We start from the raw sequence: 55547 nt of genomic DNA, 5'->3' as shown, positions 1-55547 counted from the left end.
GATCCATGACAGGTAGATCCACAGCAGAAGAATGGGCAGGGCCGCCAGCGCCGCGCCGTAAATCTGCTGGTACGTCTGCGCGTGACGCACGAACTGGGCGAAACCCCATCGTGCCAGCTCGAACAGCACGGCACCGATAAGCGCACCCACTGCGGCATGGGTGATCGACACCCGCCGGTTGGGCACCACAACGTAGAGCAGCATCAGGGTCAGGAAGGTAACGACGAACGGCAGGAAGCGCAGCAGCTGCGCCCCCAGCCCCAGGCCGCTCACGCTCTGCATCAGCGGCAGGGCCGTGACATAAGAGCTGACCACCAGGCCACCCACCACCAGGATCGGCCCCAGGCTGATCGCCGCCCAGTACAACAGGATGCGCGAGCCCCACGGCCGCGGACAATGCACGCGCCAGATGCGGTTCATGCGGTCCTCGATGCTGATCATCATCGACACGGCGCTGAACAGCATTACCAGGACACTGATGCCGGTGAGCTTACTGGCGTTGGCGGCGAACGCCAGCAGCGCATTCTTCACCGTTTCCGCCGCCGCCGGGATGAATGTGAAGACGAAGTCGATGAGCTTGTCGCGCCCTTCTTCGAATACCGGGAAGGCCGAGAACATGGCCAGCACCGCCACCATGAGCGGCACCAGCGAGACCAGCGTCGTATAGGACAACGCACCCGCGGTTTCGAAACACTTGTCATCGATGAAACGCTGCCACATGAAGCGGCTGAAACTCTGCATGCGATCGCGATCGAAACGCCGGACCATGGCTTATCCCTGGTGCTCTGCTGCCGCAGGGGCAGCAACATGGACGGATTGGACCGGTACACTAACCGATTCGCGGTGAAGGGTGCCCCAAGACGCTTCCCCAGCCGCCAAGACACTTTTCGCAAGGCGACCTGCCGCATGAACCAAGACATCCTGGTCCTCTACTACAGCCGCTACGGTCACGTGGCCCAGCTGGCGCGACTGATCGCGCGCGGCGTGGAAGAAATCCCCGGCATGCAGGCCCGCCTGCGCCAGGTGCCGCCGGTGGCACCGGTGACCGAGATCGCCCAGCCGCCCGAGCCTGAGGAAGGCGCGCCCTATGTCTCGCGCCAGGACCTGATCGAATGCGTGGGCCTCGCCCTGGGCAGCCCCACCCGCTTTGGCAACATGGCCGCGCCGCTGAAGCATTTCCTGGACACCACGGGCGCCGAATGGGCCAGTGGTGCGCTCGCCGGCAAGCCGGCGGCTGTTTTCACGTCCACCAGCACCATGCATGGCGGCCAGGAATCCACCTTGTTGACCATGGCGCTGCCCCTGATTCATCACGGCATGATCCTGGTGGGCCTGCCCTATACCGAGCCCGCGCTGACGTCGACGCTCAGCGGCGGCTCGCCTTACGGCGCCAGCCACGTCGCCGGCCCCAAGGGCGAAAACGCCATCACCGAACACGAGCGTGAGCTGGCCCGTGCACTGGGCCGTCGCCTTGCCGACGTGGCGCGCAAGCTGGCAGGTGCCGCATGACGGCGCCGGTGGCGACCACGTACCGCGTCGGCATGGCCTCGTGGGCCCTGCTGACCGTGCTGCAGCTGGCCTGGCATGCCTGGCTCTTCCCTCCCCAGCTGATGCCGCTGTGGCTGGTGCTCCTGATCACTGTGCTTCCTTTGTTGCTGCCGCTGCTGGCGCTGCCCGACGTGCGTCGCGCGCTGCTGTGGGTGGGCATCCTGAGCCTCTTCTATTTCAGCCATGGCGTGGCCGAAGGCTGGAGTTCTTCCAGCGAGCGCTGGCTGGCGCTGTGCGAAATCATCCTGACCCTGGTGCTGATCGGCACGCTGGGCGCGGGGGTGAAGCGCAAGCCGAAAACATAGCGCCGGCGGGCGCCTATACTCGACGAATCCACCACGGGAGCCGCCCCATGGGATTCGTGCAAGACGCCCCGCAACTGGTCCATCCCTACCGCGATGACCGCCTGCTGCTTTCGTTGCTCGATCGCGCGCTCGCCTCCGAGCGGCGTTCGGCGATCGACGCCGATCTCGATGCGCTGGGCGACTACGCGCAAATGGCCTTCCATCGCGTCAACGCAACGTCGCGACGCAAGCCGGTGCTTACGCAGTGGGACGCCTGGGGCAAGCGGGTCGATCGCATCGAGCTGACGCCAGCGTGGCAGGAAGGCCCGCACATGACGACGCGCCATGCCGTGCTGTCGTCGGGTCATGAAGCGCACCCGACCGCGCGACTCGAAGCTTTCGCGCGCGTCTACCTCTATCACCCCGCCAGCGAGTTCTATTGCTGCCCGCTGGCAATGACCGACGGCGCGGCGACGGCACTCAAGGCCTCAGGCAACCAGGCGCTGATCGATCGCGCCCTGCCCCATTTCCTCAGTCGCAACCCGTCGACGTTCTGGCTCAGCGGCCAGTGGATGACCGAGAACGCGGGTGGGTCGGACGTCGGGCGCACCGAAACCGTGGCGCGACGCGACGCGGCTGGCCAGTGGCGGCTCTATGGCCGCAAATGGTTCAGCTCGGCCGTCGTGGGCGAGGCGGCGCTGGCGCTCGCCCGGCCGGAGGGCGCTGGCGATGGCCCGGGTGCGCTGGCCCTGTTTTTCGTGGAAACCATGAACGGATCGGAGCGCAAGCCGGAGCTGCTCGTCGATCGACTCAAGGACAAACTGGGCACGCACGAGCTGCCGACCGCGGAGATTCATCTCGATGGCCTACCGGCCTGGCCCGTCGGCGAACTGAGCCATGGCGTGCGGCAGGTGGCGCCCATGCTCAACGTAACGCGCACCTGGAATGCCGTCTGTGCCGTGGCCAGCATGGCGCGCGCCCTGCAACTGGCACGCGACTACGCGCATCGTCGCGAGAGCTTCGGCAAGCATCTGATCGAGCAACCACTGCACGCGTACACGCTGGCCGGCATGCAGGCCGAGTTCGAGGCATCGTTCGCCCTCGCCTTTGAGGTGGCCCATCTGTTGGGCCGCGTCGAACAAGGCCAGGCGGCACCGGAAGAAACAGCACTGCTTCGCCTGCTCACGCCGCTGGCGAAGCTGTGGACTGCCAAACAGGCGATCCGCATCTGCTCCGAGGCCCTGGAGTGTTTCGGTGGCGCCGGCTATATCGAGGACACCGGCCTTCCGCAATTGCTGCGCGATGCGCAGGTCTATGCCATCTGGGAAGGCACCACCAACGTGCTGTCGCTGGACAGCCTGCGCGCGCTCAATGCCGATGCCGTTCAGGCACTGCGCGGCTCGGTGGCCTCCTGGCTGGCCGACAATGACGACATGCACGCGGTCAGTGCCATCCAGCACACGCTGGAAGCGGCCCGCCAGTGGCTGGATACCCACGGCAGCCAGCGCGACCAGCTCGAATCGGGCGCACGCGGACTGGCCTTCACCCTGGCCCGTTGCACCGCGGCGGCCCTCCTTGCCCGCCAGGCCGCCTGGTGCAAGCAGCATCGTGGCGATCGCCGGCCCGGGGCGGCCCTGCGGCGTTACGTGGCCCATGGTCTGGACCGTCTGGACGCCGTGGAACCGGGAGATACCGTCCTGCTGATCTGAGAGGCATGGCCCCGGATGCCCCGCCCCTCTAAAATGCCCCATCCCCATCGAACGGCGCAGCGACCATGCAGCATCTCACCATCGTCACCACCGGCGGCACCATCGACAAGATCTACTTCGACGACAAGTCGGACTACAAGATCGGTGCGCCGCAGATCGGCGAGATCCTCAGCCAGCTGGGCGTGGCCTTCCAGTTCGACGTGATCCCGATCCTGCGCAAGGACAGCCTGCACATCAGCGACGAGGACCGTGCGCTGATCCGCTCGACGATCGAAGCGCAGCCGCATCGCTACGTCCTGGTCACCCACGGCACCGACACCATGGTCGAGACCGCGCGCGAACTGGCCAGCATCAAGGGCAAGGTCATCGTGCTCACCGGCGCGCTGAATCCGGCGCGCTTCCAGGGCTCGGACGCCGTGTTCAATATCGGCTGCGCCGTGGCTGCCGTGCAGACGCTCCCCGATGGCGTGTACATCACGATGAACGGTCGCGTGTGGGATCCGTCGAAGGTGCGCAAGAACCGCGACGCGAATCGCTTCGAAGAAAGCCAGACCTGAAGAAAGCCGCTCGCAACTGCAAGAGAAAAGCCCGGCCAACGCCGGGCTTTTCGTGTCAACACACCATGATTACCAGTTCGCCTTCAGCGTCACACCCGAGAAGGACGAATACCCGTTGAGCATGATGTAGTACGTGCCCGCACTCGGCGATGTCACCGTGCAGCTCTCGTTGTTGCCGGTCTTGTACGGACGGCAGTCGTACGTGCTGGTGGTCGGCGCGGCGCCGAAGCGGACGTACAGATCTTCATCACCCGTGCCACCGGACGTGGCAATCGTGAGCGAACTGACACCCGCCGGAACCGTCACGGTGTAGTTGAGCTTGGTACCCGCACTGCCGGACAGGCCCGTCACCGGTACGTTGTTCTGCAGGACGTTGCCGCCACCGCTGCCACCGGTCGACCAGGTCGCCTTGATGCTGACGCCCGAGAACGCCGCGTACGCATTGAGCATCACGTAATACGTGCCTGCCTGCGGACTGGCGACCGTGCAGCTCTCCGTATTGCCACTGACGTATGGACGGCAGTCGTAGCTGCTGAGCGTCGGCGCGGCGCCAAACTTGGTGTAAAGGTCGGCATCACCCGTGCCACCGGAGATGGAGATCACCAGGTTGCTTGCCCCTGCCGGCACCGGCACCGTGTAGCTCAACTGGCCACCGGTGGCGGCCGACTGCCCGGTAAGCGCCACGCCATTCTGCAGGACGTTGCCGCCACCGCCGGAACTGGTCACGGTCACCGACTGCGTCTTGGTGCTGGTCTTGCTGTTGCTGTCGGTAACCGTCAGCGTAACGGTATAGGTGCCCGCCGCCGTGTAGGTATGACTCGGGTTCGTTGCCGTCGACGTGCTGCCATCGCCGAAGTTCCACGAGCGCGAACTGATGGTTCCTCCCGTGTCCGTAGAGCTGTCGGTGAAGTTCACCGTGAGGCCGCTGACCGTATCGGTGAAGTTCGCCGTCGGCCCGGTGGTGCCACCGCCCGAGACCCAGTTTGCCGCGGCAAAGGTGTTCAACGCCGAGATGTTGATGCTGCCGAAGCCCGTCGTGTAGTCCCAGCCCGCCGCGGCGTTATAGCCATAGCCGTTGTATCCGTTGTTGCCCGACGAGACGTCATGCAGCAACTCGGGATGGTTCGGGAAGTCGGCATACATTTTCGACGTGGGGAACGGCAGTGCGTTGCCGTTGGCTGATTGCAGGCGAGCCCACACGCCGACGAAGATCGGCGAGGCCAGGCTGGTGCCGCCGATCTGCGCGAGGCTGCCCTGGTAGACGATCTGCGCGCCGCTGGACTGCGCCGCATCGAACGCCACGTCCGGCAGCACGCGATGGGTGATGGAGCTACCCAGCGCCGTGGTCTGCCAGGTAGGCGCGGTTTCGAACGAGCTGACGCCGCCACCCGTGGCCCACAGGCGCTGGCGCCGGTCGGTTGAACTGACGTAGGCAAGGCCTTCGTTCCACACCGTTTCACCGGCCCAGGTCGTGCCACTGGTCGTGCTCAGCGTGGTGCCACCAACGGCAACGACGTACGGCGACGAGGCCGGCTCGCTGACCGAGTAGGCGCTGAGATTGGCAGTGACCGTACCGGATGTGTTGGTCAGCACGCCTTGCTGCGCCTCGTATACACCTTCGTCGCCCGAGGAAATCGAGAAGGTCTGGCCTTGCGCCACGGCCTGCTGGAACACGGTGTCGTCGGACGACTGCGTGCCCGAATTGTGCGCGGCCGTTTCGTCTTCACCAAGCGAAACGTTGATCACCTTGGCGACGTTGTCCGTCACGGCCTTGTTGTACGCCGCGGTAATGCCGGCATCGGTCAGGCTCGCGTCGTTGGTGCCGTTGGCGGCAGTGTAGAAGATCAGCTTCTGCACGCCACCGGACGTGCCGACGATGGTCTGGCTGTCGAGGTCCCATTCGCCGTCGGCGTCCGCATCGTCCCACAGCGTGGCCGTACCGACTTTCACGGTCTGCGTGGTGACGGTCGGCAAGCCTGCGTTCGACGTGAACGTGTTGAGGTCGGTCACCGTTTGCGTGGTGCTACCCCAGGTGATGATGCCCACCGTGGTGTTCGACGCCGTCGGCGTGCTGCCGGCGTTGTAGATCGCCGCGAACTGCGTCGGATTGTGGCTGGTGATGGTTCCGGCCGCTGCCGTGGCATTCGTCGACACGGGAGCGGAGGCCTTCAGCTCCGACTGCGTGCTGGGCTTGATGAAGTGATACATCGTGTGCTTCACGCTCACGTCCTGCAGGCCGAGCACGGCGTTGACCGTGTCGCCCAGGGACGCCGGCACCAGCACTTCGGCATCGTTGGCGATGCGTTGGCGGCCGCGGAACTGGAACTGTTTCATGGTGGCGCGAAAGCCCGCCTGCACATTGCTGGCGTGGCCATCGGCCTCGATCAGCAGATGGTTGGGCGACACCGTGATGTTGGTGAAGCCCGCACTTTGCAGATGCGCGATGACGGCCTGCACTTGCTGATCGGTCGGCGAGTACTTCGCCTTGAACTGCGCCGGCGTCAGGAACTGGCCATAGCTGGCCGTGCCGGGCGTCGCCAGGTCATGCAGGAACTGCTGCAACTGATCCTGGTTGCGAAGCTTCAGGCTCACGGCAACGTGCAGCGCGCGACTCTCCTCAAGCGGCGTCACCAGCGCGTCGTCCACGGTGGGATTGCCGCGCATGGTCAGCGTCCAGCCTGGCTTGGCTGCACTGGCGGACATCGTTGAAACGGTGGACGTCGAGGCAGGTGCCGCGGTCTTCTGCATGGCAGCATGGGTGTGTGTGTTCACCCAGCTGTCCGCCGCGTGCGACGTGCCGGCCATCATGGCCATCGATACCGCCAGGGGCAGCAAGGCTTTGCGTGTTCCCCTGGTCACTCCCCACAGATGTTTACGACTGGTCATTCCATAACTCCCGGTCTTTATCGGGGACAAACGGGCCCTATGCGGCCGCGTGGCCCCATGAGAATGGCCGTGCACGGCACGGCGCCTGTATTGGATTGCACTGATGCGATTCGTTGCACGCCCGCGCCGCGATTCCCCCTGGTCACTCCGTGACTGGTCGCGTGAGACGTTGATCGAAGGTGGCGATGCGAATGGGCGATGCACACCTCAACGAACCATCCGTCAACCTCCCCATTGACGAATGGATTGACGCTACGTGCCGTCACCGACACGCGTCAATGCGTACGAAAAGCCCTGAAAATGGCGCCATGGATCGCAAGCGCTTGTCGCAAGAAATTGTCGACACGCGTGACGCCTGGTTTCACGCGCGTGAAATGCACGATCCATATTCGAACTGCATCACGTGATGCGCGTGAAGGAAAAACGCAGTGATCAATTCGTCGCCATGTTTTCTTGCGTTTCAAACTGAACGAAAGTTTGCGCGCCCGTTGGCGTTGATAAATGCGAACTGAAGAAGCGGCTTCTAGCAAGCACTTTTGGCACGATTCAAAGGGCGGCGGGCGCTGCGCGCCTGTGAATCCGCTCGCGGACGCTCGCTGTAAATGGTCCATGGAAAGAGCGGAAAAGCAGGAGCGCCGGGCCCCTGCTTTTCCCATTCACCATTAACTATTCACCACTCACCCATCGGCCTACGGCGTACTGAAGTACGTCCCCACAAACGTGTTGAACGCGCTCACGTCAAAGCTGCCCCAGCCCGTGGTGTAGTCCCAGCCCGTCGCCGCCGAGTAGCCGTACGTCTTGCCGCCGCTGACGATGCCGTTGTAACCGGACGTGATGTCGTGCAGCGCCGTCGTGCCATGTGCCTTGAAGTTGGTGTACATGTTGTTGGTCGGCAGCCCATACGCATTGGCGTGGGCTGATTCGATGCGCGACCAGAAGCCCACGAAGATGGGCGAGGCCAGGCTGGTACCGCCAATCTGGTACTGCACGCCATCGATATAGATGATGGCGCCAGTGGACTGTGCCGCATCGAATGCGACGTCAGGAAGCACGCGCTTGGTGATGCTTGAACCCAGGGCGGCCGTCTGCCATGCAGGCGCGGTTTCATACAAGCTCACGCCACCACCGGTGGCCCACAGTCGCTTGTTGCTGTCGTAACCCGGGTCGATGGTAGCGAGTCCCTCGTTCCACACCGTCTCGCCCGACCAGACAGTACCCGAGGTGCTCAAGGTAGTGCCACCTACGGCCACGACATTGGGCGACGTCGCCGGCTCGCTCACGGAATAATGCGTGAGCGTGATCTTCACCGTACCCCGCGAATTCTCTACGTAGCCGGGCGCACCCTCCAGCGGATCGGACGACCACTGGTACACGCCAGCATCGCCCGAGGCGATGGAGAACGTCTGCCCCTGTGCCGCCGCCTGCGCGAAGATGGCATCGTCCGCCGCCTGCGTGCCAGAGCTGTGCGCTGCGCTTTCGTCTTCGCCCAGCGATACGTTGATCACCTTGGCGACATTGTCCGTAACAGCGCGGTTATACGACGCGGTGATCGCGGCATCCGTCAGGCAGCTGTCGCTCGAGTCGCAATTGGGCGCGGTATAGAAGATCAGCTGCGAAGTGCCACCGGAGGTGCCGGTGATGGTCTGGCTGTCGAGGTTCCACTCGCCGTCGCCATTGGGATCGTCGGCGTAGGCACTGCTACCGGTCTTCACCACCAGCGTATTGACCGTCGCCAGGCCATCGGCCGTGGTCATGGTCTTGAGATCGGCAATGGTCTGGGTCATGTCGCCCCAGGTGATGATGCCCACCTTTGTGCCTGACGCGGTTGGCGTCGTTCCGACGTCGTAGATGGTCGGGAAGTCGGTGGGTTTGTGCGCAACCTGCGAAGCGGTGGCTTGCGGCTGCGTCTTCGTATCCACGCGCGGACCGATATGACTCATGGTGTGTGGCACGACCACGTCCTGCAGACCCAGCACGGAACCCACGATGCCACCTAGCTCCTGCGGCACCATCGCCGGTACGTCATTGGCGAAATGCTGGCGACCGCGATACTGGAAGGTCTTCATCGTGGCGTTGAAGGCCGCCCCGACATTCAGCGCATTGCCGTCGGCCGATACCAACAGGTTGTTCGGCGCCACCTCGACGTGGGTGAAACCCGCCTGCTGAAGATGCGCGACGACCTTCTGGACCTCGGCGTCCGTCGGTGCGAAGCGACTCTTAAACTGATCCGGGGTGAGGAAGTGCTGGAAGTCCGCATTGCCCGGCGTCGCCACGTCGTGCAGGAACTGCTGCAGCTGGCCCTCGTTTTTGAGACGCAGGCTGAGGACGACGTGGACGGACTTGCTTGCCTCAAGCGGCGTGACAAGGGTGCTCTCGAGGGCCGGCGTGTCATGCATGTTCAGCGCCCAGACCTGCCCACCGCCGGCGGAGGAAAGCGTCGATGCGCTGGTGGCCGTGGCCGGTGCGACCGTTTTGATCAGTGCGGCGTCGGTACGCGTCGTTACCCACGACTGCGCGGCGTGCGCCTGGAAGGAAAGTGCCGCGAGCGAAAGCGCGGCGGGCAGGATGGCTTTGCGAAGAACACGCGTACCCCGAAGCTGCTGACGGTTGGTCATTGGGTGCTCCTGACTTTCTTGAGGATGAGTTGTCCCCTGCGGCCACGCTTGCCGCCGATGCCGGGTTTCGGTTTGTGAAACGTGACGAGGGATCGAGAAGAAGACTTGCCTGCGACTTACACGCAGCGCCCCCCGAATGGAGATTCGACTCGCTGCGATGTGCACCGCCCTTGCGTATCGCCTGACATGGGTCCGTAAGTTGACGGACCGCGCAACGCTACGAGCGTCGCTGCACCAGCGTCAATGCCGTTGTCACATCGAACAAATGCGGGCATCGAATCGAAAGAACGGCGCGGATTTCACCGGATAACCACGCCATGGCACGCAGCAACCTGCGTGAGTCCTTTCGCCCGCTTAAGTCGACTGAAAGGTGGCACGGCCCGAACGATTCGAACCGAATTTCGAATCACGTCCCCAACGACACGCAAGGCATGGCAACGATTTCCCTGAATGCAGGTGCGCTGCAGGTCACACTCTCGCCGCAATATTCAAAGGCGATATTCTGCGAATGGACGTCCATTTCGATGACTGGCCATCGGCGAGCCTGATCGATTCAAATAAATGCGCGCTAAATGATCCCGCGCAAATCGTCATCACACGGACAAAAAGAAAGGCGCCATGGGGCGCCTTTCTTTTCATCAACCTTGCGTTGCCGTCAAAGCATGCCGGTTTCGAGCTTGGCGATATCCGACATCATGGAATGGTTCCACGGCGGATCGAACACCAGGTCGACGTCGGCATCGATGATCGTCGGGATGAGTTCGAGCTTGGTGCGCACATCGTCGACCAGGATGTCACCCATGCCACAGCCCGGCGCGGTCAGGGTCATCTTCACATAGACCTTGCGAGCGCCTTCGTCGCTGTCGCTGCCGTCGGGTGCGGCCTTTTCAAGGCTTACGTCATAGACCAGGCCCAGCTCCACCACGTTGACCGGAATCTCCGGATCGAACACGGTGCGCAGCTGCGACCAAACGAGCTTTTCGACGTCGGCGTCGGTGGCGTCGGCGGGGAGTTCGATCGGCGGCGGGGGCTCCTTGCCCAGCGCATCGGCGTCATTGCCCGCGATGCGGAAGAGGTTGCCTTCCACATACACGGTGAAGCTGCCGCCCAGCGCCTGGGTGATGTAACCGATCTGCCCGGCAGGCAGGGTCACGGTCTCGCCCTGCGGGACCATCACGGCCTCGCAGTCCCGCTCCAGGGTGAAGGGTTCGCTACTAAGACTGAAACCACTCATGCCTATCCGCCGAATCTCATCGCGCCCGGGGATTCACCGGGCCAAGCTGTCTATTATGCCGCTGACAGGGTCCGACCGGGACCCACGCACGGCTACGTAGTGCCAGATCAGGCCGGCACGGATCGATCTCAAGGGCCGGCCTACCGCCCGATGGCGCTATGATCGGGGTTTACCCGCGGGAACCCTTCGTGCCAGCCCAGCTTTGTTTCGTTTTCGCCCCATGAGCGCACGTAACCCGCTTGTCGTCCTGTTCTCCGTCTTCAGCGCCCTCATGCTGGGCATGGCGGCAGGCGCCGTGTGGATGCTGCCCACGCTCTATATGCAGCGCCCCCTGCCTTTTCTCGCCATCCCGTTTGGCTGGATGCTCGGACGCGCGATCCGCAGCTGGATCCGCCCGGATCGCCAGGGCGCCACCGTCCTCGCCATCCTGGCCACGATGCTGGCCTGTGCTTATGTGGGTGTGCTTACTTCGGCGGCCCGGATCGCCGGCAGCATGGGGCTGGGGCTGGTGGATGCCATGAAGACGGCCGGATTTGGCCTGCTGTGGCAGCTGACCCGGCTTAACTGGTCCGGGCAGGACTGGGTGTGGTTTTGCGCGGGCGTAGCGCTCGCCGCCGTCGCGGCCGGACGGCCGGCACGCCAACGCTCGCAAGCCGGCTAACGCTTGCCATGCCGTCATGCCGGCGAAAGCCGGCATCCACCAAGTATCGCGGTGAACGCCCTGGATGCCGGCTTTCGCCGGCATGACGACGTTAGAGCGGGCAGCCTGTCTGAACGACGCTAGCCATCCACGCCCTTCAACTCCGTCACCAGCTGCCCTGCCGCAGCCTGCCCATCGCCATAAAGCATCCGGGCGTTATCTGCGTAGAACAGCGCATTCTCGATGCCGGCGAAACCCGTGCCTTTGCCTCGCTTCACCACGATGACCTGTCTGGCGTTGGCGACATCGAGGATCGGCATGCCGTAGATCGGTGACGTCGGATCCGTCTTCGCCAGCGGATTCACCACGTCATTGGCGCCGATCACCAACACCACGTCCGTCGTCGGAAACTCAGGATTGATGTCTTCCATGTCCACGATGAGGTCGTAGGGAACGCCGGCTTCCGCGAGCAGCACGTTCATGTGACCGGGCATGCGCCCCGCCACTGGATGGATGGCGAATTTCACCTTCACCCCGCGTGCAATCAGCAGCTGCGCGAACTCCCACACTTTGTGCTGCGCCTGGGCCACGGCCATGCCGTAACCCGGCACGATCACCACGCGCTCGGCATACGCCATCATCACCGCCGCGTCCGCCGCTTCGATCGGCTTCTGGCTGCCGCCGATCTCCTGCGCCGTACCGCCGCCGGCTCCGAAATTGCCGAACAGCACATTGCCCAGCGACCGGTTCATGGCCTTGGCCATCAGCTGCGTGAGCAAGGTACCGGCGGCACCCACCACGGTACCGGCGATGATCATCGCCTCGTTCTGCAGGACAAAACCTTCGAAGGCCACGGCCAATCCGGTGAACGCGTTGTACAGCGATATCACCACCGGCATGTCGGCACCGCCGATCGGCAGCGTCATCATCAGGCCGAACAAAAGCGCCAGCACGAAAAACGCCACGATGAGGGGCGAGGTCAGCTGCCCCGTCACCAGCATCACGCCGATGACCACGGCAGCGGCAAGGACGGCCATGTTCACGGCGCGCTGGCCCGGGAACACGAAGCGTCTGTCCAGCCAACCCTGGAGTTTGGCGAAGGCGATGAGCGATCCGGAGAAGCTCACGGCGCCGATCAACGCACCCAGCACGGCCAGCGACAGCTGCGCGGTATCCGGCCCCGCCCCGTCGGCGGTGAAGGTTCCCCCGTCGAGCAGGGTCACGGCACTGGCACTGAAGCCAAACAGCTCGGCCGCGCCGATGGCCGCGGCTGCGCCACCGCCCATGCCGTTGTAGAGCGCCACCATCTGCGGCATATCAGTCATCGCCACCCGGCGACCAGACCACCAGGCCGCCGCGACGCCAATGACCACGGCGGCGAGGATCAGCCCACGGTTATGCATGTCCGGCAGGGCAAACGTGGCCAGAACCGCCAGCAACATGCCTACGCCCGCCCACACGATGCCGCCCTGCGCGGTGCGCGGCGAACTCATGCGTTTGAGACCCAGGATGAACAGCAGTGCGGCGAGGAAGTAACAGGCTTTGATCAACGTCGGCAACCAGGCCATCACTTAGCCTCCCGGTTGCCGGCAGGTTTGCTGGACTTGAACATCTCCAGCATGCGCTCGGTCACCACGTAACCGCCGGCGGCATTGCCCGCCCCCAGCAGCACGCCGATGAAGCCAATCGCAATTTCCAACGACGTTTGCGCATGCCCTAGCGCAACCATGGCGCCAACCAGCACAATTCCGTGTACGAAGTTTGAACCTGACATCAGCGGTGTGTGCAGGATAACCGGCACTCTCGCGATGATTTCATAGCCGGTAAAAGCGGCCAGCATGAAGATGTAAAGCGCCAGGAACCCGTCGATCATGACCCCTCCCTGCCATAACACCGTTGTAGGCGCATCATACGGTTGCAGGTCAACCCGTGCGAGCCTGCCGCGTTGATGCGTGGAGTCACCACCATGGAGTCCGCGGATGAGCGCTCCGACGAGGCGGACGTCCCCGCCGTGAACAGCGTCGTATCCACGCTGGACGCCGAACTGCTGACCGAAGACACCCGGGCGGTTCCCGCGTCCATGAACGAATTCCTGGCCCAGGTGGAACGCCGCGCGTTCCGCATGGCCGAGCTCAACCTCGGGCACCGCGAGGATGCCCTGGACGCGGTCCAGGACGCCATGCTGCGCCTGGTCCGCAATTACGGCGACAAGCCGGCCCAGGAATGGACCCCGCTGTTTTGGGGGATCCTGCGCCGACGCATCGTCGATCTGCAGCGTCGCCGAAAGGTACGCTCGATCGTGGTGGGATGGCTGGGTGGCGGCCGGGACGATGACGGCGACGAAATGCCCAGCTGGGACCCGGCTGATACCGGACCCGGCCCGCTGGACCGGCTGCAGGATGCCCAGTCGTACGCGGATATGGCAGCCGCGGTGAAGAAACTGCCTCAACGCCAGCGCGAAGCGTTCATGCTGCGTGTTCTGGAGGGCCTGGATGTCGCTGAAACGGCACGGGCCATGGGATGTTCCGAAGGAAGTGTGAAAACCCATCTGTCGCGCGCCATGCACAGTCTGCGCGACCAATTGGAGGAATGGCGATGAGTTCGCCCGACAACAACCTGGAACGCCGCGCCCGCGCGCTGTACCGCGAGGCCAGTCGTCAGATCGACCCGGTCACCGCCGGCCGCCTCCGTGCGGCCCGTCGCGCCGCCCTGGCCGTCGCCACGCCGCCTGCGGTCACGCGCATGACGCGCCTGCTGGTGCCGGCCGGCGCCTTTGCCGCCGTGGCCTTCGCCGCACTTATGTTCTTCGCCCCGATGCGCGGCGATCTCCCTAACCGTGCCCAGGGTACGGAGCAGACCGAACAGGACGACCTGCCGCCGGATGTCTCGAGCATCGACCCCAGCATGGTCCAGAACCTCGATTTCTACGATTGGCTGGCAACCAACGACAGTACGCAGGCGAGCCGCTGATCCATGCGTCTGATGCGTTGCGTACACGCTTTGTTCCTGATGGCCTTGCTCGCCGGCGCCACGTCGCCGGCCTTTGCCCAGCAGATGCCGCCCCCGCCGCCTCCGCCAGGCATGGGACCCCCGCCGGGGCCGCCCCCGGGCCCGCCGCCGGCGCCGCGATCCTGGAGCCAGCTGACACCGTCCGAGCGTGAAGTCCTCGCGCCCTTGCAGCAGGAATGGGACACGTTTCCTCCTCAGCGCCAGTCGCGCATGCTCCAGCGCGCGCAGGAGTGGAATGCCCTTCCGCCGGATGAACGGCAGAAGGTGCGGGACCGCCTCGAACAGTGGCAGAAGATGACGCCGGAACAGCGCGAGGAAGCGCGGAAGAACATGCGCAAGTTCCAGAACCTGACGCCGGAACAGCGCCAGCAACTGCACGCCGCATTCCAGCGTTTCCAGCAACTGCCGCCCGAACAGCGCCAGCAACTGATGCGCGAGTTCCGCCAGCAGAATGGCATGCCTCCACCGCCGCACGGTGGCATGGGGCCGCCGCCGGGCATGGGGCCGGGCGGGCGTCCGCCACCGCCGCCGCGTCGCTGAATCGAAAACGGGCCGCATCGCGGCCCGTTTGCTTATCCGACGAAGCGCGGCTCAGGCGTGCGACTGGCCGTCGCGGGTCACGCAGGACTTCGCCACCAGTTCGTCCCCGAAGTCGGGCGATAACGCACCGTCCTTCACCAGCAACTCAAGGAAGTTGTACACGTTTCGCGCATACATCTCCGAAGCATGCAGGGGCGCGCCGGCTGGCAGGTTCAGCGGGCCAAGGATGGTCACGCCGCCGTGTTCCGAGCGCTCGCCGGGGCGTGTCAGTTCGCAGTTGCCACCGCCTTCGGCGGCGAGATCCACGATCAATGCGCCGGGCTTCATGACGGCGACCATGGCTTCGGTCACGATCTTCGGCGAAGGACGTCCCGGCACCGCCGCCGTCGTCACCAGCACGTCGACGCCCTTGAGATGATCGGCCAGGGCCTGTTGCTGCGCCTGGCGCTCTTCGGCCGACAACTCACGCGCGTAACCACCGCTGCCTGCCGCGCTGACGCCGAGGTCCAGGAACTTCGCTCCGAGCGATTCCACCTGCTCGCGCGTTTCCGGGCGCACGTCATAACCTTCCGTCTGTGCACCCAGGCGCCGCGCCGTGGCAATGGCCTGCAAACCCGCCACGCCCGCGCCGATCACCAGCACTTTGGACGGCCGGATGGTGCCGGCCGCAGTCGTCAGCATGGGAAAGAACTTTGGCGAGTTTTCCGCTGCAATCAGCATGGCGCGATAGCCCGCGACCGCCGCCTGCGAACTGAGCACGTCCATCGCTTGCGCACGCGTCGTGCGCGGAAGAAGTTCCAACGCGAAGCCGGTCAGCTTGCGACGCGCCATCGCCGACAGGCGCGCGGCGGCACCGTAGGGACGAAGCTGGCCCACGACCACCGTCGCTTCGCGCAGCCTGGCCCACACGCTGTCATCAGGCGGCAGTACGCACGCCAGCACATCGGCCTGAGCGAGCACGGCATCCGCGTCAGCGAAGTCCGCATCGGCGTAGGAAATATCTGGAAATCCAGCGCTGTCCCCGGCGCCTCGTTCGAGCAAAACCCGGATCCCCTTGGCATGCAGCTTCTTCGCCACTTCCGGTGTGATCGCCACGCGGCGCTCGCCGGCAGCGGTTTCTCGCAATGCAGCCACGGTGATCGGCATCGTGCATCCCCTGCGGATAGGTCTCCGCATCATAGAGCCAGCGACGGCGGACCGGGCAAGGCCTCTTGCGCGCAGGCCTGTGGATAGGGTTAGACTGGCCCACCGCCGGCAACCCGCTGCTGTCAAGCGGCCGATTGCCACGGGGTCCCGTAACGGAGGCCCCATGTCTCGTAGTGTTATTGCTGATCCGCTGCTCGAACTGGCCCGACAGGCCCGCGAAAAAGCCTACGCACCCTATTCCCGATTCCTGGTCGGCGCCGCGCTGCAAACGCGCGACGGCCGTCAGTTCCTTGGCTGCAACGTCGAGAACGCGTCCTATGGGCTGTGCAATTGTGCCGAACGCACCGCGCTGTTCTCCGCCATTGCCGCCGGATATCGCCCCGGCGATTTTGTCCGCCTCGCGGTCATTGGCGACACGCCCACACCCATCAGCCCCTGCGGTGCCTGCCGCCAGGTGATGTCCGAACTGTGCGATCCGGACATGCCGGTGCTGCTGACCAACCTGCAAGGCGATCTGCAGGAAACCTCGATCGACGAACTGCTGCCGGGCTCCTTCACGCTGCCGCTCAAGGCCTGAGGACGCGTTTCCATTCGCCTCTGCGACGCGCGAGGGGTAGCATGGCCGCTTTGCCTTGCATCGGAAGCCCCATGTCCCCTGCGCTCTCGCCGCTCCTCAACCGCTACTCCGTTCCATCGCGCCAGCTCGGCGAGCCCGGACCCGGGAGCGATCAGTTGCGTGAGCTGCTGGAAGCGGCCATCCGCGTGCCGGACCACGGCAAGCTCGTGCCGTTCCGGATGATCCTGCTGGAAGGCAACGACAAACTGCAGTTTGGCGAACGCCTGGCGGCATTGTCGCTCGCGAAAAACCCGGACCTTCCCGATTCCAAGCGCGAGAAGGAACGCACCCGCTACACCTACGCGCCGCTCGTCGTCATCGTTGTCGCCCGCGTGGACGTCACCAGCAAGGTGCCGGAGATCGAGCAGAAACTCAGCGCCGGCTGTGTCGCTTACAACCTGCTGCTTGGTGCCAAGGCGCTTGGTTACGGTGCGCAGTGGCTGACCGGCTGGGCCGCGTACGACCACGATGTCGCCGCCATGCTGCACCTGTCCGGCAACGAACACGTGATCGGCTTCGTCCACATCGGCACGCCGCAGATCGATGTCCCCGATCGCGACCGTCCTGCCCTAGACGACCTGGTCTCGACATGGCAAGCGTGAGTCCCTCAGCCGTCCATCTCGTCGACGGCAGTCTCTACGTCTTCCGTGCCTGGCATTCGATGCCGGATGAATTCACCGATGCCGATGGCCATCCGGTCAACGCGGTGCACGGCTTCACGCGATTCCTGTGCGAACTGCTTGAGCGCGTGAAACCCGAGCACATCGCGGTCGCCTTCGACGCGTCGCTCACAACGTCGTTCCGCAATGCGATCTATCCGGCCTACAAGGCCAATCGCGAACTGCCGCCGCCCGACCTGGAGCGCCAGTTCGTGCTGTGCCGCGAAATCGCCGAGGCGCTGGGCATCCCCGTGCTGATCGACCACAGCTTCGAAGCCGACGATCTGATCGGCAGCAGCCTGTGGAGCCTGCGCGGGCACGGTTTCCGCAGCGTCATCGTGTCGGCGGACAAGGATTTCGGCCAGCTGCTCGGCGACGACGACGAACAGTGGGATTACGCGCGTGGCCTGCGCTGGGGGCCCGCCGGCGTGCATGAAAAACTCGGCGTGCATCCGCACCAGGTGGCTGACTACCTGGCCCTGTGCGGCGATGCCGTCGACAACATCCCCGGCGTGCCCGGCATCGGCGCGAAAACCGCGGCCGCGTTGCTATCGCATTTCGGCAGTCTGGATGCCCTGCTCGAACGCGTGGAAGAAGTGCCTTTCCTGCGCCTGCGTGGCGCGGCGTCCTGCGCGGCGAAGTTGCGCGAACACGGCGAACTGGCACTGCTCTATCGACGCCTCACCCGCATTGCCCTCGACGCCCCGGTGCCGCCCCATGCGGATGCCTGCCTGCGCCAGGCCGGCGACAGCGCCCGCATCGACGAGCTGTGCGGACGCCTGCGATTTGGCCCGCTGACGCGCACGCGCCTGCGTGCGCTCGTGGACTGATCGCCACCCTCACGCGCGGCGTGCCATCATCGACGTCATGCAGGGTGTCCCCGGCCAATTCGATCACCCGCACGACTCGGCGGAGTTTCGCCTTCCCGCCCATCGGGAAGGCATCGAACTGTATCGCGCCCACATCGTGCGCCATGCCTTCGAGCCGCATATGCATGACGGCTTTGGCCTGGGTGCGATCGAAACGGGGGCGGAACGATTTCGTTACCGCGGCGCCGACCATCTGGCGCCACCCGAATCACTGGTGCTGATGAACCCCGAAGAGGTGCACACCGGCCGCGCCGAAACGGAAGGCGGCTGGTTTTATCAGATGGTGTACATCGATCGCACGGCTGTGGAGACCCTCACGGGTGAGCAGGCGTGGTGGTTCACGGATGCCGTGCGCGAAGACGCCGCATCCGCGAAGCGCGTGACACAGCTCCTCAGCGCGCTGTGGCAGGCGCCCGAACCCCTGGCCTTCGACAGCCTGATGTTTTCACTGCTGCAGGAAGTGCGTCGCCATGCGCATGTGGCCGACCCGGCGCGCAACCATGCCAACGCGCGCTTTGCGCCGGTGATCGAGTATCTGCGCGCCCACTTCGCCCAACGCCTCACGCTGGATGAGCTGGCCACGGTCGCGGATCTGAGTCCTTCGCATTTCCTGCGCCAGTTTCAGCAACAGCACCACGTGACGCCACAGCAACTGCTGATGGCCATGCGCCTGTCGGAAGCCAAACGCCTGCTCACCCGCGGTGAAGCACCGGCCAGCGTGGCGGCAGCGACGGGCCTCACCGACCAGGCCCATCTCACCCGCGCCTTCGCGCATCGCTACGGCGTCACCCCGGCGCGCTATCAGCGCCAGGTCCTCGCGCGCTGACCGCACAGCAATCTCGTACAAGACGGCCGTGCGCTCGTGCGGCACGCTAGGCCCATGTTCAAAGGCATTCTCTACGCACTGATCGCCGGCCTGATGTGGGGGCTGGTCTTCGTCGGGCCCTTGCTGGTTCCGGAATACCCGGCTGCCCTGCAATCGGTGGGACGCTACGTCGCCTTCGGCCTGATCGCGCTGCCGCTGGCATGGCTGGACCGCAAGGCGCTTCGCCAGCTCACGCGCAGTGACTGGCTCGAGGCGGCGAAACTCGCCCTGGTCGGCAACCTCCTCTATTACCTGTTCCTTGCCAGCGCCATCCAACGTGCCGGCGCGCCCGTGCCGACCATGATCATCGGCACCTTGCCGGTGGTTATCGCGATCAGCGCCAACCTGCGCAACGCCGGGCGCGATGGACGCCTGCCCTGGCTGAGGCTGGTGCCGTCGCTGCTGCTGATTGCCGCCGGCATCGCCTGCGTGAATCAGGCTGAGCTCGGCGCCCTGCGCCACGATGCCGATGCCGACCTCGGTCGCTATGCCTGGGGTGCATGGCTGGCCTTTGGCGGCGTCGTTTGCTGGACCTGGTACCCGCTGCGCAATGCCGACTGGCTTCGTGCCCATCCCGGGCGACGCCCACGCACATGGGCCACGGCCCAGGGGCTGGTGACGCTTCCCATGGCGCTGCTGGGCTACGCCTTGCTGTGGCTGATCATGGGGGTGCGCCACGAGCCATTCGCGATGCCATTTGGCCCGCGCCCGGCCGTATTCATCGGCCTGATGCTGGCGATCGGCCTGTTTGCATCATGGTTGGGCACGCTGTGCTGGAACGAAGCGAGCCAGCGGTTGCCGACCGCCATCGTCGGGCAGCTGATCGTCTTCGAAACGCTGGCTGCGCTGAGTTATGCCTTCCTGCTGCGTGGTCAGGCGCCAGGTGCGCTGTCCCTGCTTGGCGTGGCGTCGCTGGTGTGCGGCGTGCTCTGGGCGGTTCGCATAAAGCCGGTGCCGGTTGAACGCAAGCTCGCCGAACCGGCCACCGTCACCGACCAGTTGTAGGTGTCACACGCGACCGGCACCATGGCGCCATTGCCCATTGCCGACGGAACGCCATGACCGCCCAGTCACCGTACATTCCCGCTGACGTCCATGAGCCGGTGGAAACCCTGTACGAAGGGCGCTGGCTGAGCCTGCGCAAGCGCGGTCGCTGGGAGTTCGCCGAACGCAATAATCCCGGCGGTGCCGTGATCATCCTGGCCGTGACGCCGGACGACAACGTGCTGTTCGTGGAGCAATACCGCGTCTCGATCCTTCGCAACACCATCGAAATGCCCGCGGGCCTCGTCGGCGACGAGCACGACCATCACGACGAAAGCGCCCTGCTCGCCGCGCAACGCGAGCTCGAGGAAGAAACCGGCTATCGCTGCGCCAGCGTGGAATTCGTCCACGAAGGTCCGTCGTCATCGGGCATGAGCACGGAGATGATCACCTTCGTGCGCGCCTGGGACCTCCAGAAGGTCGGCCCCGGCGGCGGCGACGAAAGCGAGAACATCGTCGTCCATGAAGTGCCGCGCCGGGACGCGGGTCGCTGGTTGTTCGATCGCGCTGCCGAAGGCTATTCGATCGACCCCAAGCTGTTCGCTGGCCTGTGGTTCATCGAGCACACCGAGCTGCGTCGCCGCTTACCCGGAGGCTGATGCCCATCGCGCTTCGGCAGCCGCGCCGGAGGCTGTGTCGATGAGATGCGGTCGCGGGGCCACCCAGGTGGGCTGCGCCCGGCACAGGCTGCGCAGTTCCTGATAGGAACTCAATCGCTCGGCAAGCCACTCCTGCATCTTCGGACCAAACAGGCCGTCGACCTTCGGGTCGGACTGACGCACATGCCCGTGGATAGCGTCCTTCTTCCAGGGTTCGTGTTCGAGGTTGGCCACCGATTGCCGGTTCGCACCATCGAGCACGGCATCCTCGGGCAGGTCCAGGAACGCGCACAGTCGCGCCCATTCCACGTCGGGCTGGCGAACCATGTCTTCGAGGAAAACGATGTGGTGCGAAGGATGGTTCGCATACATGCGATGCACCTCCACCGCATGATTCCACCGCCGCGCCCAGAGCACCGCGCCGCCACCGAAGGCCGCGTCGTTCTCGAATCGAAGGTGGGCGTCGATCACCGAGGCAAGCACGTCCTCGCCGCGGCGGATGACATGCACAAACTTCGCATCGGGCTGGAGCTGCTCGATCTCGGGGATGTAAAGCAGGTGGTTGGGGGTTTTCTCAATCCACATGCTGCGCCCGGCGTCATCGGCCGCGCGATCCAGCAGGGAGAGAAACTGACGGCCCAGGGTGTCTTCGTGCAGCCCCAGGCGCCCCTGGAAGCGCTGGCCGGTGAGCTGCACATGCAGGGCGACGACCAGTTCACGAACCTGTCGGCGGCCCAGACCCAGCCGCTGGCGCAATCGAGGGCGCGGCAGCCGGACGCCGGCATCCCCCCAGCGCCAGGAAAGATTTCCGTACAGCTGCTCGAAAAACGCCGTCTCCGGCAACGTGTATACGGCCGGATGGCGAGCAAGCAAAGACTGGACGATCGTAGTTCCTGAACGTGGGCAACCCACGACAAACGTACGCCGCATGGCGATCTCCCTGGCAACGGCCCCCGGCCGGTTGACGTGGACAACGCGTGAAGACTACCCCGCGTTGACCATTTCGTCAGCTTCGCGCAAGGAATATTTCAATATTCGTGACCTGGGACGTCGCCGGAGCCAGATCGGCGATGTTTTACCCGGCTGCAAAGACGCGCCGACGCGAAAATGAACCGTTGCACTCGCCCTGCCGGGCGCCACGCTAAAGAAATCCCCCGGAACGCCGATCCAGTGAACGTCGTCACTTACCCGTTCTCTGGATTGGATACCCACCCATGAAGACTCTCTTTGCGGCCGCCGTGCTGCTGCTCGCCCCGGTTGCCTCCCACGCCGCCTGCTCCGCTGCGGACTTCTCGATCGAAGGCTTCAAGATGAAAGCCACCGGCAACGGCGCCGGCCAGCGCCTGAGCCTCGCCGGCCAGCTGGTCAACCATTGCAAGGAACCGGCGGCAGCCCAGGTTCGCATCGAAGCCAAGGACGCCTCCGGCAAGGTGCTGCAGACCAAGCAGGCATGGCCGGCCGGCACGGCCAACATCAGCCCCGGCCAGACCGCCGACTTCGACCTGGGTCGCCTGTTCCGCTACGAAAGCGACGTGCAGGACTTCACCGTCAGCGTCGCTGACGTGCGTACCTGGTAAGACGCAGCTGCCACGGATGTGAGAAAGGGCCCCTTGCGGGGCCCTTTTCTTTTGCAAGAAACCCACTCCGCCACCACACAATGTTGCAGCTGGAAGCCGGACTCTACGGGCATGACGGTGTTTTTGAGAACGTGCGGTGCAAGCCGTGCGTGGTCGCCCATGGATGCCCGCTTTCGCGGGCATGACGACGTGGGAGTGTGAGGCGACCACCGTGTGCGATCGCCACTGGGTGCCAGCCTGCGCAGGCATGACGGCGTTTTTTGGATGTGCGGTGCAAACCGTGCGTGGTCGCCCATGGATTATTCGCTGCGCTCACCACTTCGAGGCCGACGTTCGGTCGTTCCCCACCCCGCTTTCGGCGGTGGGGCGGATAGCCAACGGTCGGACGTTAGTTGGCCCCACCGGTGATTACTTGAGCCTGCGTGTCCCGTGAGACGCGTATCTAACGTGAGCGCGCACCCCGCTTTCAGGCCATTTTCTTTGGGTTACTTTTATTTTGGGCCAGCAAAAGAAAAGTGACTCGGCCGGCGGCAGCCGGTCGAAACGCCCGCTGCGTAAGCGGCCCGGTCGCGGTATCGCACAGATGAGCGTGGCCGCCCCTGGATACCGGCTTTCGCCGGCATGACGACGTGAGAGTGTGAGGTGGCAACCGTGTGTGGTCGCCACTGGGTGCCTGCCTGCGCAGGCATGACAGTGTGCTTGGGGCGTGCGGTTAAAACCCGACGTGGTCGCGTGTGGATGGCGGCTTTCGCCGCCATGACGACCTTGGGGGAATGTGGCGACAACTACGCCTGGTCGCACATGGATTATTCGCCGCGCTCACCCCTTAAGAGTCGATGCCCGGCCATTCTCCGCCCCGCTTTCAGCGGTGGGGCGGATAGCCAGCAGTCGGACGTTAGTTGGCCTCAGCGGTGATCACTTGAGCCTGCGTGTCCCGTGAGACACGTATCTAACGCAAGCGCACCCCCGGGCTCTTGGGCCATTTTCTTTGGGTTACTTTTATTTTGGGCCAGCAAAAGAAAAGTGACTCGGCCGGCGGCAGCCGGTCGAAACGCCCGCTGCGTAAGCGGCCCGACCGCGGTATCGCACAGATGAGCGTGATAGCCCCCGGATGCCGGCTTTCGCCGGCATCACGACGTGAGAGTGTGGAGCGATAACCGTGTGTGGTCGCCACTGGGTGCCTGCCTGCGCAGGCATGACGATGTTCTTAGGGTGCGGTGCGAACCGTGCGTAATCGCCCTGGATGCCGGCTTTCGCCGGCATGACGACGTGAGAGTGTGGAGCGATAACCGTACGTGATCGCCACTGCGTACCAGCCCTCGCAGGCATGACAACTTGGGAGGATCGAGGCTACAAGCCCCCGCCAACCAAGCTACGCGCGCAACCTCAATGCAACACAAACATCCGGTCAAACCCCGCCACGCGCAACGTCCCGCGCAACTCGCTTCCCGCATTGACGATGCGGATCTCCGAGCGCTCGCCACCCGCATGTTCGCGGAGCAACAGCAGCATGCCCAGGGCGGAGCTGTCCATGCTCGTCACGTCGCCCAGATCCACCACGTAACTGCGCGCCGCACGGCTACCCAGGCAAGCATCGTGAAAATCACGATGAACGGAGAAGTCGAAACGCTCACCCAGTTGCAAGGTGACGCAGTCCTGCTCGGTGTCGTGATGAATGGTGAGGCTCATGCGTGCAATTCCTGCAATAAGGGGTCGATCAGAACAGCTCGATGTCGCCGGCGTCCATGGAGTTCTGCAGCGCGGGACCGCGCGAACGCAGGCGCGCCTTCTCGCGCTGGACGGCGAGGCGACCGCGGATGCGCTGCGCATGTTCGGTGAGCGTCACCGCGTCGACGTCGGACACAGTCAGCTCTTCGATATCGCGCGTGCAATCGGCCGTCACTTCCTGCAACTCCACCAGCCGCGTGCGCGTCTGGTTCAGCAGCTGGCTGAGGATGTCTTCGAACTGCAGCGAGCGGATCGTGGTCGACACGTCGCTGCCCAGGCCGCGATTGATTTCCACCACCTGGTCGGCCACGGCGCTGGTGCGCGCGTCGCTCTCCGTCACGTGCGCCAGCATCGCATCGATGCCACCCTTGGCCGACAGCGCGACGTTGAGGTCCTGCGATGCCATCGTGCCCACCAGGCCACGCAGCTGCTCCATCGCGGCGCGGGCGCGCTCCACGTGGCTGCCGATCTGTTCGTTGAACTGGTTCGAGTTGCTGGCCAGGTTGCGGATTTCGCCCGCCACCACCGAGAAGCCACGGCCGGCCTCACCCGCACGCGCCGCTTCAATGGAAGCGTTCAGCGCCAGCAAGTTGGTTTCCTCGGCAATGGTGTTGACGTTCTTCAGGAGGCCGAAGACCGCATCCATCTCCTTGGCCATGCCGTCGATGCGATACACGATGCGCAGGCTTTCACGCGACAGCTGCACGATCAGGCCCACGAAGTGCTCGAGCAAATCGCCCGTGCGCGCAGCGAAGTCCTGCACCGACACGCCGCCGTTCTGCACATCGATGATCTGCTTGAGCAGGGACTGCTGCAGGCCGGTCTTGTGCGACAGGCCATCGAAGCCGCCGCCCAGCTCAAGCACGGCATCGCGCAGGAGATCCAGCGCCTGATTCAGTTCACGCGAGGCGTGGCCAAGCTCGTCCACCAGCGCTTCGCGCACGTCTTCGAGCGCCTCGCGCACGGGCGTCGTGTCCGGCTGCGGATGCGACACGGTGAGCGTCGGGCCAGGCGCGCGGCGCTGCTCGAAAATCCACATGGCGGTGACCGCCACGATCGCGAGGGGAGCCAGCCACACGGGCTGCCAGAGGAGGCATGCCAGCAGCGCCACCGCACTGACGGCAAGGCCAGCCAGGGGACGCGGAAGAGAGGGGGTGAGGATCGCAGACATAATTCGCCCGGTATCAACGATGAGCGGCGCGCGCAGCGCCGGCGAGAGGGCGACGCGCCAGTTCGAGCAGGCGCGCGGCAATGTTTTCGAGGGGAAGCATTTCGTTGGCAGCGCCCATCTTGTAGGCCGCGCCAGGCATGCCCCAGACCACGGAGCTGGCTTCGTCCTGGACGATGGTTGCCGCACCGGCTTCCTTCAGTTCCAGCAAACCCCGGGCACCGTCATCACCCATGCCGGTGAGCAAGGCGGCGATGACGGTACTGCCGGCCGTCGCTGCCATCGAACGGAACAAGACGTCCACGGCAGGCTTGTGACGATTCACCGGCGGCCCGTTGTGCAGGCGGCACACGTGACGGGCGCCATCCCACATCACCAGCAGATGCTCGCTGCCCGGCGCGATGTACGCGTGCCCGGGCTGAATCGGCTGGCCGTCGCGCGCTTCACACACGCGCATCGCCGAGCAGTTGTCCATGCGGGCTGCAAACGGTGCGCTGAAAGCCGCCGGAATGTGCTGAGTGATCAGGATCGGCGGCGCATCCGGCGGCATTGCCTCGAGTACGACGCGAATGGCCTCCGTACCACCGGTCGACGCACCAATGGCGATGATCGGACTGCCGCCGCGCGTGTCATGCGACTGCGACCGCGGCAGCACCGCATCGGCGGTGAGACGCGGCGCCACTTCGAGCTTGCGCACGGCAGTACGAACACGGGGACGCGCCAGCGCGGCCAGTTTCACCTTGGCGCAGATGTCCTGCGCACCTTCGGCAAAGGTACTGGCCAGGTCGCTGCTCGGCTTGGTGAAGAAGTCCACGGCGCCCAGCTCCAGCGCGCGAAGCGTGACTTCTGCACCCTGCTGGGTAAGCGACGACACCATCACCACCGGCATAGGGCGCAGTCGCATCAGGTTTTCGAGGAACGTGAGGCCGTCCATGCGCGGCATTTCCACGTCGAGCGTGAGCACGTCCGGTTCGAGCTGCTTGATTTTTTCGCGCGCGATCAACGGATCAGCCGCCGTACCCACCACCTCGATCATCGGATCGCAGGACAGCATGGTCGTCAGCAGCTTCCGCACCAGGGCGGAATCATCGATCACTAGCACTCGGACTCGGGACATTCTCGTTCTCGTCTGAAGAGCGGCGGGATGGGAGGCGTGGAAACAAGGCATTCAACCGGCACCTGGTTTCGCATTCCTCAGAACAACTCCACCTCTCCCTTTATCGGATCGTTTGCCAAACGCTTGAGGTAATTCCGTTCGCCATCCACCAGGACATTGGCGGTCTGGCCACGCAACTGCCTGACGCGAACCTTGCCGCTGCGCGGGAAGAACTGGACCTGGCGCGGGTAGATGTCGCCGATGTCGGCGGCAGTCAGGTCAAGGTTCTCCGCCGCGATGTAGCGCTTGACGAAGGCGATGTTGCGTTCACCAATGTCGGTCATCTGCGTCAGCACGCGACCGCCACCGAAAATCTTCACTTCCAGATCCTCACGACGGCCGCCCGCCTTGAGAATCGCATTGATCAATTGCTCCATCGCGTCGTTGCCGTAGCGTGCGGCGCGCCCCACCGTGTTGGACCAGCCGTCGCGATCACTCATCGGCTCGGGCAGCATGAAGTGATTCATGCCACCGATGCAGCGCCGGCGGTCGCGGATGCAGGCGGAAACGCAGGAGCCAAGCACCGTGGCGATCAGCTCGTCCTGGGCGCTGACGTAGTACTCGCCTGGCAGCACCTTGGCCGTCATCGCGTTCTGCAGCGGGTCCCAGTAGCGACGTACATGCTCAAAACCGGGAATCACCGCTTCGACCGACTCCGGCATCGCGCCAAGGCGACGTGCGGGTTCGTTCATGACGCGCGCTTCCGGTAGACCGTACGCCCCACCAGATCGAAATCGTCACTGAGGCCATGCATGGATTCGGAATGGCCGAGGAACAGATAGCCTTCGGGCTCCAGCTGCTTCGCGTAGCGGCTGAAGAGGCGCTCCTTGGTCGGCTTGTCGAAGTAGATCACCACGTTGCGGCAGAAGATCGCATCGAACAAGCCGGCCATCGGCCAGTCGTGCAAGAGGTTCAGCGGCTGGATCGTCACCAGCTCGCGCAGGCGCGGATGGATGCATGCCAAGCCTTCGTAACTGCCCTCGCCGCGCAGGAACCAGCGGCGGCGACGCTCTGCGGAGATGCCATCCATCTTGTCGAGGGAATACACCCCTTCGCGTGCGCCTTGCAAAGCCTGAGGCGAGAGATCGGTCGCCAGGATCTTCGCATCAAACGGGGCGCCATGCTTTTCGAGCGCCTCGGCCAGCACCATCGCGAGTGCATACGGCTCTTCACCGGTCGAGCAACCGGCCGACCAGATGCGCAAGCGATCGCCTTGGCGGCGCTTGTGCGCCAACCACTGCGGAATCAGCGTCTTCTCCAGCAGGTCGTAGTGATGCGATTCGCGGAAGAACGAGGTGACGTTGGTGCTGATGGCGCTGGCCAGATCGCCCATTTCGCCATCCGGATCACGACGTAGCAGGTCGCAGTAGCTGCCGAAATCCTTCATGTTCAGTGCGCGCAGGCGGCGCAACAGACGACCCTGCACCAGCTGCCGCTTCTGCTCGCTCAGCGCAATGCCGCAATGTTGCAACACGAATTCGCGGAGAAAGCGGAAGTCGGCATCGCCCAGCACAGGCCCGTTGACGCCCGCCACGGAGGCATTTCCTTCACGACTGACCGTGGCGGACATCGACTCAGAACTCCTTCCAGACGCCAGCGTCAGCCGCTTCAGCCGCGCGCTGCGGCCTGGCGACCGGCGCCGAGTTGCGCACGGCGGCGAACACGGCCTCGACTTCGGCCTTGGTCGAATCGACCTTGCGCTCCACCACGGCCTCGTTCGACACGCGGAAGAAGTCCACCTGGCGCGCCAGCTCAACCGCCTGCTCCTGCATGGCGCGTGCAGCGGCAGCGGCTTCTTCGACCAGCGCGGCGTTCTGCTGGGTCATTTCGTCCATCTGGGTGACGGCGTTGTTCACCTGGTCGATGCCGGCCGACTGCTCCTGGCTGGCAGCAGCGATCTCGGCGACGATGTCGGTAACCTTCTTTACGCTGTCCACGATCTCGGCCAGCGCCTTGCCCGACTGGTCCACCAACGAGGTACCGGTGCGCACCTTGTCGGCACTGTCGGCGATCAGACCCTTGATCTCCTTGGCTGCGCCAGCACTGCGCTGCGCCAGGTTACGCACTTCCGTGGCCACCACGGCGAAGCCGCGGCCCTGCTCGCCGGCGCGCGCCGCTTCCACGGCGGCGTTCAATGCCAGCAGGTTGGTCTGGAAGGCGATTTCGTCGATCAGGCTGACGATGTCGGAAATCTTGCGGCTCGAATCATTGATTTCGCGCATGGCCACCACGGCCTGCGTGACCACCTCACCGCCGCGCTCGGCCTGTTCGCGGGCACCGCGGGCAAGCTGATTGGCGTGGCTGGCGTTCTCGGCATTCTGCTTCACGGTAGAGGTCATTTCCTCCATCGACGAGGCGGTTTCTTCCAGGCTCGAGGCCTGTTCCTGCGTACGCTGACTCAGGTCGTCGTTGCCGCGGGCGATCTGCTGGGCGGCGGTGCTGACGGCGCTGGAGCCGTGGCGCACCTCGCCAACGATGGCGGCGAGGCGGTCGTCCATCGTGCGGAAGGCCTGAAGCAGCTCGCCCAGTTCGTCCGTGCGGGTCACGTTGATTTCGTGGCCGAGCTTGCCGTTGGCAATCTCGTTGGCGACCATCACTGCGTGGGTGAGCGTGCCGACGATCGAACGGATCAGCATGACGGCGATAATCACAGCCACCAGCAGGCCGCCGAAGAGCGCGATAAGGCTCACCAGGCGAATCCACTCGTAGCGCGTCACCTGCGCATCGAAAATGGCCTTGGCTTCGTTACGCTGCGTTTCGACCAGCTTCGCCAGGGCGTCCTGGCGCTCCATCATCAGCGGGCGAACCTGCATTTCGAGGATGTCGTTGGAGCCCGGATCCTTCTGCTTCAGCGCATCGACGAGCTCGTTCTTGGCATCGACGTAGTCCTGATCCGTCGAGCGCCACTTGTCGTACTGGGCCTGCACGGTGGCCGTCTTCGGCATCGCCGCGAATTCTTTCTTGATGCCATCCATTTCGGCCTGGTACTTGTCGTACTCGTTGAGCTTCTGCTGCAACGCGTCCGGCTTGGCCAGCAGGGCCGTACCTTCACCCAGGGTGATGAACGACATCAGCGAGCGCGTGCTGATGCGGCTGACCATTTCGGTCGGCACCAGCTCGTTGTCGTACATCTGGCGCATGCCTTCATTCTGAAGATGCATGCTGCCGAGACCGATCGCGGCACCGCCGACCAGCATGATGCCGAGCATGGCCAGCACGCCGCGGAGGCGGTTGCGGACGGTCATGGCGGGAAGCTTGAACTTGATAGAAGGAATTTTCATTGCGGGTCCTGTCAGGCCACGGCCTTTACATCGGATGCCGCGGGCAAGGCGGCTTCCAGCATCTGTGCGTCTTGCGGATGCAAGAGCTTGTCCACGTCGAGCAGAAGGACCATCCGTTCGGCAACCGACGTAAGCCCCTTCAGATATTCGGTATCCACGGCGGTGCCCATGTCAGGCACCGGACGAATGCGATCGGAGGCCACGTCCATGACGTCGGACACGGCATCGACCACCACGCCGAACAGGCGACCGGCCACCGTGACGATCACGGTCACCGTCGTCTGGGTGTACTCCTCGCGCTCCAGGCCGAAGCGCAGTCGCAGGTCGAGCACTGGCACGATGGCGCCGCGCAGGTTCAGCACGCCCAGCACGTAATGCGGGGCCTGCGGGATGCGCGTCACCGGCGACCAGCCGCGAATCTCGCGCACCGCCAGGATGTCGATGCCGTATTCCTCGTGGGCGAGGTTCACGGTGAGGTACTGCGACTGGAGCACATCGCTCCGGGTGTTATCGGACATGTTCGCCTCGTGGTCGGGCCCGATGGCATGGGCCCGTTCTAAATCTGGATCTGTCGAAATCTGGATCGGCGCGTTCGCAAGAAACTTGAGGGTTGTGGCCTAAAACTCGTTCCAGCCATCGGCCATCACGGCCACCGGGCGGGCCTGTGCAACGCGCCGTGCGGGAGCCGCCACCGGGGTGGATTTGCGATCCGGGCCCACCGGCAGATCGTCCAGACGGAAGTACCCCACCTGGCGTTGCAACACACCGGCCTGCTCCTGCATGGCGCGGGCCGCCGCGGCTGCTTCTTCCACCAGCGCCGCGTTCTGCTGCGTCACTTCATCCATCTGCATGACGGCGCGATTGACCTGGTCGATGCCGCCCGACTGCTCCTGGCTGGCCGCCGCGATCTCCGCCACGATGTCGGTCACGCGCTTGACGCCATCGACAATCGTCGCCAGCACCTGGCCGGATTCGTCGACCAGTGCCGAACCCACCTGCACCTTCTCCACCGTGTCCCCAATCAGCGCCTTGATCTCGCGGGCGGCCGTCGCGCTGCGCTGGGCCAGGTTGCGCACTTCCGTGGCCACCACGGCGAAGCCACGCCCCTGCTCGCCGGCACGGGCCGCTTCGACGGCTGCGTTGAGCGCCAGCAGGTTGGTCTGGAAGGCAATCTCGTCGATCAGCTGGACGATGTCGGTGATCTGGCGGCTCGCCTGCTCGATATCGCGCATGGCGCCACTGGTACGCAGGGCCACCTCGCCGCCGCGCTCGGCCTGCTGGCGGGCCGTGCGGGCCAGCTGATCGGCGTGACTGGCGTTGTCCGCGCTCTGGCGCACGACGGAGGTCATTTCCTCCATGGATGCGGCAGTTTCTTCGAGGCTGGAAGCCTGCTCCTGCGTGCGATGGGACAGATCGTCATTGCCACGCGAGATCTGCTCGGCGGCCGTCGACACGACCAGCGATCCCTGCTGCACCTGCCCCACGATCTCGACCAGCTTGCCGCGCATGCGCTCCAGTGCATCCAGCATGCTGCCGGGCGGAAACGCCATGACATCCTTGCTGCACAGATCGCCATCAGCGATGCGCCCGGCCATCTGCAACGCGAATGCCGGCTCGCCACCGATGCTCAGACGGATGCTGTGTACGGAGCGCCACACCACGGCAATCACCAGGAAGGCGACGAGGAAAGCCTCCAGCAGGTCTTCCTCCAGCGCCTCGCGGAACTGCGCATCGATATCGACGAAGTACGCGCCGGACCCGATGTGCATGTCCCATGGCTTGAACCAGGCGCTATAGGTCAGCTTCGGTTCGAGTTTTTTGTCCGGCGGCATGGGCCAGACGTATTCCGTCGTGCCGCCACCGAGCTTGCGATCGACCGCCAGCATTTGCTGGTACAGCGGGTAGCCGTTCGGATCCTTGTCCTCGCGCACGTTGCGTCCAACGTCCTTGCCCAGTACCGGATGCATCCGCAGCACGTACTGTCCGTCAAAGACGAACACGTAGCCGGTGCCGTTGTGCCAGCGCATGGCCTGAAGCGTCGCCAGCGCGCGCTTCTGGGCTTCGGCCTCGCTGAATTCGCCGGCCTTGGCGCGATCGTAGTAGCTCTGCATCACGGCAGCGGCCGTCGCCACCTGGTCCGACAAGGAACTGACACGCGCTTTGATCTGCTGGCGCCGGCTGGTCACTGACGACATGACCGTCAGGGCCATCAGTCCGGCAATGACGAAGGCAACAACCAGCCACACCTTGGCCCGCAGGCTAAGGCGATCGACATACTGCAATGGAGACGTCATGGGGGAAAAACCTTCAGAATGAAGATGGACGATTTGCTTGAGTCCGGTTTCATTCCCTGCACTGCCATGCACCGGCGGGGGCCGGCCGCCGCGGCTTCCTGTCGCGGCTGTTGTTGCGTTGAACGATGGCGCCGGGGGACGCCACCGACTTTCAGGCGGCCTTGCGACGACCCTGCATGCGTACGAGGCCCGCAATATCGACGATCAGTGCAACCGAACCGTCCGCCAGGATCGTGGCGCCGGAAACGCCTTGCACGCGGCGATAGTGGGCTTCCAGTGACTTCACGACGGCCTGTTGCTGCCCGATCAACTCGTCCACGAACAAACCGACGCGGCTGCCTTCGCCCTCCACCACCACGACCAGGCCACGCTCGATATCGGCGCGGGTCCCGCCGCAATGGAAGGCATCCTGCAACCGGATCACCGGCAACCACGCATCGCGGAAGTGGAACAGTTCACCGCCACCCGTCACCGTGCGCAGCTGCTCCTTGCGCAACTGGACCGATTCGACAATCGAGCCCAGTGGCACGATGTAGTGCTCCGCGCCAACCATCGCCGTGAGTCCGTCGATGATCGCCAGCGTCAGCGGCAAGGTGATGGTGAACACCGAGCCCTTGCCCTGCGTGCTGCGAATGGCCACGCTGCCGCCGAGATCGACGACGTTGCGGCGAACCACGTCCATGCCGACGCCGCGACCGGAGAGGTCGGTGGTCTGCGCGGCCGTGGAGAACCCCGGCTGGAAAATCAGCTCGGCAACTTCTTCATCGCTCAAGGCATCGCCGCTCGCGATCAGTCCGCGTTGCAAGGCCTTGTTGACGATGGCGTCGCGATTGAGGCCAGCGCCGTCGTCGCTGATCTCCACCACGATGGAACCGCCGCGATGGGAGGCCTCGAGGCGGAGCGTGCCAACGTCGCCCTTGCCGGCGGCGCGGCGACGATCCGGTGTTTCCAGGCCATGGTCGATCGCATTGCGCACCAGGTGCACCAGCGGATCGCCGATCTTTTCGAGCACGGTCTTGTCCAGCTCCGTCTGCTCGCCCACCAGGTCGAGCTTCACCTGCTTGCCGAGTTTCTGGCTCAGGTCGCGCACCATGCGGGGGAAGCGGTTGAACACCGATGCGATGGGCAACATGCGGATGCCCATGACGCTTTCCTGCAGCGAGCGCGTATGGCGCGCGAGTTGGGCGAGGCCCGCCTGCAGCGCTTCGATGCGGTTGCTGTCGAAGCCTTCGCGGAAGGTATCGAGCATGGACTGGGTGATCACCAGCTCGCCGACAAGGTCGATCAGGCCATCGATCTTGTCGATGCCCACGCGGACCGAGCTGGATTCGCTCGCTGATTCACGGGTGGCGCGTGCCGCTGTCGGCGCGACAGATGCGACAGGTGCGACGGCCGCAGCCTCCGCCACCGGTGAGGCAGCCACGGGTTCCTCGATCGCCTCAATGCTGAGGTCGCACTCGTCCTCGACCCAGTCGAACACGCCGGCAATGACCGCCTTGCTGGCCTTGCCACGCAACTCGATGATCCAGCCGAGATGACTTTCCGACGGATCCAGTGCCGCCAGCGGGGGCAGCTTGTCGGCATCGGCCTGGACGTTCAATGCGCCCAGCTCCGACAACTCGCGCAGCATGCGGACCGGATCGTTGCCGCCCATCAACATGCCCGCATGCGGTCGGAAGCGAATGCGCCATGCGTCGACCGCTGGCGCCGCCGCGGCCTTGGCCGCCTGCGTCACCGGTGCATGGCGTCCGATGGACGCCGCCAGCTCCTGGCGCAGCTGTTCGCTTTGCGCATCGGCAAGCGGCGCACCAGACTGCGCGCGCTCGAACATGCCGCGCAGGCAGTCGACCGACCGCAGCAGCAGCTCGATGATGCTTGCATCGATCGCGCGACGGCCGTCGCGCAATTCGTCCAGCAATGACTCGGCCTCATGGGTGAACGCAGCCATGTCCGGGAAACCGAACGTGGCCGAACCGCCCTTGATCGAGTGCGCTGCGCGGAAGATGGTGTGGACCAGCTCCGTGTCGCCACCCTCGTCGAGCGCCAGCAACGCCGCTTCCATGGCGTCGAGACCTTCCCTGCTTTCTTCGAAGAAGGTCTGATGAAACTGCGACAGGCTCACCGTGCTCATACGATTTCCGCTTAACCGAGGACGCGTTTGACGGTCGCCAGCAACTGCTCCGGATCGAACGGCTTCACCAGCCAGCCGGTGGCACCGGCGGCCTTGCCTTCCATCTTGCGGTCGGTGTGCGATTCGGTGGTGAGCATGAGGATCGGCACGCCCTTGTATTCGGGCATCGCGCGCAGTTCCTTCACCATCGTGATGCCGTCCATCACCGGCATGTTCACGTCCGCCAGCACCAGGTCGTACTTCGAGCCCTTGGCCGAATCCACGGCCAGCTGTCCGTTCTCGGCCTCGGTGACGTCATGACCGGCACCGCGCAGGGTGAAAGCCACCATGCCGCGCATCGACGCCGAATCGTCCACTGCAAGAATCTTAGCCATCGTCTACCTCGTTCAGGCCGGCATCGCGGCCGGCAGTTCCAGTGTCTGTGCCAGGCCGGTCAACGCCGCCGCATCACGCAGCGCGTCACTCGCCCCCAGCCATGTAAAGGCCACGGATGCCTTGGCGGCATCGCGACGGGCGGCCAGCAGCAGCTGCAGCGCGGCGGTATCCACGCGCTCGACCGCACCGCCGTCGACGCTCAGCGCACCAGCGGCCAGTCCCGCCTGCAGGGCCTGCTTCACCCCGGCCAGGTCGGCCATGCGGCAATCCGCGGGTAGCACCACGCCATCGCCTGCCGAAGCTGTCTTGCTGCTGCCCATCGCCTTAGGTTCTCGCTATGCCAACTGTGGCTGTCAGGGCATGTATCGGCGGCCGGGGCGATGTCTTTAGAGCCGTCGCGTGATCCCGCGCGCACTTTGTTCCCTCAAGTTTTCGCGAATGCCGCCGATCTTGTACGCGTCATGGCTACAGGCAACGGGACACAGCCCTTTGATCATCCAGCCAACCAGTCTTGCCGCTCTCACCTGGGCTGGCGCCGCATCCGGCGCCAGCGCGGAGAGCTGGCGCGTCGGCAGCGTTCTTGCTGCGCGGACGGTGGGGCTGAATGAGCAGAACCGCTTCATCATCCAGATCGGCGCGCTCACCGTGGAAACGGAGGCGCCGGGAACGCAGCTCCCGCCGCAGTTCCAGGTACGCGTCCTGAGCCTGGGACCCGAACCCAAACTGGAAGTGCTGGGCAGCAATCCCGCCGAACAGGTCATCGCCCAGGCCCTGCGCCAGCGCCTGCCGCAACAGAATGGCTACGCTCCCCTGCTGGCCACCCTGGGCGTCCTTGCCCAGCGTCCGCTGCTCCGCCAGTTGCCACCCGGCATCCGCAACGCCCTGGCGTTGCTCGAACACAGTATTCGCACGCCCGTCGAAATCAGTAGCGACGGCGGGCTGCGCGAAGCCGTCAAGCGCAGCGGTCTTTTCCTCGAATCCCAGTTGGCCCGCCCAACGACCGACCTGGGCGTGCTGGGCGAGGACGACTGGAAGGCCGCGCTTCTGCGCCTCGCTGACGTGCTCGAACCGTCCGTGCGCGGCGCACCGCAAAACGACACCGAAACGCCACCGCCACTGTTCCAGCGTGGACTCGTCGCGCAACCGCGCGCCCCGATGCCCGAACCGGCCCAACCCGGCGACGTCGAAAGCCTGCTCACTCGCCTGCATGGTGACGTGCATGCGGCCCTCGCCCGCCTCGAAGTGGCGCAGCTCGAAGCCCACAACGTCGGCGCCTGGATGATCGAGATCCCGCTGCAAGGCGAAGGCGGCCAGGACATCCTGCAGATCCAGCTCACGCCGCCGCAGGACAACGCCGACCAGCCATCATGCTGGACGTTGGGCTTCGCACTCGACTTGCCTGCACTTGGGCCCGTGCAGGGCGAACTCCAGCTTCGCGGACTGCGCCTGGCCGTACGCCTGTGGGCGCAACGGGTCGGCACGGTCGAGCGACTGGAGCGTCGCTTCAATGAGCTGTCACACCTTCTGACGTCCAACGGACTGATTCTTGATCAGCTGACCTGCCAGGCGGGCCTGCCCCAGCAACCGAGCGTTCGCAGCTCGGTCCTCCTTCAGGCCACGGCATGAGCGCCTACCTGCCCTCGCCTACGCGAAAAGTCAGCCTGCGACTTGCCGGCGGCACCACACAGACACCCGCATCGCTGACGCCCGAAGCGCTCGACCTGCTGCTCGCCCGCGCGCGCGCGCTGGGACTGCCGATCCATCACGACGCGCAGATCGCTGCGCTGCTGACCGCCCTGCGCATGCGGCAGGATGTTCCCGATGAACTGTATGCGGCAGCGTCCGCCGTGCTGGGGATGATTTACCGGGCTGGTGAAGGTTCGAGGTAACGCAGGTACACGCCCGGCGTCAGGCAAGCGCGCTATCTGGCGCTCGCGCCGACGAATGACACCCCCGCCTGATACACAGATGCGCAAGCCGTCGCGCTTCCGCCCGCGCTTCAACGTCGACCCCTGTGGAAACACTTTGTCTCCTGACGGGGCCATCATTCCGTCCCGGTGGGGGTGGCCTGCCCTGCAAGCTGCAGTCACGGGCACATTATGGAAGTCACGGCGACGCGCTCGACTTAGCATCCTTCTCTCGTCACATTGAAGGACTCTCATGGGGTTTGACGTGAACCTCGCGCGCCGCATGACAACGGCGCAGCCTGTAGACACACGGCCCGCAACTTCGCGCATCAGCAAGGCAACCGCCAATTTCAACTATGCACGTGCCGGCAATCCTCGCCCGGGATGGCGCCTCTTCACTGGGCGGGAGCATTGGGCGGCCAGCATCTGGCCGCCTTGCATTGTGGGCGAAACGGTCCGAACCTCAGCGTTGCGAGCTTCGGCTTGCCTGGTCATGGACGAACTTCCATAGAAACGGCGTACGAGGGCACACCTCAATGCGTGCGACACCCGTATGCGCGGCTCCGGGCTTCGTGCCGTCGGCGCCGTTCCGGGATGGCCGGATCACGATTGAAACGGCGCCGGGCACCATCGTAGGCGGGGCATCTGCCGCGCGTGCCGAGCAGCGCTGACCAGCAGGCACGTCCGAACCTTTCCCGGCGGCGTTTCCGATCCGTGCATTGACAAAGGCCGCCTGCACGGCGGGCTCCATGCAAAGGGCGCGATCAAACGTCGAAGACCCAACATCCTTTCCGCGATGGTGCTTCATATCCAGGTTCATACGGCCCGACGGGTTCACTTGAATGGGCATGCTGCGCTCCTTCTCGAAAATCGCATGGTCGGCGATGTGCGCGGCAGAGGCTTTCAGAAAGAGAAACGGCCGATGTTTCCGGATGATGCGTCACGATGATCGATTCGGGCGCAGAGCTTCGCCATCCCAGCGGCGCGCGCCAGCGCCTTGGTCGCACCGTGAAAGCTCCCGGCGCATGTTCCGCCTAGCATGACGCGATCACTCCGGGCATCACGACGCCATGACACTACCCGTGGCGCTCGCGTCAGCCGGGGCCGGCGCCTGGCGCCGCCATCTCGCGCGCTGTCCGTCGGGGAAAATGCGTGCGCGCTTCCCACCAACTTCGATACACCACCCTCTGAAGGACCATCCATGTTCGGACGCATCCTGAGCCCCTTTTCTTCTGCCTCGGCGCCGAAGGCGCAGACGGAACCGACGCTATGCGAAAGAAAAATAGCGAGTGCGACGAACAGCGTCAGGCCGCATCCCGATGCTCGCCCTTCGGATTTTTGGGATAAGCCCATTGACGCCACGCGAGACGCGGCGAAACATCGTTCGCAACAGCTTCGCGTGATTCGCGCCGCCCTTCTGGGTTCGCCATCCCAGGTTGCCACCCCCGCCAACCCGGCGCCTCCCGTGTCACTGTGTGCCTGCAAGCCGACGACGCTGCTTTCGATGATCGAAGAGGGCCTGAGCGAGCGCACGCAAGACGGAATCGACCGCAAATCGGAGAGTCTCAGGACATGGATCGCCGAACTGAAAGAACGGGCCACGCTTCGGCGCATATATATCCATCAGTCTGGACATTCCGGATCGACGTCGTGTCCGGACTACCCGCGCGGTCGCTCGGGGATCGTGTCGCCGCCGGTCAATCAACATCACGCGGCGTACGCCTGCTCCAAGTCACCCTCGCTGAGTTAATGCACTGGGGCCCATGGCCTGTCGAACCAAGGTGCATCCGGGTGAATCACCGTTGCCAGACGACGCATGGCGTCTTCGGCGAGACCACTAAGTCAGCAAGCGTGCTTCCGCACCGTGGTTCGCGATCGTATGACGGGCGTCCGCGGCCAGCCGCTCGCCGGCCTCATGAAGGTTGCGCAGCAACTCGGCCTCGCCACGAGACAGTCCGCAACGCTGCACCAGTTCGTCCACGCGCGCACCTTCGCGCAACAACTCCCGCGCAAGGTCGTAGTTGGAGGCCAACGGCGGGGCCGCCATGGCGGCAATCGGCCGGCGCACAGCCTCGGGCTCGTGCGACGTCGACGTGGCGGCATGCCTGGCCGATGGCGCATCCTTCAGTTGCTGCTCGATACGCGCCAGCGCTTCGACCAGCATCGACGTCGGCACATCGGTAAAGGCCTCGGCGGGATAAACGACGCGAGGCGCCTTCAACACCGCCTTGCGCAGGAGCCAGATCGCCATCGTCTGCCATGCAGCGACCAGCGCGAGTGCCCCCACCGCCAGCTCAAGCCACATGCTCAAGCTCCTCCGGGAGACGGCACATGCGACGCACGTCGATCAATGCGGCAAACCCACCCTGCCAAGGCGCGACCGCTTCAACCGGATCGTCCTGGCGCTCAGTGCGTCCCGGCGGCGGTGCCAGTTTATGGCCGTCCACCTCAAGCAGATCGCCCACCGCGTCCACCCGCAATCCCACCAGATGCCCACGATGAGAGAGCACCACGATGCGTGCGCGCGACATGTCGGTACCGTGATCACGCGTCAGGCCAAGGCGCAGGCAACCATCCATGACCGGCACCACGCGACCGCGCAGATGGCGGATGCCAAGCAGGTCCGGCGCGGCGCCGGGCACCGGCGTCACTTCGCCATCGCGAATCACTTCGCTCACCTGCGTCAGCGGCGCGGCATAAACCTGCCCGGCCAGGTGAAAGATCAGCCAACCACGTTCGGCGGAGGCGGCAAATTGCTGGCTCATGAATCTACCTTCACGTGAACGTCTTCAACCTGCGCCATGCGAGGACACCACGACGGTGCCCTGCTCCGGCACCACCTGTGCGCGTGCGGCAGGGGCCGCGGCGGGCATGAGCGTTGCCGGGACGGGCAATGTCGCCGGAGCCGACGCCTCGGAGCCGGGTGTCGTCTGCGGCTGCTGGGCGAGCTGACCGGGCTGCCCGGCATCGCTGTAGAAGCGAGCCGGCGCCTGCTCGTCGCTCAACACCACCACCAGCACGCGTCGGTTGCGATTGCGACCTTCGGTGCTGTCGTTTTCCGCCGCCGGTCGCGTCTGGCCCCAGCCGATGATGCCCAGGCGATTGGCGTCCACGCCGTTCTCCGAGAACAGGCGCGCCACGCTCGCGGCGCGGGCGGCGGACAGCTCCCAGTTGGATGGGTAAACGACGTTGCTGATCGGCATGTCGTCGGTGTATCCCTCGACACGCAGCGGGTTGGGGAACGGCGCGAGAATGTCGGCGATGTTGCGCAGCGTGTTGTCAGCCTGCGGACTGAGCTTGGCCACGCCACTGGGAAAGAGGATATCCGTGCGGATCTCGATTTCCAGCCAGGTATTGGTGCGACGGACAATCACCAGGCTCTTGTCGATCAGCGGCTGCAAGGCCTGCTGCACCTGGTCCTGGATGCGCGCGAGGTTTTCCTGGCCTGGATCACGATGGATCGGCACGCCCGGCTGGGTGATCTGCGGCTGCAGCGCGCGCGAAGGCAGCGGCACCGCCATATGTGGCGTCAACGACGGCGGTGTCGTGGAACTCTGTCGTGACGACGGTACCGGCGCCACCTGCGGCGCATTGTTGCTATGCACTGGCTGGATGGTTTTGTTGTTGCCGTTAAAGGCTTCGATGATCGACTGCGACATCACGCGGTACTTGCCCTCATTCACGACGGACACCGCATACATCACCACGAAGAAGGCCAGCAGCAACGTCATCAGGTCGGCATAGGGGATCGCCCATGCTTCGTGATTGACGTGGTCTTCGTGGCCCTTCTTCCGCCTCATGCCAGATAGCCCTGCAAGCGGCTTTCGATCTGGCGGGGGTTATCGCCACGCGCAATGGAAACGAGACCCTCGATGATGATCTCGCGCATCTTCACCTGCTTGTGGATCAGCGACTTCAGGCGGTTGGCCATCGGCAACATCAACATGTTGGCGATGGCCACACCGTAAATCGTCGCCACGAAGGCAGCCGCGATGCCGTGACCGAGCTTGCTCGGGTCGGCGAGGTTCTGCATCACCGCCATGAGGCCCATCACGGCGCCGATGATGCCCATGGTGGGCGAGTAGATACCGGCCTGCTCGAACACCTTGGCGGCTGCCATGTCTTCATGCTCGCGCGTTTCCTGCTCGACTTCGAGCACGCCACGGATCGCATCAGGTTCGCTGCCGTCGACAAGCAACTGCAGACCCTTGCGCACGAAGGCATCGGATTCCGAATCGATCTGTGGCTCAAGCCCCAGCAGGCCCTGGCGTCGCGAGATTTCGCTCCAGCCGATGACGCGACTGATAAGGTCGTCCGGCTGATGGCGCGGCGGCTTGTAGACCATGGGCAGCATGGCCATGGCGTGCTTGAGCACCTTGCCCTGCATCTGCACGAGCAGGGCCGAGATGGTGCCGATGATCACGATCACGAAGGCCGCGGGATTCCACAAGGCTTCGAGGCTCGATCCCTTGAGCACCGTACCGACGATGATGACCACGAAGGCCAGGATCGTACCGATGAGACTAACGAGATCCATGTCAGGAATCCGCTCTTGAAGATGAAAGCAGCGGACCGCCCTCCCCGGCCAGACCTGCCAGGTCCAGCACCAGGGCCAGCTTGCCGTCGCCGGTCACCGTGGCACCGGCAACGCCGGGCACGCCTGCGAACAGCGGTCCAAGAGGTTTGACCATCACGTCTTCGCGCCCGATCACCGCATGCACCAGGCAGCCCAGGCGCTGGTGACCGACGTGCAGCACGACGACGTGGCGACCGGCATCGGCCGACGCATCCGCCCAGCGCGACAGATCACCCAGCGGCAACGCACGATCGCGATGCGAGGCGACCAGCGAGCCATCCAGAAGGCGATCCTGGCCCGGCGCCAGTTCGAACACTTCGTCGACGTTGCCCAACGGCATCGCGAACAGGCGCGTACCCACGCGTACCATCAGCACGCGCAGGATCGCCAGCGTCAGCGGCACGGTGAGTTCAAGCTCACTGCCCTGGCCCTTCTTCGACCGCACCTGCAAGGTGCCGCCCAGCTCGGCCACGCGCGTCTTCACCACGTCCATGCCGACGCCGCGACCGGAGATATCGGACACCGTGCTGGCGGTCGAGAAGCCCGGGCGGAAGATCAGCTCCAGGCTTTCGGTTTCAGTCAGGCGCGCGGCCTGCGCCGCATCGATGACACCCTTTTCCACCGCCTTTTGGCGAAGGATGTCCGGGTTCATGCCCTTGCCGTCGTCGGCCACCACAATGACGATGCGTTCGCCGCGCTGGCTCGCCGACAGGCGCACGCGACCCTTGCGTGGCTTGCCTGCCGCTTCACGCGCGTCCGGCATTTCCAGGCCGTGATCGACGGCATTGCGCAACAGGTGAATCAGCGGATCGGCCAGGGATTCAACCAGGCTGCGATCCAGATCGGTGTCTTCGCCTTCCGTGACCAGCTCGATCTCTTTGCCCAATTGGCGTGCAAGATCGCGCACGATGCGCGGGAAGCGCTGAAACAGGCGACCGACGGGCTGCATGCGCATGCCCAGCACGGCACCCTGCAATTCGTCGGCGACGCGATCAAGTTCGCTGGCGGCAGTGCTCAGCGGTTCGTCGTTGCCATTCGACGCCAGGCTGACCAGGCGATTGCGAACGAGCACCAGCTCACCGGCGTGGTTGACCAGTGAATCGAGGCGCGAAGTATCGACGCGCACCGAGGCCTCCGGTGCCGCGGCAGGCTTCGAGGCCTTGGGTGCAGCGGGCTTCGGTGCGGGCGCGGGCGCCGGCGGTTCGGGCTTGCCCGGCGCCGTGCCCTTGCCATGAAGCTGATCGAGCAGCGCTTCGAACTCGCTGTCATCGATAGTGTTCGATGCCGGCGGGGCGGTGGCGCCTGGCGCGTTCTTGCCATGCAACTGATCGAGCAATGCCTCGAATTCGGCGTCGTCGATGGCATCCGACGCGGTCGATTCCGACGGCGCACCTGGCGCACCACCCGTGCCGTACAAGCTGTCGAGCAAGGCCTCGAACTCGGCGTCGTCGATCGTGCCGCCTTCGGCCGGCGGCGGCGCAGGTGCAGGCGCCTGCACGGGCTTCGGTGCCGGCCTGGGCTTGTTGCGCGGCGGCTGCAAGCGCACCAGCAGCGATGCCGGGGCATGTTCGATCTCGGCCGACGCGCCGAGCGCGGCCATCATGTCATTGAGCAGGTCCAGCGCTTCGAGCAGCGCATCCATCTGCGCCGAATCGAGCACGAGCGCGCCGTTGCGCGCTTCGTTGAGCAGGTCTTCGGCGTGATGGCACATCTGCACCATCGGTTCGACGCCGAGGAACCCCGCGCCACCCTTCACCGTGTGGAACGCACGAAACACCGCGTTGAGCAGGTCGGCATCCTGTGGGGACGTCTCCAGCTCAACGAGTTGTTCGCTCAGGCGCTGCACCAGCTCCCCGGCCTCGACCAGGAAGTCGTCACGCAGCTCGCTGTCCAGCGTGGGATCCATGGGTGTCCCGCTCAGAAACCGAATTCGCTGAGCAAGCGGTCGGCCTCATCCTGGCTCGACACCTTGGCAGCGGCGGCCGGTGCTTCGCCGCCGGCAAGCGCACCCGTGAGGCGCACCAGCTCCAGCAACGAGGACTCGACGTTGCCGATAAAGGTGGCGACCTTCTTGATGCGCTGGCCTGACAGGTCCTGCCACGACTGCGCCATCACCATGTCGGACAGGCCTTCGCGGCACTGCTGCGCGAAGTCGCGCGCCTGCGTGGCGAGGACGGCGGCCGGCTGGCCGGCTTCGCTCCACTCCAGCACTTCGCCGGCGTTGGTCTCGAGCACTTCCGCCTGCGGGCGCATGCGTTCGGCAAAATCGATACTGCGATGCGCGGCCTTGGAACTCATCTCCAGGACGTCATGCAGATGCTGGCGCGCATCGGCAACGCTGTCCGGCACGCCTTCCTGCGCCAGTTCGCCACCGAGGCGACGCACGGCATCGTGCAGGTCGCGGGCGAGCAGGCCCAGCGCGCGGAACAGATGCTGTTCGCGCTGGCGAACCATGCTGTCCAGCGCCATTTCGAAGGTAGCGCCATCGGGGCTGTTGAGCAGGTTCTGCAGTTCCGGCGGCAGCGACACGCTCAGGGGAGTGGACATCACGGCGCTCATGCAGTTGCTCCTTGCGCGGCAAGCCGCTCGAAGATCTTGTCCAGCTTTTCCTTCAGGGTGACGGCGGTGAAGGGCTTGACGATGTAACCGTTCACGCCGGCCTGCGCGGCGGCGATGATCTGGTCGCGGTTGTTCTCTGCCGTCACCATCAACACCGGCATGGCTTTGAGCTCAGGCTCGGCGCGGATGGCGCGCAGCAGGTCGATGCCGGTCATGTTCGGCATGTTCCAGTCGGTAACCACCATGTCGAACGGAAACTTCTTCAGCATCTCGATCGCATTGGCACCGTCATCGGCTTCCTGGATCAGCGCGTTGCTGAAACCCAGCTCGACGAGCAGGTTCCGCACGATGCGGCGCATGGTGGAGAAGTCGTCCACCACCAGGATCTTCATGTTCTTGTCCAAAGGATTTCCTTGGGAATGGTGAATAGTTAATGGGTAAGAGCGTCAGCGTCGGGGTGCACGGGAGGATTCGGGGGAACGGCCTTTCCTGTTCACTGTTCCCGATTCACTATTCACCGGAGCTGCGCGCCAATCCGTCATTCGCGCACGCAACCGCACAAGCGCAGCCCCATGGATCTGGCACACGCGCGACTCGGTCACGCCGAGCACGGCGCCAATTTCCTTCAGGTTGAGCTCCTGCTCGTAGTACAGCGACATCACCAACTGCTCTCGTTCCGGCAGTCCGGAAATCGCATCGATCAGGGACTGGCGCATGCCTTCCTGTTCGATGCGGTCCTGCGGACCCAAACCTTCCTGGTCGGCGACGTCCAGCGCCGCACCCTCGTCATCCTCATCCGGCGTGGAGAGGCTGAGCAGGCGCGCGCTCGCGGCGTCGGCCAGGATCTGGTGGTACTCCTGCGTGCTGATACCCAGGCGCCGGACCACTTCGGCGTCAGGGGCATCGGCACCCGTTTCGTTCTCGATCTGTCTTACGACTTCCGACACTTCACGCAATTTGCGGTGCACCGAGCGAGGCGTCCAATCCGTCTTGCGCAGCTCGTCGAGCATCGCGCCGCGGATGCGGATGCCCGCATACGTCTCGAAGCTCGCCTGGCGATCGGTGGCGAAGTTACGCGCCGCTTCCAGCAAACCGATCATCCCTGCCTGCACCAAATCTTCCACATCCACGCTCGGCGGCAACCGGCCCATCAGGTGATAGGCGATGCGCCGCACCAAGGGTGCATGTCGGCGCACCATGTCTTCGGTGCTCTCGCGCTGCAGCTGCAGATACTCGGATGCCACGCTCATCTCACCACCCCGTCACCGATGCGTTCCGGCCACCAAAAAAGGCGATGCGGTCGCGCCCCGGTCGCTGGGGTTCACCCCATGTATCGACCACACCTGCCAGTTGCTTGAATCCCCGTGACGCGCGACTTGCCGGCCACATGTCCACGACGGCGCTCTGGCGCCGGATGGCCTGCCGCAGGTGTTCGTCGTAGGGCACCGTGCCCATGAAATCCAGGGCGACGTCCAGGAATCGGTCGCACACGCGTGCGAGCTTGTCGTACAGGGCGCGCGCCTCGCCCGCATGGCGCACCATGTTGGCGACCACGTGGAAGCGGCGTACGCGGAAATCGCGGCTGAGCACCTTGGTCAGGGCGTAGGCGTCGGTCAGCGAAGCGGGTTCGTCGCAGACCACCAGCACCACGTCGTCGGCAGCGGCCGCGAACATCACGACGTTGTCCGAGACACCGGCGGCGGTATCGACCAGAAGGTATTCCGGCGGGTCCTGCAGCTCATCGAAGGCGCGGATCACAGCGGCGTGCTCGCCCGTGCCCATCTGCGCGAGGCGACGCGCGCCCGAGCCGGCCGGGATCACTTTCAGCCCATGCGGGGCCGGCAGCAGCAGGTCCTTCAGGCCGCAGGTGCCATCGAGCAGATGGCCGATGTGCCGCGAAGGGCTCAGACCCAGCAGCACGTCGACATTGGCCAGGCCCATGTCGGCATCCAGCAGCATGACGTCGCGACCGGCCATGGCCAGGGACATGCCCAGGTTCACGGCGACGGTGGACTTGCCCACGCCACCCTTGCCACCAGCAACCGTGATCGCACGGCAACGGCGACGCGGCGTGGTGGTGTCCTGGGCCAGGGACAATGCGACGTCGGCGCCGCCATCGACCTGGCCGTTCATCGCGCCGAACATGGTCTTGAGGCCCCAGGCCTGGTTCATCGCAAACGTATCCATCAAACCCCCGCCAGCGCCATGCCGAAGCGTTCGGCCATCTGACCGTCATCGACCGGAGGGGCGTTGCCCTTGAGGGCTTGCGCGGCACGACACACGAGCACGCGCGCATCGGCGGCCGTAATGTCCTCGGGCACGCGCTGGCCATCGGTGGTGTAGTCCAGCGGCATGCGGTGGCGAATGAGGACCGAAAGCGCACCGCCGAGACTCGGCGTCTCGTCCAGCTTGGTGAGGATGCAGGCCTGCGGATGCTGCGGCAGATAGGCCCGGATGGTGTCGTCCAGCGACTGCGCCTGCGCATTGGCAGCCATCACCAGGCAGATGCGCAGGTCGCCCGCCTGGCGCAGCAGGTTCATCTGCTGGGTCAGGCGTGGATCGCTGCCGGCAACGCCGGCGGTATCCACCAGCACCACATGACGGCTGCGCAGCACGTCCAGCACTTCGCGCAGGCTTTCGGCGTCGTGCGCCGGAAATACACGCACGCCCAGCAGGCGACCGTAGTGCTCGAGTTGCGCGGCGGCGCCGATTCGATAATTGTCGGTACTGACCAGCGCGACCTTTGATGCACCGTGACGCAACACCGCCTTGGCGGCGAGCTTGGCGATGGTCGTGGTCTTGCCCACGCCCGTCGGGCCGACCAGGGCCGTGACGCCGCCGTGGACGGCGATGTCATACCCGGTGATCGAAAGATTGCGACTGAGTACGCCCAGGGGCAGGTATCGCGCCTGGTCCGGGCTGAGGCTGTCGGGCAGTTCATCAGCGAGCTTGCGTGCAACGTCCGGCTCGATGCCCAGTCGCGCCATGTCGCGCATGACACGCCCGCGAAGCGGATGGCGGCGCTGCATGTCGTTCCAGGCGAGGCTCGCCATCTGCGATTCGAGCAATTCGCGCAGGCTTCCGAGTTCGGCGCGCATGCGTGCGGTATCGAGGGCCACCTGCTCCACCATGGGATGAAGCGGCGCTTCAACGGCAGGCTCGGCAACCGGGGCGATGCGCGGCGCCGGCACCACGGCCGAGGAATCGAAGGTGATCGCGGCATCACGTTGTTCCGGCGGCGCGATGGCCTCGCCAGAACGCGCAGCTTCACGTACCAGCGCCTCGTCGTAGTCGACCGCGGCGATGATCTCGACGCTATCGTCCAGGCGACGCGTGGAGAGGATCACCGCATCCGGGCCCTGCTCCTCGCGCACTTCGCGCATGGCCTGGCGCATGTCGGGGGCTACGAAACGCTTGATCTTCATGCATTGAATCCGGAAAGGGTGAACAGTGAACGGTGAACGGAAAAGCAGCGGGCCTCGCATGACCCAGGAGTGGCAGTCATCCCCTGCGGCGCGATGTCCACGCGGCGGCACACCTGCTTTTTCTGTTTACTGTTCACCGTTTACCGTTCTCCGCGCTGGCAGCGCCTCAGCGCCCCAACGCCTGCACCAATCGCACCCGACGGTTGTCGGGCACCTCGTTGTAAGCCAGTACGTGCAGGTTCTGTGCCACGTGCCGCGTGAAGCGCGCGAGCCACGGACGAAGCGGCGGCGCGACCAGCAAAACCGCGGGCTCGCCGCTCATTTCCTGGCGTCGCGCAGCATCGGCCACGCTCTGCTGCAAGCGATCCGCGAGGCCAGGCTCGACCGCTGCGCCCGCTACGCCGCCGTTTCCGAGCGAGGACATGAGAATCTGCTCGAGGTCCGGCGCCAGGGTAATGACCGGGACCTCGGTACCGAGCCCGGCGATCTCCTGGACGATCTGCCGACCGAGCGCCACGCGCACCGCAGCCGTGAGCGCGCCGGGATCCTGACTCTGCCCTGCATGCTCCGCCAAGGATTCGACGATGCTGCGCATGTTGCGGATCGGCACCCGCTCGGCGAGCAGGTTCTGCAGCACCTTCACCACCACGCCCAAGGCCATGCGCTTGGGCACGAGGTCTTCCACCAGCTTGGGCGCGCTGCCGGCCAGGCGGTCGAGCAGCTGCTGCACATCCTGGTGACTGAGCAGTTCGTGCGAATGACCCTGCAGGATGTGCGACAGGTGCGTGGCGATCACCGTTGCCGGATCGACCACCGTATAGCCGAGCGCCTGCGCCGTTTCGCGCTGCCCGTTCTCGATCCACACCGCCTCCAGCCCAAAGGCCGGGTCGCGCGTGGCAATGCCCTGCACCGTTCCGTGGACCTGGCCAGGGTTGATCGCGAGCAGGCGCTCGTTGTGGACTTCGGCCTCGCCCATCGGCACGCCCATCAGGGTGATGCGGTAGGTATTGGGCCCCAGGTCCAGGTTGTCGCGGATATGCACCGCGGGGACGAGGAAACCCAGCTCCTGGGAAAGCTTGCGGCGCACCGACTTGATGCGCCCCATCAGTTCCCCGCCCTGATTCTTGTCCACCAGCGGAATAAGGCGATACCCGACTTCCAGCCCCACGGGATCCACCGTGGTGACGTCTTCCCAACCCAGCTCCATGCGCTCGGCGGCCGGTGCCGCGGGCGCGGACTCTGCTGCGGCGGTTTCTTCGGCGAGCTTGGCCTTGGTGTCGCGCTCGCGCTTCATCAGCGTCCAGGCCGCGCCGCCGCAAATGGCGCCGAGCAGGAGGAAGGCGATGTTGGGCATGCCGGGAATCAATCCCATGACGCCAAGCACGACGCCGGCCACCGCCAGCGCGCGCGGTTGGCCAAACACCTGCCCCACCACCTGCTTGCCCATGTCCTGCGCGCGCGACACACGCGTCACGATCACGGCCGTGGCAATGGACAGCATCAACGCAGGCACCTGGGCGACCAGGCCGTCACCAATGGTCAGCAACGTGTAGGTCTTGGCCGCTTCGCCCGCGCTCAGGCCATGCTGCAGCACGCCGACGAAGAAGCCACCGACGATATTGATGACGAGGATCAGGATGCCGGCAGTCGCGTCGCCGCGAACGAACTTGGAGGCACCGTCCATGGAGCCGTAGAAGTCCGCTTCCTCGCGCACTTCCTGGCGACGTTCGCGCGCCTGCTCCTGCGTGAGCAAGCCGGCGTTGAGGTCCGCGTCGATGGCCATCTGCTTGCCGGGCATCGCGTCCAGGGTAAAGCGCGCGGTCACTTCGGAGACACGCGTCGCACCCTTGGTGACGACGACGAAGTTGATGATGGTCAGGATGGCGAACACCACCAGGCCCACGGCAAAGTTGCCGCCAATAACGAACTCACCGAACGCCTCGATCACCTTGCCCGCGGCGCCAGGACCATCGTGGCCATGCAGCAGCACCACGCGCGTCGACGCAATATTCAGCGCCAGGCGCAACAGTGTTGCCATCAACACGACCGTCGGGAAGGCACCAAATTCCAGCGGGCGCATCACGTAGATCACCGCCAGCAGGATCACCAGCGACAGCGCGATATTGAAGCTGAAGAGAATGTCGAGCAGGAAAGGCGGCAGCGGCAACATCATCATCGCCAGCATGGCCAGCATGATCACCGGCGCGCCGAGACCACGTCGGCTTACCTGCTTGAAGGTTTCGAATGCGCTCGTGGCGGCCATCGGTTACGTAACCTTGTAAGGGCCCTGCAAGTCGGGGTCGACTTGCGGCGAAGGAGGAGTCGGCGGCGTATCGCCGTGCAAGGTGGCCTGGCGCAGCTGGAACACATAAGCCAGCACTTGCGCCACGGCGACATAAAGCGTGGCGGGAATCTCCCGCCCGAGTTCCGTCGTGGCATACAGCGCGCGCGCCAGCGGCGGCGCCTCGACCATCGGAATGCGATGGCCTTCGGCCACCGAACGAATCTGCATGGCGATGATGTCCACGCCCTTGGCGATCACGCGCGGCGCGCGCATCTTGCCGTCGTCGTATTTCAGCGCCACGGCGAAGTGCGTTGGGTTGGTCACCACCACATCCGCGTTCGGCAACTCCTGCATCATGCGGCGGCGCGCCAACTGCTGCGCGACCTGGCGCATGCGCCCCTTCATCTCGGGATTGCCTTCGCTTTCCTTCATTTCGTCGCGCACTTCCTGCTTGGTCATGCGCAACTTCTTGGCGTGGTCGTACTTCTGGTAGCCCGCATCGATGCCGCCAATGATGGCCAGCATGGTGCCGAACAAAAGCGCCGCACGACCAAGCACGCCCAGCGCCATGGCAATGCCTGCGCTGACCGTGCCGCGCCCGGTCGCCTGCATGGCGTCCTGCGAGTTCCACAGCACCCAGGCAAGCGCGGAACCGATGAAGAGCAGCTTCAGCAGGGACTTCACCAGTTCGACCAGGCCGCGCATCGACACGATCCGCCCCAGGCCCGGGATCGGGTTGAGCCGGTCGAACTTCGGCTCCAGCGCCTGCGCGCTGAAGCTCAAGCCGCCGAGAACCATCGGTGCAGCGAGCGTCGCAAGCACCGTGGCCATGGCAATGGGCGCGAACAGCGACAGTGCTTCGCTCACGGCCTCGTGCAGGACACGACCGGGAAGCTCGCCCGAGAACAAGGCGTCACGGCTGTAGCTCATGCCCAGCGTGTAGATGTTGCGCGCGTGCAGGAAGGCCTTGTCACTGCTGCTCATCAGGCCGGCCACACCGGCCAGCACCACCAGGGCGCCGGACAGGTCCCGCGATCGTGGAACCTCGCCCTTCTCGCGAGCTTCGCGAAGTCGCTTTTCTGATGGTTTTTCGGTTTTGTCTTCGGCGTCTTGCTCGGACATGTCACATCCTCAGCAATTCGCGCATCAGCGACCACGCGTTTTCCTGCAGCGCGGCGAACGCGCCCGGCAGGCTGCGCAGGGACAACCAAAGAGCGATGAAGCCCAGGCAGATCGTGATCGGGAAGCCGACTGCAAAGAGGTTCATCGAGGGCGCCGAACGACTGATCGCGGCAAAGCCCATGTTGACCACCAGCAGCGAGGTCATGGCCGGCAGCGCCACGCGCACGGCGCCGGAAAACAACTGCGACCCGAACGCCACCACGGCATGGAGTACGTTGGGCGTAATCGCTTCGGCCCCCGGCGGCAGCGTGCGGAAGCTGTCAGCCAGCAACTCGATCAGCCGCAGATGACCGTCCATCGCAAGGAACAGCAAGGTGATCAGCAGCAGGTAGAACTGGTTGAGCACCGGCGAGCTGCCGCCGCCCTGCGGGTTGACCACTTCGGCAAAACCCAGGCTCATGCTCTGCGCGACCAACTGGCCGCCGAAGGCCACCGCTTCGAACGTCATGCGCAGCACAAAACCCACCGCACCACCGATCAGCACCTGCCCTGCCATCGTGGCAATGCCATCGGCGGTAGTGAGGTCGATCTGCGCCTTCGCCATCGGCGACAACACCAGCGTCAACAGGACGATCAGCCCGACGCGCACACGCGCGGGCAACACGTTGGCCCCATAAATCGGCGCCATCAGGAACAGTCCCGTCACCCGCGCCAGCGCCCATACGACGCTGCCGAGGAAGACCTGGATCTGTGCCAGATCGATATTCACCGCACAGCTCCAGGCAGGCCTTCGATCAGATGGCGGGTGAACTGCACCAGCGTACGCAGCATCCACGGACCGGTGATCAGCGCGACGGCAGCCATGGCCAGTAGCTTCGGAATGAAGCTAAGGGTCATTTCGTTGATCTGCGTCGCGGCCTGGATGACGCCCACCAGCAGGCCCACGGCCAGCGCGGTCAGCAGCAACGGCGCAGCCACGAGCATCGCGACGTACAGCGCGTGCTGGCCAAATTCGATGACGGATTCAGGAGTCATGGCCGGCGCGCACTATTGGTAAAAGCTGCCGGCAAGCGTGCCCAGCAACAGCGCCCAGCCGTCCACGAGGACGAAGAGCATGATCTTGAATGGCAGCGAGATGATCATGGGCGAGACCATCATCATGCCCATCGACATCAGGACGCTCGCAACCACCAGGTCAATGATCAGGAACGGAATGAACAGCAGAAAGCCCATCTGGAACGCAGTCTTCAGCTCGCTGGTGACGAAGGCCGGCATGGCGACGCGAAACGGCACATCGGCCTTGCTGGCGAACGGCTGCTCATTCGCGAGTTTGGTAAACAGCTGCAAGTCCGAATCGCGCGTCTGGTCGAGCATGAAATGCTTGAACGGCGCGGCGGCCAGCGGTATGGCCTGCTCGGCGGCGATCTTGCCATCCATGTACGGCTTCACGCCTTCGTCGTAGGCCTTGTTGAGCACTGGCGACATGACGAACAACGTCAGGAACAAGGCCAGACCGAGCAGCACCTGGTTGGGCGGCGTGGACTGCGTGCCCAGTGCCTGGCGCAGGAAACCGAGCACGATGATGATGCGCGTGAACGACGTCATCATCAGCAGGATCGCCGGCAACATCGTCAGCACCGTCATCAGCGCCAACAGCTGCAGCGAGAGCGTCCAGCTGGACCCGCCCGCGCCGTTCTGCACGGTCACGGCGGGAATGCCGACCGGATCGGCGAGCAATGGCAACGGCAACAGGAGCGCAAGAACGAGCAACGGACGAAACCACTTCATGACTTGCGCTTCCACAGGCTCAGCACATCGGCAAACGCCGGCGGTGTCACGGCCGGCTCGGGCGCCGGCGGCGCTTCGCCGTCATAGACGTGCAAAGTACGCATGCCGCCGGGGCCCACGCCGACAAGCAGCCGCTTGCCATCGGCATCGATCAGCAACATGCGTTCGCGCGCACCCACGGCGAACGATTCGACGCAACGAATGCGGCGTCCGCCCGGCTGCGTGCGCGCCTGCAGGCGACGACTCAACCAACCGGCGGCAAAGATCAGGGCGATGATGCCCGCCAGGCTCAGCACGACCCGAATCAGTTCGGCGCCCACGCTGACTTCGGCGGTTGGGAGCGCGGCGAGCATGATCACCTCAGCGCAGCTTGCGGACGCGTTCGGCGGGGCTGATCACGTCGGTCAGGCGGATGCCGAACTTTTCGTTGATCACCACCACTTCGCCATGCGCCACCAGCGTGCCGTTGACGAACACGTCCAGCGGCTCGCCCGCAGCGCGATCGAGCTCAACCACCGAGCCCTGGTTGAGCTGCAGCAGGTTGCGGATGCTGATGCGCGTACGGCCGACTTCCATCGCCAGGGTCACCGGTACGTCCAGGATCAGGTCGAGGTTGACGTCGCCACCCTCGCCGGCCACGCCCATCAGGGTTTCGAATTCCGGTCGGCCGCTCGGATCGAGCAGCGCGGCTGCGTCGTTGGAATTGCTCATTCGTTGATGTTCCCGGTAGAAAATTCAGAGGCCTGGCGCGCTTCACGGCGCCCTGCCAGGGAATGAAAACGGACGGCCTTGCGGCCCACGGCCTGGCCGTTGTGCCCGCGAAAAATGGGCACGTCTTCGGCAAAGACCGTGCTCAGTTCGGGCATGGCGATCGGAATCACGTCGCCGGGGCGGAGCTTGAGGAAGTCGCCAATGTTCATCTGCGTCTCGACCAGCAGCGATGTGAGTTCGACCTCGGCGTCCAGCACTTCCTGGTGCAACGCCGTCAGCCAGCGCTCGTCGCGCTCGACGCGGTCGCTCTGCACACCGGCGTCCAACAGGACGCGAATCGGCTCAATCATCGAGTACGGCATGGTCAGGTGGATCTCGCCACCGCCGCCATCCACTTCCGCATGGAACTTCGACACGACGACGGTTTCCGTCGGGCTGACGATGTTCGCGAACTGAGGATTGATCTCCATGTTCAGCGCTTCAAACGTCAGCGGGAGCACGGGCGCCCATGCCTCGACCAGCGAGCTGAAAATTTCGTCCAGCACGATCTGGATGACGCGGCGCTCGGTCGGCGAGAAGTCGCGACCTTCGATGCGCGCGTGGTAGCGGCCGTCGCCACCAAAGAAGTTGTCGATGATCGAGAAGACCAGGCGCGGCTCCATCACGATCAGTCCGGTGCCGCGCAGCGGACGCACGCGCACCAGGTTCAGGTTGCTCGGTACCGCCAGGCTGTGCACGTATTCACTGAACTTGAGCATTTTCACGCCAAGCACCGAGACTTCGCAGGTCTTGCGCAGCACGCTGAAAATGTTGGTGCGGAAGAAACGGGCGAAGCGATCGTTGACCATCTCCAGCGTCGGCAGGCGACCGCGCACGATGCGGTCCTGCTGCGTGAAATCGTAGGTCAGCACCGTGTCCGGCGGCGGCGGTTCGTCACCACCGATTTCCACCTTGCCGCCATCGACGCCCGCCAGCAGCGCGTCGATTTCTTCCTGGGAGAGCAGCTCGCTCATCACTGCATCACGAAACTGGTGAAGTACAGGGCATCGACGCCCGGTTTGCCGGTGCGGTCGGTAAGGATCTTCTGCACGGCCGCCAGCGCCTTGGCCTGCAGCTTCTGCTTGCCATCGGTGCTGCTCAGCTCGGTGTAGTCCTGGCTGCTGAACAGCATGAGCAAGGCGTTGCGGATCACCGGGTCCGCTTCCTTGGCAGACTGCAGCACCAGCGGGTCATGCGACATCAGAGTGACGCCCACCTGCAGGTAGCTCAGCGAATCGGCATTACGGAAATTCACAACGAACGCCGGATCGAGCGCCATGAAGAGCTCGGGCTTCTTCTCCTTCGCCGGCGCCTCGGCCTGGGCCGCGCCCGCTGCGTTGTGGCCGCGCAAGGTGTAGAGCGCATAACCGCAAACGGCCGACACGAGGATCAGCGCCAGGGCAAGGATCAGGATGGTGGTGCGCCCGCCGCCCGCGTTCTTGGCGGGTGCTTCGACTACCGGGCTCTGCTCAGCGTTGGACATGCACGACCTCGTGATGGAACGGTTCAATTCCGGGCGCCGTCGTGGCGCATCGGACGAAGAGGTCGAAGCAAGTGGTGTGCCATCGCGAAAAATGGCTTGTTGGCGCGGGTTATCGCCACGGCGCGCGGCGCCTCGGCAGAATCTTGACGCCTGAACGGGAGAGGTCGCGTGCTTGGCGCGCCGGAAGCTTGGCGGGGGATGACGGTTGGTTGGCGGACGCCATGGCGTCAGCGGAAACGCATGGCCACTCGGTCCCTGCCTGCGTCTACAGCCCAGCGACCTGGCTGACAGGTGTGCCGAGCATGGTTTACACCGCTACCGCAGCGTGGAGACCTTGGTCGTCAAGCGCACCGACTAGCCTCGAGGCCCCTGGATGCCGGCGTTCGCCGGCATGACGACGTGAGAGGGTGAGGTGGCAATCGTGTGTGGTCGCCACGGGATGCCTGCCTGCGCAGGCATGACGGTGTTTTTTGGATGTGCGGTGCAAACTGCGCGTGGTCGCCCCTGGATGCCGGCTTTCGCCGGCATGACGACGTGAGAGTGTGGGGCGATAACCGTGCGTGGTCGCCGCTGGGTGCCTGCCTGCGCAGGCATGACGGTGTTTTTTGATGTGCGGTGCAAACTGCGCGTGGTCGCCCGTGGATGCCGGCTTTTGCCGGCATGACGACGTGGGAGGGCGGGGCCATAACCATGTGTGGTCGCCACTGGGTGCCTGCCTGCGCAAGCATGACGGTGTTTTTGGGGTGTGAGGTGCAAACCGTGCGCAGTCGCCCATGGATTATTCGCTGCGCTCACCACTTCGAGGCCGACGTTCGGTCGTTCCCCACTCCGCTTTCGGCGGTGGGGCGGATAGCAAACAGTCGGACGTTAGTTGGCCTCGAGGGTGATGACTTGAGCCTGCGTGTCCCGTGAGACGCGTATCTAACTTAAGCGCACCCCTGGCTCTCAGGCCATTTTCTTTGGGTTACTTTTATTTTGGGCCTCGGCCGGCGGCAGCCAGGTCGAAACGCCCCCGCGGCGTAAGCGGCAAGGTCGCGTTAGCGCCCGAATGAGCGCCCCCCTTTCAATCGTTCTCCACCCAGCCGTGCCCTGGCACACCCACTATCCATGCCTTCGGTCCGTA

57 protein-coding genes (1 of these 57 only partly in view) are annotated in these 55547 nt (G+C 64.7%); 18 read left to right on the top strand and 39 right to left on the bottom strand.

Annotated elements, in window-relative coordinates; genetic code table 11:
• Nucleotides 1-768, bottom strand: the 5' portion of a protein-coding gene (locus tag EYV96_RS15365) for a YihY family inner membrane protein (protein WP_131152403.1). 501 nt of this gene lie to the left of the window's left edge; only the first 768 of its 1269 coding nucleotides appear in the window; it begins with the start codon at nucleotides 766-768; its stop codon lies off the left edge, out of view.
• Nucleotides 769-906: 138 nt separating this feature from the next.
• Between EYV96_RS15365 and wrbA the strand changes: the two genes are divergently transcribed.
• The 4 genes from wrbA to EYV96_RS15345 all read left to right on the top strand — a co-directional run bounded on the left by wrbA (nucleotide 907) and on the right by EYV96_RS15345 (nucleotide 4098).
• Nucleotides 907-1509, top strand: coding sequence for an NAD(P)H:quinone oxidoreductase (gene wrbA / locus EYV96_RS15360; protein ID WP_131152402.1), 603 nt, complete (start codon nucleotides 907-909; stop codon nucleotides 1507-1509).
• The gene (locus EYV96_RS15355) at nucleotides 1506-1853 is read left to right on the top strand and encodes a DUF2069 domain-containing protein (RefSeq protein WP_131152401.1); all 348 of its coding nucleotides are present in this window, start codon (nucleotides 1506-1508) and stop codon (nucleotides 1851-1853) included. The genes wrbA and EYV96_RS15355 overlap by 4 nt, the downstream gene beginning before the upstream one ends.
• Nucleotides 1854-1900: 47 nt before the next feature.
• Nucleotides 1901-3541: an acyl-CoA dehydrogenase family protein gene (locus tag EYV96_RS15350; protein WP_131152400.1), complete on the top strand. Its 1641-nt coding sequence runs from the start codon at nucleotides 1901-1903 to the stop codon at nucleotides 3539-3541.
• 65 nt (nucleotides 3542-3606) lie between these two features.
• Nucleotides 3607-4098: an asparaginase domain-containing protein gene (locus EYV96_RS15345; RefSeq protein ID WP_131152399.1), complete on the top strand. Its 492-nt coding sequence runs from the start codon at nucleotides 3607-3609 to the stop codon at nucleotides 4096-4098.
• 69 nt (nucleotides 4099-4167) lie between these two features.
• On the opposite strand, the gene EYV96_RS15340 is transcribed toward EYV96_RS15345, so the two are convergent.
• The 3 genes from EYV96_RS15340 to sufT form a co-directional block, all read right to left on the bottom strand.
• Nucleotides 4168-6984: a pre-peptidase C-terminal domain-containing protein gene (locus EYV96_RS15340; protein WP_131152398.1), complete on the bottom strand. Its 2817-nt coding sequence runs from the start codon at nucleotides 6982-6984 to the stop codon at nucleotides 4168-4170.
• Nucleotides 6985-7673: 689 nt separating this feature from the next.
• Entirely contained in the window at nucleotides 7674-9599 is a 1926-nt protein-coding gene (locus tag EYV96_RS15335; RefSeq protein ID WP_131152397.1) for a S53 family peptidase, read from the bottom strand.
• Between the two features lie 655 nt (nucleotides 9600-10254).
• Nucleotides 10255-10833 carry a putative Fe-S cluster assembly protein SufT gene (gene sufT / locus EYV96_RS15330; protein WP_131152396.1) on the bottom strand — a complete coding sequence of 193 codons (579 nt, stop codon included), beginning with the start codon at nucleotides 10831-10833 and terminating at the stop codon, nucleotides 10255-10257.
• A 220-nt stretch (nucleotides 10834-11053) separates the two neighbouring features.
• Here sufT and EYV96_RS15325 point away from each other — a divergent pair, with 220 nt between their 5' ends.
• The gene (locus EYV96_RS15325) at nucleotides 11054-11494 is read left to right on the top strand and encodes a hypothetical protein (RefSeq protein WP_131152395.1); all 441 of its coding nucleotides are present in this window, start codon (nucleotides 11054-11056) and stop codon (nucleotides 11492-11494) included.
• 119 nt (nucleotides 11495-11613) lie between these two features.
• Here EYV96_RS15325 and EYV96_RS15320 read toward each other — a convergent pair whose 3' ends face one another.
• Both EYV96_RS15320 and EYV96_RS15315 read right to left on the bottom strand, forming a co-directional pair.
• The gene (locus tag EYV96_RS15320) at nucleotides 11614-13041 is read right to left on the bottom strand and encodes an NAD(P)(+) transhydrogenase (Re/Si-specific) subunit beta (protein ID WP_131152394.1); all 1428 of its coding nucleotides are present in this window, start codon (nucleotides 13039-13041) and stop codon (nucleotides 11614-11616) included.
• Nucleotides 13041-13346: an NAD(P) transhydrogenase subunit alpha part 2 gene (locus tag EYV96_RS15315; RefSeq protein ID WP_131152393.1), complete on the bottom strand. Its 306-nt coding sequence runs from the start codon at nucleotides 13344-13346 to the stop codon at nucleotides 13041-13043. Before EYV96_RS15315 ends, EYV96_RS15320 begins: the two co-directional genes overlap by 1 nt.
• A 93-nt stretch (nucleotides 13347-13439) precedes the next feature.
• On the opposite strand from EYV96_RS15315, the gene EYV96_RS15310 reads away from it, so the two are divergent.
• Genes EYV96_RS15310 through EYV96_RS15300 form a run of 3 tightly spaced genes read left to right on the top strand, consistent with a single transcriptional unit; the run spans nucleotide 13440 to nucleotide 15022 of the window.
• Nucleotides 13440-14072 carry an RNA polymerase sigma factor gene (locus EYV96_RS15310; RefSeq protein WP_205746173.1) on the top strand — a complete coding sequence of 211 codons (633 nt, stop codon included), beginning with the start codon at nucleotides 13440-13442 and terminating at the stop codon, nucleotides 14070-14072.
• Nucleotides 14069-14443 (top strand): hypothetical protein, encoded by a 375-nt coding sequence (locus EYV96_RS15305; protein WP_131152392.1) that lies wholly within the window; start codon nucleotides 14069-14071, stop codon nucleotides 14441-14443. Before EYV96_RS15310 ends, EYV96_RS15305 begins: the two co-directional genes overlap by 4 nt.
• A gap of 3 nt (nucleotides 14444-14446) precedes the next feature.
• Nucleotides 14447-15022 (top strand): DUF3106 domain-containing protein, encoded by a 576-nt coding sequence (locus EYV96_RS15300; protein ID WP_131152391.1) that lies wholly within the window; start codon nucleotides 14447-14449, stop codon nucleotides 15020-15022.
• 51 nt (nucleotides 15023-15073) lie between these two features.
• Here the strand turns inward: EYV96_RS15300 and EYV96_RS15295 are convergent, their stop codons facing one another.
• Nucleotides 15074-16168, bottom strand: coding sequence for an NAD(P) transhydrogenase subunit alpha (locus tag EYV96_RS15295; protein ID WP_131152390.1), 1095 nt, complete (start codon nucleotides 16166-16168; stop codon nucleotides 15074-15076).
• A 163-nt stretch (nucleotides 16169-16331) separates the two neighbouring features.
• Between EYV96_RS15295 and cdd the strand changes: the two genes are divergently transcribed.
• From cdd to EYV96_RS15265, 6 genes are all read left to right on the top strand, one after another.
• On the top strand, nucleotides 16332-16745 hold the full coding sequence (cdd, locus tag EYV96_RS15290) for a cytidine deaminase (RefSeq protein WP_131152389.1): 414 nt from the start codon (nucleotides 16332-16334) through the stop codon (nucleotides 16743-16745).
• A 71-nt stretch (nucleotides 16746-16816) separates the two neighbouring features.
• Nucleotides 16817-17386 (top strand): nitroreductase family protein, encoded by a 570-nt coding sequence (locus EYV96_RS15285; protein WP_131152388.1) that lies wholly within the window; start codon nucleotides 16817-16819, stop codon nucleotides 17384-17386.
• A complete protein-coding gene (locus EYV96_RS15280) occupies nucleotides 17383-18273 on the top strand; it encodes a 5'-3' exonuclease (protein ID WP_425478741.1) in 891 nt (296 codons plus the stop codon). The genes EYV96_RS15285 and EYV96_RS15280 overlap by 4 nt, the downstream gene beginning before the upstream one ends.
• Complete coding sequence (locus EYV96_RS15275; protein ID WP_240732598.1) at nucleotides 18257-19138, top strand: AraC family transcriptional regulator; 882 nt, start codon at nucleotides 18257-18259, stop codon at nucleotides 19136-19138. Before EYV96_RS15280 ends, EYV96_RS15275 begins: the two co-directional genes overlap by 17 nt.
• Nucleotides 19139-19192: 54 nt before the next feature.
• The gene (locus tag EYV96_RS15270; protein ID WP_131152386.1) at nucleotides 19193-20182 is read left to right on the top strand and encodes a DMT family transporter; all 990 of its coding nucleotides are present in this window, start codon (nucleotides 19193-19195) and stop codon (nucleotides 20180-20182) included.
• Between the two features lie 53 nt (nucleotides 20183-20235).
• Entirely contained in the window at nucleotides 20236-20820 is a 585-nt protein-coding gene (locus EYV96_RS15265; RefSeq protein WP_131152385.1) for an NUDIX hydrolase, read from the top strand.
• On the opposite strand, the gene EYV96_RS15260 is transcribed toward EYV96_RS15265, so the two are convergent.
• The gene (locus tag EYV96_RS15260; protein WP_131152384.1) at nucleotides 20806-21750 is read right to left on the bottom strand and encodes a sulfotransferase family protein; all 945 of its coding nucleotides are present in this window, start codon (nucleotides 21748-21750) and stop codon (nucleotides 20806-20808) included. The genes EYV96_RS15265 and EYV96_RS15260 overlap by 15 nt on opposite strands.
• Nucleotides 21751-22034: 284 nt before the next feature.
• Here EYV96_RS15260 and EYV96_RS15250 point away from each other — a divergent pair, with 284 nt between their 5' ends.
• On the top strand, nucleotides 22035-22397 hold the full coding sequence (locus EYV96_RS15250) for a hypothetical protein (RefSeq protein WP_131152382.1): 363 nt from the start codon (nucleotides 22035-22037) through the stop codon (nucleotides 22395-22397).
• A gap of 1386 nt (nucleotides 22398-23783) precedes the next feature.
• On the opposite strand, the gene EYV96_RS15245 is transcribed toward EYV96_RS15250, so the two are convergent.
• The 11 genes from EYV96_RS15245 to EYV96_RS15195 form a co-directional block, all read right to left on the bottom strand.
• A complete protein-coding gene (locus EYV96_RS15245; RefSeq protein ID WP_131152381.1) occupies nucleotides 23784-24086 on the bottom strand; it encodes an STAS domain-containing protein in 303 nt (100 codons plus the stop codon).
• 28 nt (nucleotides 24087-24114) lie between these two features.
• On the bottom strand, nucleotides 24115-25296 hold the full coding sequence (locus EYV96_RS15240; protein WP_131152380.1) for a methyl-accepting chemotaxis protein: 1182 nt from the start codon (nucleotides 25294-25296) through the stop codon (nucleotides 24115-24117).
• A 13-nt stretch (nucleotides 25297-25309) separates the two neighbouring features.
• Nucleotides 25310-26410, bottom strand: a complete 1101-nt coding sequence (locus EYV96_RS15235; protein WP_131152379.1) for a protein-glutamate methylesterase/protein-glutamine glutaminase — start codon at nucleotides 26408-26410, stop codon at nucleotides 25310-25312.
• 77 nt (nucleotides 26411-26487) lie between these two features.
• A complete protein-coding gene (gene cheD / locus EYV96_RS15230) occupies nucleotides 26488-27141 on the bottom strand; it encodes a chemoreceptor glutamine deamidase CheD (RefSeq protein ID WP_205746172.1) in 654 nt (217 codons plus the stop codon).
• On the bottom strand, nucleotides 27138-28019 hold the full coding sequence (locus EYV96_RS15225) for a CheR family methyltransferase (RefSeq protein WP_131152378.1): 882 nt from the start codon (nucleotides 28017-28019) through the stop codon (nucleotides 27138-27140). Before EYV96_RS15225 ends, cheD begins: the two co-directional genes overlap by 4 nt.
• A 4-nt stretch (nucleotides 28020-28023) precedes the next feature.
• The gene (locus EYV96_RS15220; protein ID WP_131152377.1) at nucleotides 28024-29730 is read right to left on the bottom strand and encodes a methyl-accepting chemotaxis protein; all 1707 of its coding nucleotides are present in this window, start codon (nucleotides 29728-29730) and stop codon (nucleotides 28024-28026) included.
• A gap of 11 nt (nucleotides 29731-29741) precedes the next feature.
• A complete protein-coding gene (locus EYV96_RS15215; RefSeq protein WP_131152376.1) occupies nucleotides 29742-30248 on the bottom strand; it encodes a chemotaxis protein CheW in 507 nt (168 codons plus the stop codon).
• A gap of 99 nt (nucleotides 30249-30347) precedes the next feature.
• Nucleotides 30348-32024: a methyl-accepting chemotaxis protein gene (locus tag EYV96_RS15210; protein ID WP_131152375.1), complete on the bottom strand. Its 1677-nt coding sequence runs from the start codon at nucleotides 32022-32024 to the stop codon at nucleotides 30348-30350.
• Nucleotides 32025-32175: 151 nt separating this feature from the next.
• Entirely contained in the window at nucleotides 32176-34155 is a 1980-nt protein-coding gene (locus EYV96_RS15205) for a chemotaxis protein CheA (RefSeq protein WP_131152374.1), read from the bottom strand.
• A gap of 11 nt (nucleotides 34156-34166) precedes the next feature.
• Complete coding sequence (locus tag EYV96_RS15200; RefSeq protein ID WP_131152373.1) at nucleotides 34167-34529, bottom strand: response regulator; 363 nt, start codon at nucleotides 34527-34529, stop codon at nucleotides 34167-34169.
• A 12-nt stretch (nucleotides 34530-34541) separates the two neighbouring features.
• The gene (locus tag EYV96_RS15195; protein WP_131152372.1) at nucleotides 34542-34850 is read right to left on the bottom strand and encodes an STAS domain-containing protein; all 309 of its coding nucleotides are present in this window, start codon (nucleotides 34848-34850) and stop codon (nucleotides 34542-34544) included.
• Nucleotides 34851-35019: 169 nt separating this feature from the next.
• Here EYV96_RS15195 and fliK point away from each other — a divergent pair, with 169 nt between their 5' ends.
• Nucleotides 35020-36156, top strand: coding sequence for a flagellar hook-length control protein FliK (gene fliK, locus EYV96_RS15190; RefSeq protein ID WP_131152371.1), 1137 nt, complete (start codon nucleotides 35020-35022; stop codon nucleotides 36154-36156).
• On the top strand, nucleotides 36153-36419 hold the full coding sequence (locus EYV96_RS15185; protein ID WP_131152370.1) for a flagellar biosynthesis protein: 267 nt from the start codon (nucleotides 36153-36155) through the stop codon (nucleotides 36417-36419). The genes fliK and EYV96_RS15185 overlap by 4 nt, the downstream gene beginning before the upstream one ends.
• 481 nt (nucleotides 36420-36900) lie before the next feature.
• Here EYV96_RS15185 and EYV96_RS15180 read toward each other — a convergent pair whose 3' ends face one another.
• Entirely contained in the window at nucleotides 36901-37287 is a 387-nt protein-coding gene (locus tag EYV96_RS15180) for a hypothetical protein (protein WP_131152369.1), read from the bottom strand.
• A 351-nt stretch (nucleotides 37288-37638) separates the two neighbouring features.
• Here EYV96_RS15180 and EYV96_RS15175 point away from each other — a divergent pair, with 351 nt between their 5' ends.
• On the top strand, nucleotides 37639-38187 hold the full coding sequence (locus EYV96_RS15175; RefSeq protein WP_131152368.1) for a hypothetical protein: 549 nt from the start codon (nucleotides 37639-37641) through the stop codon (nucleotides 38185-38187).
• A gap of 87 nt (nucleotides 38188-38274) precedes the next feature.
• On the opposite strand, the gene EYV96_RS15170 is transcribed toward EYV96_RS15175, so the two are convergent.
• From EYV96_RS15170 to EYV96_RS15080, 19 genes are all read right to left on the bottom strand, one after another.
• Nucleotides 38275-38742 (bottom strand): DUF2802 domain-containing protein, encoded by a 468-nt coding sequence (locus EYV96_RS15170; protein WP_131152367.1) that lies wholly within the window; start codon nucleotides 38740-38742, stop codon nucleotides 38275-38277.
• Complete coding sequence (locus EYV96_RS15165) at nucleotides 38732-39202, bottom strand: chemotaxis protein CheW (RefSeq protein WP_131152366.1); 471 nt, start codon at nucleotides 39200-39202, stop codon at nucleotides 38732-38734. Before EYV96_RS15165 ends, EYV96_RS15170 begins: the two co-directional genes overlap by 11 nt.
• A 24-nt stretch (nucleotides 39203-39226) precedes the next feature.
• Nucleotides 39227-40237: a flagellar motor protein MotD gene (gene motD, locus EYV96_RS15160; RefSeq protein ID WP_131152365.1), complete on the bottom strand. Its 1011-nt coding sequence runs from the start codon at nucleotides 40235-40237 to the stop codon at nucleotides 39227-39229.
• Nucleotides 40234-40974 carry a flagellar motor protein gene (locus EYV96_RS15155; protein ID WP_131152364.1) on the bottom strand — a complete coding sequence of 247 codons (741 nt, stop codon included), beginning with the start codon at nucleotides 40972-40974 and terminating at the stop codon, nucleotides 40234-40236. Before EYV96_RS15155 ends, motD begins: the two co-directional genes overlap by 4 nt.
• Nucleotide 40975: 1 nt before the next feature.
• Nucleotides 40976-42919, bottom strand: coding sequence for a chemotaxis protein CheA (locus EYV96_RS15150; RefSeq protein WP_131152363.1), 1944 nt, complete (start codon nucleotides 42917-42919; stop codon nucleotides 40976-40978).
• A gap of 11 nt (nucleotides 42920-42930) precedes the next feature.
• Nucleotides 42931-43572: a protein phosphatase CheZ gene (locus tag EYV96_RS15145; RefSeq protein ID WP_131152362.1), complete on the bottom strand. Its 642-nt coding sequence runs from the start codon at nucleotides 43570-43572 to the stop codon at nucleotides 42931-42933.
• Nucleotides 43569-43976 (bottom strand): chemotaxis response regulator CheY, encoded by a 408-nt coding sequence (locus EYV96_RS15140; RefSeq protein ID WP_131152361.1) that lies wholly within the window; start codon nucleotides 43974-43976, stop codon nucleotides 43569-43571. Before EYV96_RS15140 ends, EYV96_RS15145 begins: the two co-directional genes overlap by 4 nt.
• A 42-nt stretch (nucleotides 43977-44018) precedes the next feature.
• Nucleotides 44019-44822: an RNA polymerase sigma factor FliA gene (locus tag EYV96_RS15135; protein WP_131152360.1), complete on the bottom strand. Its 804-nt coding sequence runs from the start codon at nucleotides 44820-44822 to the stop codon at nucleotides 44019-44021.
• A gap of 1 nt (nucleotide 44823) precedes the next feature.
• Nucleotides 44824-45759, bottom strand: coding sequence for a MinD/ParA family protein (locus EYV96_RS15130; protein WP_240732594.1), 936 nt, complete (start codon nucleotides 45757-45759; stop codon nucleotides 44824-44826).
• A complete protein-coding gene (gene flhF, locus EYV96_RS15125; RefSeq protein ID WP_131152359.1) occupies nucleotides 45759-46997 on the bottom strand; it encodes a flagellar biosynthesis GTPase FlhF in 1239 nt (412 codons plus the stop codon). Before flhF ends, EYV96_RS15130 begins: the two co-directional genes overlap by 1 nt.
• Before the next feature lie 166 nt (nucleotides 46998-47163).
• Entirely contained in the window at nucleotides 47164-49260 is a 2097-nt protein-coding gene (flhA, locus tag EYV96_RS15120) for a flagellar biosynthesis protein FlhA (RefSeq protein ID WP_131152358.1), read from the bottom strand.
• A 3-nt stretch (nucleotides 49261-49263) separates the two neighbouring features.
• Nucleotides 49264-50403 carry a flagellar biosynthesis protein FlhB gene (gene flhB, locus EYV96_RS15115; protein WP_131152357.1) on the bottom strand — a complete coding sequence of 380 codons (1140 nt, stop codon included), beginning with the start codon at nucleotides 50401-50403 and terminating at the stop codon, nucleotides 49264-49266.
• Between the two features lies 1 nt (nucleotide 50404).
• Complete coding sequence (gene fliR / locus EYV96_RS15110; RefSeq protein ID WP_240732592.1) at nucleotides 50405-51172, bottom strand: flagellar biosynthetic protein FliR; 768 nt, start codon at nucleotides 51170-51172, stop codon at nucleotides 50405-50407.
• Nucleotides 51169-51438 (bottom strand): flagellar biosynthesis protein FliQ, encoded by a 270-nt coding sequence (fliQ, locus tag EYV96_RS15105; RefSeq protein ID WP_131152356.1) that lies wholly within the window; start codon nucleotides 51436-51438, stop codon nucleotides 51169-51171. Before fliQ ends, fliR begins: the two co-directional genes overlap by 4 nt.
• 12 nt (nucleotides 51439-51450) lie before the next feature.
• Nucleotides 51451-52191 (bottom strand): flagellar type III secretion system pore protein FliP, encoded by a 741-nt coding sequence (fliP, locus tag EYV96_RS15100; RefSeq protein ID WP_131152355.1) that lies wholly within the window; start codon nucleotides 52189-52191, stop codon nucleotides 51451-51453.
• Complete coding sequence (gene fliO, locus EYV96_RS15095; RefSeq protein ID WP_131152354.1) at nucleotides 52188-52544, bottom strand: flagellar biosynthetic protein FliO; 357 nt, start codon at nucleotides 52542-52544, stop codon at nucleotides 52188-52190. The genes fliP and fliO overlap by 4 nt, the downstream gene beginning before the upstream one ends.
• A 7-nt stretch (nucleotides 52545-52551) precedes the next feature.
• A complete protein-coding gene (gene fliN, locus EYV96_RS15090; RefSeq protein ID WP_131152353.1) occupies nucleotides 52552-52902 on the bottom strand; it encodes a flagellar motor switch protein FliN in 351 nt (116 codons plus the stop codon).
• On the bottom strand, nucleotides 52899-53915 hold the full coding sequence (gene fliM / locus EYV96_RS15085; RefSeq protein ID WP_131152352.1) for a flagellar motor switch protein FliM: 1017 nt from the start codon (nucleotides 53913-53915) through the stop codon (nucleotides 52899-52901). Before fliM ends, fliN begins: the two co-directional genes overlap by 4 nt.
• A complete protein-coding gene (locus EYV96_RS15080; protein ID WP_131152351.1) occupies nucleotides 53915-54424 on the bottom strand; it encodes a flagellar basal body-associated FliL family protein in 510 nt (169 codons plus the stop codon). Before EYV96_RS15080 ends, fliM begins: the two co-directional genes overlap by 1 nt.
• Between the last annotated feature and the right edge of the window lie 1123 nt (nucleotides 54425-55547).

The sequence above is a fragment of the Dyella terrae genome, assembly GCF_004322705.1.
In the GTDB taxonomy this organism is placed as follows: Bacteria; Pseudomonadota; Gammaproteobacteria; order Xanthomonadales; family Rhodanobacteraceae; genus Dyella_D; species Dyella_D terrae.
The sequence above is the reverse complement of the archived record's forward strand: the minus strand, read 5'-3'. Positions and strand labels throughout refer to the sequence as shown.

What these genes read in the sequence shown, in the direction of transcription:
- fliN (WP_131152353.1), bottom strand. Translation starts at nt 52,902, where the DNA reads ATGAGCAATTCCAACGACGCAGCCGCGCTGCTCGATCCGAGCGGCCGA.
- EYV96_RS15320 (WP_131152394.1), bottom strand. Translation starts at nt 13,041, where the DNA reads ATGGCCTGGTTGCCGACGTTGATCAAAGCCTGTTACTTCCTCGCCGCA.
- motD (WP_131152365.1), bottom strand. Translation starts at nt 40,237, where the DNA reads ATGAGGCGGAAGAAGGGCCACGAAGACCACGTCAATCACGAAGCATGG.
- EYV96_RS15185 (WP_131152370.1), top strand. Translation starts at nt 36,153, where the DNA reads ATGAGCGCCTACCTGCCCTCGCCTACGCGAAAAGTCAGCCTGCGACTT.
- EYV96_RS15265 (WP_131152385.1), top strand. Translation starts at nt 20,236, where the DNA reads ATGACCGCCCAGTCACCGTACATTCCCGCTGACGTCCATGAGCCGGTG.
- sufT (WP_131152396.1), bottom strand. Translation starts at nt 10,833, where the DNA reads ATGAGTGGTTTCAGTCTTAGTAGCGAACCCTTCACCCTGGAGCGGGAC.
- EYV96_RS15350 (WP_131152400.1), top strand. Translation starts at nt 1,901, where the DNA reads ATGGGATTCGTGCAAGACGCCCCGCAACTGGTCCATCCCTACCGCGAT.
- EYV96_RS15340 (WP_131152398.1), bottom strand. Translation starts at nt 6,984, where the DNA reads ATGACCAGTCGTAAACATCTGTGGGGAGTGACCAGGGGAACACGCAAA.
- flhF (WP_131152359.1), bottom strand. Translation starts at nt 46,997, where the DNA reads ATGAAGATCAAGCGTTTCGTAGCCCCCGACATGCGCCAGGCCATGCGC.
- EYV96_RS15155 (WP_131152364.1), bottom strand. Translation starts at nt 40,974, where the DNA reads ATGGATCTCGTTAGTCTCATCGGTACGATCCTGGCCTTCGTGGTCATC.
- EYV96_RS15235 (WP_131152379.1), bottom strand. Translation starts at nt 26,410, where the DNA reads ATGTCCCGAGTCCGAGTGCTAGTGATCGATGATTCCGCCCTGGTGCGG.
- EYV96_RS15170 (WP_131152367.1), bottom strand. Translation starts at nt 38,742, where the DNA reads ATGTGGCTTGAGCTGGCGGTGGGGGCACTCGCGCTGGTCGCTGCATGG.
- EYV96_RS15220 (WP_131152377.1), bottom strand. Translation starts at nt 29,730, where the DNA reads ATGAAAATTCCTTCTATCAAGTTCAAGCTTCCCGCCATGACCGTCCGC.
- cheD (WP_205746172.1), bottom strand. Translation starts at nt 27,141, where the DNA reads ATGAACGAACCCGCACGTCGCCTTGGCGCGATGCCGGAGTCGGTCGAA.
- fliQ (WP_131152356.1), bottom strand. Translation starts at nt 51,438, where the DNA reads ATGACTCCTGAATCCGTCATCGAATTTGGCCAGCACGCGCTGTACGTC.
- EYV96_RS15325 (WP_131152395.1), top strand. Translation starts at nt 11,054, where the DNA reads ATGAGCGCACGTAACCCGCTTGTCGTCCTGTTCTCCGTCTTCAGCGCC.
- fliM (WP_131152352.1), bottom strand. Translation starts at nt 53,915, where the DNA reads ATGAGCGAGCTGCTCTCCCAGGAAGAAATCGACGCGCTGCTGGCGGGC.
- EYV96_RS15225 (WP_131152378.1), bottom strand. Translation starts at nt 28,019, where the DNA reads ATGTCCGCCACGGTCAGTCGTGAAGGAAATGCCTCCGTGGCGGGCGTC.
- EYV96_RS15180 (WP_131152369.1), bottom strand. Translation starts at nt 37,287, where the DNA reads ATGCCCATTCAAGTGAACCCGTCGGGCCGTATGAACCTGGATATGAAG.
- EYV96_RS15080 (WP_131152351.1), bottom strand. Translation starts at nt 54,424, where the DNA reads ATGTCCAACGCTGAGCAGAGCCCGGTAGTCGAAGCACCCGCCAAGAAC.
- EYV96_RS15260 (WP_131152384.1), bottom strand. Translation starts at nt 21,750, where the DNA reads ATGCGGCGTACGTTTGTCGTGGGTTGCCCACGTTCAGGAACTACGATC.
- fliO (WP_131152354.1), bottom strand. Translation starts at nt 52,544, where the DNA reads ATGCTCGCCGCGCTCCCAACCGCCGAAGTCAGCGTGGGCGCCGAACTG.
- EYV96_RS15250 (WP_131152382.1), top strand. Translation starts at nt 22,035, where the DNA reads ATGAAGACTCTCTTTGCGGCCGCCGTGCTGCTGCTCGCCCCGGTTGCC.
- EYV96_RS15285 (WP_131152388.1), top strand. Translation starts at nt 16,817, where the DNA reads ATGTCCCCTGCGCTCTCGCCGCTCCTCAACCGCTACTCCGTTCCATCG.
- EYV96_RS15175 (WP_131152368.1), top strand. Translation starts at nt 37,639, where the DNA reads ATGTTCGGACGCATCCTGAGCCCCTTTTCTTCTGCCTCGGCGCCGAAG.
- EYV96_RS15130 (WP_240732594.1), bottom strand. Translation starts at nt 45,759, where the DNA reads ATGGATACGTTTGCGATGAACCAGGCCTGGGGCCTCAAGACCATGTTC.
- EYV96_RS15300 (WP_131152391.1), top strand. Translation starts at nt 14,447, where the DNA reads ATGCGTCTGATGCGTTGCGTACACGCTTTGTTCCTGATGGCCTTGCTC.
- EYV96_RS15335 (WP_131152397.1), bottom strand. Translation starts at nt 9,599, where the DNA reads ATGACCAACCGTCAGCAGCTTCGGGGTACGCGTGTTCTTCGCAAAGCC.
- EYV96_RS15315 (WP_131152393.1), bottom strand. Translation starts at nt 13,346, where the DNA reads ATGATCGACGGGTTCCTGGCGCTTTACATCTTCATGCTGGCCGCTTTT.
- EYV96_RS15295 (WP_131152390.1), bottom strand. Translation starts at nt 16,168, where the DNA reads ATGCCGATCACCGTGGCTGCATTGCGAGAAACCGCTGCCGGCGAGCGC.
- EYV96_RS15305 (WP_131152392.1), top strand. Translation starts at nt 14,069, where the DNA reads ATGAGTTCGCCCGACAACAACCTGGAACGCCGCGCCCGCGCGCTGTAC.
- EYV96_RS15245 (WP_131152381.1), bottom strand. Translation starts at nt 24,086, where the DNA reads ATGAGCCTCACCATTCATCACGACACCGAGCAGGACTGCGTCACCTTG.
- EYV96_RS15150 (WP_131152363.1), bottom strand. Translation starts at nt 42,919, where the DNA reads ATGGATCCCACGCTGGACAGCGAGCTGCGTGACGACTTCCTGGTCGAG.
- EYV96_RS15195 (WP_131152372.1), bottom strand. Translation starts at nt 34,850, where the DNA reads ATGGGCAGCAGCAAGACAGCTTCGGCAGGCGATGGCGTGGTGCTACCC.
- EYV96_RS15345 (WP_131152399.1), top strand. Translation starts at nt 3,607, where the DNA reads ATGCAGCATCTCACCATCGTCACCACCGGCGGCACCATCGACAAGATC.
- EYV96_RS15200 (WP_131152373.1), bottom strand. Translation starts at nt 34,529, where the DNA reads ATGGCTAAGATTCTTGCAGTGGACGATTCGGCGTCGATGCGCGGCATG.
- EYV96_RS15310 (WP_205746173.1), top strand. Translation starts at nt 13,440, where the DNA reads ATGGAGTCCGCGGATGAGCGCTCCGACGAGGCGGACGTCCCCGCCGTG.
- fliP (WP_131152355.1), bottom strand. Translation starts at nt 52,191, where the DNA reads ATGAAGTGGTTTCGTCCGTTGCTCGTTCTTGCGCTCCTGTTGCCGTTG.
- wrbA (WP_131152402.1), top strand. Translation starts at nt 907, where the DNA reads ATGAACCAAGACATCCTGGTCCTCTACTACAGCCGCTACGGTCACGTG.
- EYV96_RS15165 (WP_131152366.1), bottom strand. Translation starts at nt 39,202, where the DNA reads ATGAGCCAGCAATTTGCCGCCTCCGCCGAACGTGGTTGGCTGATCTTT.
- EYV96_RS15135 (WP_131152360.1), bottom strand. Translation starts at nt 44,822, where the DNA reads ATGAGCGTGGCATCCGAGTATCTGCAGCTGCAGCGCGAGAGCACCGAA.
- EYV96_RS15355 (WP_131152401.1), top strand. Translation starts at nt 1,506, where the DNA reads ATGACGGCGCCGGTGGCGACCACGTACCGCGTCGGCATGGCCTCGTGG.
- EYV96_RS15240 (WP_131152380.1), bottom strand. Translation starts at nt 25,296, where the DNA reads ATGTCTGCGATCCTCACCCCCTCTCTTCCGCGTCCCCTGGCTGGCCTT.
- EYV96_RS15145 (WP_131152362.1), bottom strand. Translation starts at nt 43,572, where the DNA reads ATGAGCGCCGTGATGTCCACTCCCCTGAGCGTGTCGCTGCCGCCGGAA.
- EYV96_RS15205 (WP_131152374.1), bottom strand. Translation starts at nt 34,155, where the DNA reads ATGAGCACGGTGAGCCTGTCGCAGTTTCATCAGACCTTCTTCGAAGAA.
- EYV96_RS15210 (WP_131152375.1), bottom strand. Translation starts at nt 32,024, where the DNA reads ATGACGTCTCCATTGCAGTATGTCGATCGCCTTAGCCTGCGGGCCAAG.
- flhB (WP_131152357.1), bottom strand. Translation starts at nt 50,403, where the DNA reads ATGTCCGAGCAAGACGCCGAAGACAAAACCGAAAAACCATCAGAAAAG.
- EYV96_RS15215 (WP_131152376.1), bottom strand. Translation starts at nt 30,248, where the DNA reads ATGTCCGATAACACCCGGAGCGATGTGCTCCAGTCGCAGTACCTCACC.
- EYV96_RS15270 (WP_131152386.1), top strand. Translation starts at nt 19,193, where the DNA reads ATGTTCAAAGGCATTCTCTACGCACTGATCGCCGGCCTGATGTGGGGG.
- flhA (WP_131152358.1), bottom strand. Translation starts at nt 49,260, where the DNA reads ATGGCCGCCACGAGCGCATTCGAAACCTTCAAGCAGGTAAGCCGACGT.
- cdd (WP_131152389.1), top strand. Translation starts at nt 16,332, where the DNA reads ATGTCTCGTAGTGTTATTGCTGATCCGCTGCTCGAACTGGCCCGACAG.